The sequence below is a fragment of the Aquirufa originis genome (genome assembly GCF_042714495.1).
Taxonomy (GTDB): Bacteria; Bacteroidota; Bacteroidia; order Cytophagales; family Spirosomataceae; genus Aquirufa; species Aquirufa originis.
Genome location: NZ_JBBKXY010000001.1, coordinates 1,153,433 through 1,210,789, shown reverse-complemented (window position 1 = coordinate 1,210,789; position 57,357 = coordinate 1,153,433). Strand labels below are relative to the sequence as shown.

The 57,357-nt window shown below is 43.0% G+C and carries 57 protein-coding genes (2 of these 57 only partly in view); 25 read left to right on the top strand and 32 right to left on the bottom strand.

The annotated features are described in order from the left end of the window. The 4 genes from SKC35_RS05330 to SKC35_RS05315 form a co-directional block, all read right to left on the bottom strand. Positions 1 to 413, bottom strand: partial view of a hypothetical protein gene (locus tag SKC35_RS05330; protein ID WP_377978387.1) — the 5' portion only. It extends 145 nt beyond the left edge of the window; the window shows 413 of its 558 coding nt (coding positions 1-413); it begins with the start codon at positions 411 to 413; its stop codon lies beyond the left edge, outside the window. A 184-nt stretch (positions 414 to 597) separates the two neighbouring features. Next, complete coding sequence (locus tag SKC35_RS05325) at positions 598 to 1,986, bottom strand: BamA/TamA family outer membrane protein (RefSeq protein ID WP_377978386.1); 1,389 nt, start codon at positions 1,984 to 1,986, stop codon at positions 598 to 600. Positions 1,987 to 2,003: 17 nt separating this feature from the next. Further along, a complete protein-coding gene (locus SKC35_RS05320; RefSeq protein ID WP_377978385.1) occupies positions 2,004 to 3,671 on the bottom strand; it encodes an AMP-binding protein in 1,668 nt (555 codons plus the stop codon). A gap of 20 nt (positions 3,672 to 3,691) precedes the next feature. Then, positions 3,692 to 4,480, bottom strand: coding sequence for a biotin--[acetyl-CoA-carboxylase] ligase (locus SKC35_RS05315; RefSeq protein ID WP_377978384.1), 789 nt, complete (start codon positions 4,478 to 4,480; stop codon positions 3,692 to 3,694). Between the two features lie 93 nt (positions 4,481 to 4,573). Here SKC35_RS05315 and rsfS point away from each other — a divergent pair, with 93 nt between their 5' ends. The 8 genes from rsfS (at position 4,574) to SKC35_RS05275 (ending at position 13,363) form a co-directional block, all read left to right on the top strand. Then, the gene (gene rsfS / locus SKC35_RS05310; RefSeq protein ID WP_130896969.1) at positions 4,574 to 4,960 is read left to right on the top strand and encodes a ribosome silencing factor; all 387 of its coding nucleotides are present in this window, start codon (positions 4,574 to 4,576) and stop codon (positions 4,958 to 4,960) included. Positions 4,961 to 5,027: 67 nt separating this feature from the next. Continuing rightward, positions 5,028 to 7,220, top strand: a complete 2,193-nt coding sequence (ftsH, locus tag SKC35_RS05305; RefSeq protein ID WP_377978383.1) for an ATP-dependent zinc metalloprotease FtsH — start codon at positions 5,028 to 5,030, stop codon at positions 7,218 to 7,220. 38 nt (positions 7,221 to 7,258) lie between these two features. Next, positions 7,259 to 8,062, top strand: a complete 804-nt coding sequence (locus SKC35_RS05300; RefSeq protein ID WP_377978382.1) for a UDP-2,3-diacylglucosamine diphosphatase — start codon at positions 7,259 to 7,261, stop codon at positions 8,060 to 8,062. Further along, positions 8,016 to 9,503 (top strand): glycoside hydrolase family 32 protein, encoded by a 1,488-nt coding sequence (locus tag SKC35_RS05295; RefSeq protein ID WP_377978381.1) that lies wholly within the window; start codon positions 8,016 to 8,018, stop codon positions 9,501 to 9,503. The genes SKC35_RS05300 and SKC35_RS05295 overlap by 47 nt, the downstream gene beginning before the upstream one ends. A gap of 46 nt (positions 9,504 to 9,549) precedes the next feature. Continuing rightward, the gene (locus tag SKC35_RS05290; protein WP_377978380.1) at positions 9,550 to 10,527 is read left to right on the top strand and encodes an acyl-ACP desaturase; all 978 of its coding nucleotides are present in this window, start codon (positions 9,550 to 9,552) and stop codon (positions 10,525 to 10,527) included. A 6-nt stretch (positions 10,528 to 10,533) separates the two neighbouring features. Beyond that, positions 10,534 to 11,067: a TrmH family RNA methyltransferase gene (locus SKC35_RS05285; RefSeq protein WP_377978379.1), complete on the top strand. Its 534-nt coding sequence runs from the start codon at positions 10,534 to 10,536 to the stop codon at positions 11,065 to 11,067. Positions 11,068 to 11,155: 88 nt separating this feature from the next. After that, positions 11,156 to 12,049, top strand: coding sequence for an ABC transporter ATP-binding protein (locus tag SKC35_RS05280; protein ID WP_377978378.1), 894 nt, complete (start codon positions 11,156 to 11,158; stop codon positions 12,047 to 12,049). 3 nt (positions 12,050 to 12,052) lie between these two features. Next, complete coding sequence (locus SKC35_RS05275; protein ID WP_377978377.1) at positions 12,053 to 13,363, top strand: ABC transporter permease; 1,311 nt, start codon at positions 12,053 to 12,055, stop codon at positions 13,361 to 13,363. Here SKC35_RS05275 and SKC35_RS05270 read toward each other — a convergent pair whose 3' ends face one another. After that, positions 13,364 to 13,702 (bottom strand): Spx/MgsR family RNA polymerase-binding regulatory protein, encoded by a 339-nt coding sequence (locus SKC35_RS05270; RefSeq protein ID WP_377978376.1) that lies wholly within the window; start codon positions 13,700 to 13,702, stop codon positions 13,364 to 13,366. It lies immediately after the preceding gene. Positions 13,703 to 13,759: 57 nt separating this feature from the next. Here SKC35_RS05270 and fumC point away from each other — a divergent pair, with 57 nt between their 5' ends. Next, positions 13,760 to 15,163 carry a class II fumarate hydratase gene (gene fumC, locus SKC35_RS05265; RefSeq protein ID WP_377978375.1) on the top strand — a complete coding sequence of 468 codons (1,404 nt, stop codon included), beginning with the start codon at positions 13,760 to 13,762 and terminating at the stop codon, positions 15,161 to 15,163. 90 nt (positions 15,164 to 15,253) lie between these two features. Here the strand turns inward: fumC and SKC35_RS05260 are convergent, their stop codons facing one another. The 4 genes from SKC35_RS05260 to SKC35_RS05245 form a co-directional block, all read right to left on the bottom strand. Then, entirely contained in the window at positions 15,254 to 15,589 is a 336-nt protein-coding gene (locus SKC35_RS05260) for a hypothetical protein (RefSeq protein ID WP_377978374.1), read from the bottom strand. A 24-nt stretch (positions 15,590 to 15,613) separates the two neighbouring features. Then, positions 15,614 to 15,961 (bottom strand): ArsR/SmtB family transcription factor, encoded by a 348-nt coding sequence (locus SKC35_RS05255; protein ID WP_130923098.1) that lies wholly within the window; start codon positions 15,959 to 15,961, stop codon positions 15,614 to 15,616. A 305-nt stretch (positions 15,962 to 16,266) separates the two neighbouring features. Continuing rightward, on the bottom strand, positions 16,267 to 18,723 hold the full coding sequence (locus SKC35_RS05250; RefSeq protein ID WP_377978373.1) for a bifunctional UDP-N-acetylmuramoyl-tripeptide:D-alanyl-D-alanine ligase/alanine racemase: 2,457 nt from the start codon (positions 18,721 to 18,723) through the stop codon (positions 16,267 to 16,269). Positions 18,724 to 18,793: 70 nt separating this feature from the next. Continuing rightward, a complete protein-coding gene (locus tag SKC35_RS05245) occupies positions 18,794 to 19,984 on the bottom strand; it encodes a phosphoglycerate kinase (RefSeq protein ID WP_377978372.1) in 1,191 nt (396 codons plus the stop codon). Between the two features lie 64 nt (positions 19,985 to 20,048). Here SKC35_RS05245 and SKC35_RS05240 point away from each other — a divergent pair, with 64 nt between their 5' ends. Both SKC35_RS05240 and SKC35_RS05235 read left to right on the top strand, forming a co-directional pair. After that, on the top strand, positions 20,049 to 21,686 hold the full coding sequence (locus tag SKC35_RS05240) for a VRR-NUC domain-containing protein (RefSeq protein ID WP_377978371.1): 1,638 nt from the start codon (positions 20,049 to 20,051) through the stop codon (positions 21,684 to 21,686). Positions 21,687 to 21,961: 275 nt separating this feature from the next. After that, complete coding sequence (locus tag SKC35_RS05235) at positions 21,962 to 22,303, top strand: HPF/RaiA family ribosome-associated protein (protein ID WP_377978370.1); 342 nt, start codon at positions 21,962 to 21,964, stop codon at positions 22,301 to 22,303. Positions 22,304 to 22,372: 69 nt separating this feature from the next. Here the strand turns inward: SKC35_RS05235 and metK are convergent, their stop codons facing one another. The 5 genes from metK to ytxJ form a co-directional block, all read right to left on the bottom strand. Then, entirely contained in the window at positions 22,373 to 23,629 is a 1,257-nt protein-coding gene (gene metK, locus SKC35_RS05230; protein WP_377978369.1) for a methionine adenosyltransferase, read from the bottom strand. 74 nt (positions 23,630 to 23,703) lie between these two features. Beyond that, a complete protein-coding gene (locus tag SKC35_RS05225; RefSeq protein ID WP_377978368.1) occupies positions 23,704 to 24,885 on the bottom strand; it encodes a lycopene cyclase family protein in 1,182 nt (393 codons plus the stop codon). A gap of 3 nt (positions 24,886 to 24,888) precedes the next feature. Continuing rightward, positions 24,889 to 25,758: a lipoyl synthase gene (gene lipA / locus SKC35_RS05220; protein WP_223130949.1), complete on the bottom strand. Its 870-nt coding sequence runs from the start codon at positions 25,756 to 25,758 to the stop codon at positions 24,889 to 24,891. Positions 25,759 to 25,765: 7 nt separating this feature from the next. Beyond that, a complete protein-coding gene (locus SKC35_RS05215; RefSeq protein ID WP_377978367.1) occupies positions 25,766 to 26,512 on the bottom strand; it encodes a hypothetical protein in 747 nt (248 codons plus the stop codon). Next, the gene (gene ytxJ, locus SKC35_RS05210) at positions 26,505 to 26,837 is read right to left on the bottom strand and encodes a bacillithiol system redox-active protein YtxJ (RefSeq protein ID WP_377978366.1); all 333 of its coding nucleotides are present in this window, start codon (positions 26,835 to 26,837) and stop codon (positions 26,505 to 26,507) included. The genes SKC35_RS05215 and ytxJ overlap by 8 nt, the downstream gene beginning before the upstream one ends. A gap of 53 nt (positions 26,838 to 26,890) precedes the next feature. On the opposite strand from ytxJ, the gene SKC35_RS05205 reads away from it, so the two are divergent. Genes SKC35_RS05205 through SKC35_RS05195 form a run of 3 tightly spaced genes read left to right on the top strand, consistent with a single transcriptional unit; the run spans position 26,891 to position 29,973 of the window. Next, positions 26,891 to 28,132 (top strand): 3-deoxy-D-manno-octulosonic acid transferase, encoded by a 1,242-nt coding sequence (locus SKC35_RS05205; RefSeq protein ID WP_377978365.1) that lies wholly within the window; start codon positions 26,891 to 26,893, stop codon positions 28,130 to 28,132. Continuing rightward, positions 28,119 to 29,051: a ribosome small subunit-dependent GTPase A gene (rsgA, locus tag SKC35_RS05200; RefSeq protein ID WP_377978364.1), complete on the top strand. Its 933-nt coding sequence runs from the start codon at positions 28,119 to 28,121 to the stop codon at positions 29,049 to 29,051. The genes SKC35_RS05205 and rsgA overlap by 14 nt, the downstream gene beginning before the upstream one ends. A 4-nt stretch (positions 29,052 to 29,055) precedes the next feature. Continuing rightward, positions 29,056 to 29,973: an ROK family protein gene (locus tag SKC35_RS05195; protein WP_377978363.1), complete on the top strand. Its 918-nt coding sequence runs from the start codon at positions 29,056 to 29,058 to the stop codon at positions 29,971 to 29,973. A gap of 362 nt (positions 29,974 to 30,335) precedes the next feature. Here the strand turns inward: SKC35_RS05195 and SKC35_RS05190 are convergent, their stop codons facing one another. Further along, complete coding sequence (locus SKC35_RS05190) at positions 30,336 to 31,445, bottom strand: acyltransferase family protein (RefSeq protein ID WP_377978362.1); 1,110 nt, start codon at positions 31,443 to 31,445, stop codon at positions 30,336 to 30,338. After that, complete coding sequence (locus tag SKC35_RS05185) at positions 31,442 to 33,040, bottom strand: S8 family peptidase (protein WP_377978361.1); 1,599 nt, start codon at positions 33,038 to 33,040, stop codon at positions 31,442 to 31,444. The genes SKC35_RS05190 and SKC35_RS05185 overlap by 4 nt, the downstream gene beginning before the upstream one ends. A gap of 59 nt (positions 33,041 to 33,099) precedes the next feature. Between SKC35_RS05185 and SKC35_RS05180 the strand changes: the two genes are divergently transcribed. The 4 genes from SKC35_RS05180 to SKC35_RS05165 are packed head-to-tail and all read left to right on the top strand — an operon-like array spanning position 33,100 to position 36,049. Beyond that, a complete protein-coding gene (locus SKC35_RS05180; protein WP_377978360.1) occupies positions 33,100 to 33,471 on the top strand; it encodes an HYC_CC_PP family protein in 372 nt (123 codons plus the stop codon). Between the two features lie 44 nt (positions 33,472 to 33,515). Continuing rightward, on the top strand, positions 33,516 to 35,519 hold the full coding sequence (locus SKC35_RS05175; protein WP_377978359.1) for a TonB-dependent receptor plug domain-containing protein: 2,004 nt from the start codon (positions 33,516 to 33,518) through the stop codon (positions 35,517 to 35,519). A 1-nt stretch (position 35,520) separates the two neighbouring features. Further along, positions 35,521 to 35,724 (top strand): heavy metal-binding domain-containing protein, encoded by a 204-nt coding sequence (locus SKC35_RS05170; protein ID WP_377978358.1) that lies wholly within the window; start codon positions 35,521 to 35,523, stop codon positions 35,722 to 35,724. A 4-nt stretch (positions 35,725 to 35,728) separates the two neighbouring features. Continuing rightward, the gene (locus SKC35_RS05165) at positions 35,729 to 36,049 is read left to right on the top strand and encodes a heavy-metal-associated domain-containing protein (protein ID WP_377978357.1); all 321 of its coding nucleotides are present in this window, start codon (positions 35,729 to 35,731) and stop codon (positions 36,047 to 36,049) included. 66 nt (positions 36,050 to 36,115) lie between these two features. Here the strand turns inward: SKC35_RS05165 and SKC35_RS05160 are convergent, their stop codons facing one another. After that, positions 36,116 to 38,212, bottom strand: coding sequence for a Tex family protein (locus SKC35_RS05160; protein ID WP_377978356.1), 2,097 nt, complete (start codon positions 38,210 to 38,212; stop codon positions 36,116 to 36,118). A gap of 98 nt (positions 38,213 to 38,310) precedes the next feature. Further along, entirely contained in the window at positions 38,311 to 39,009 is a 699-nt protein-coding gene (locus tag SKC35_RS05155) for an XRE family transcriptional regulator (protein WP_252623328.1), read from the bottom strand. Positions 39,010 to 39,117: 108 nt separating this feature from the next. Here SKC35_RS05155 and dinB point away from each other — a divergent pair, with 108 nt between their 5' ends. The 5 genes from dinB to SKC35_RS05130 all read left to right on the top strand — a co-directional run bounded on the left by dinB (position 39,118) and on the right by SKC35_RS05130 (position 45,793). Continuing rightward, a complete protein-coding gene (dinB, locus tag SKC35_RS05150) occupies positions 39,118 to 40,383 on the top strand; it encodes a DNA polymerase IV (RefSeq protein ID WP_377978355.1) in 1,266 nt (421 codons plus the stop codon). Next, positions 40,384 to 43,302: a DNA polymerase III subunit alpha gene (locus tag SKC35_RS05145; protein WP_377978354.1), complete on the top strand. Its 2,919-nt coding sequence runs from the start codon at positions 40,384 to 40,386 to the stop codon at positions 43,300 to 43,302. 43 nt (positions 43,303 to 43,345) lie between these two features. Next, positions 43,346 to 43,852: a peptide-methionine (R)-S-oxide reductase MsrB gene (gene msrB / locus SKC35_RS05140; RefSeq protein ID WP_377978353.1), complete on the top strand. Its 507-nt coding sequence runs from the start codon at positions 43,346 to 43,348 to the stop codon at positions 43,850 to 43,852. Positions 43,853 to 43,966: 114 nt separating this feature from the next. Then, positions 43,967 to 44,533, top strand: a complete 567-nt coding sequence (locus SKC35_RS05135; protein WP_377978352.1) for a Crp/Fnr family transcriptional regulator — start codon at positions 43,967 to 43,969, stop codon at positions 44,531 to 44,533. Between the two features lie 63 nt (positions 44,534 to 44,596). Next, entirely contained in the window at positions 44,597 to 45,793 is a 1,197-nt protein-coding gene (locus SKC35_RS05130) for an MFS transporter (protein WP_377978351.1), read from the top strand. A 147-nt stretch (positions 45,794 to 45,940) separates the two neighbouring features. Here the strand turns inward: SKC35_RS05130 and SKC35_RS05125 are convergent, their stop codons facing one another. From SKC35_RS05125 to SKC35_RS05110, 4 genes are all read right to left on the bottom strand, one after another. Then, entirely contained in the window at positions 45,941 to 46,657 is a 717-nt protein-coding gene (locus SKC35_RS05125) for a thioredoxin domain-containing protein (protein WP_269008723.1), read from the bottom strand. Continuing rightward, on the bottom strand, positions 46,654 to 46,953 hold the full coding sequence (gene trxA / locus SKC35_RS05120; protein WP_269008722.1) for a thioredoxin: 300 nt from the start codon (positions 46,951 to 46,953) through the stop codon (positions 46,654 to 46,656). The genes SKC35_RS05125 and trxA overlap by 4 nt, the downstream gene beginning before the upstream one ends. A 163-nt stretch (positions 46,954 to 47,116) precedes the next feature. Further along, positions 47,117 to 47,419, bottom strand: a complete 303-nt coding sequence (locus SKC35_RS05115; RefSeq protein ID WP_377978350.1) for a rhodanese-like domain-containing protein — start codon at positions 47,417 to 47,419, stop codon at positions 47,117 to 47,119. 68 nt (positions 47,420 to 47,487) lie between these two features. Further along, positions 47,488 to 48,081 carry a class I SAM-dependent methyltransferase gene (locus SKC35_RS05110; protein ID WP_377978349.1) on the bottom strand — a complete coding sequence of 198 codons (594 nt, stop codon included), beginning with the start codon at positions 48,079 to 48,081 and terminating at the stop codon, positions 47,488 to 47,490. A 34-nt stretch (positions 48,082 to 48,115) separates the two neighbouring features. Here SKC35_RS05110 and SKC35_RS05105 point away from each other — a divergent pair, with 34 nt between their 5' ends. Next, a complete protein-coding gene (locus SKC35_RS05105) occupies positions 48,116 to 48,520 on the top strand; it encodes a DsrE family protein (RefSeq protein WP_377978348.1) in 405 nt (134 codons plus the stop codon). A 33-nt stretch (positions 48,521 to 48,553) separates the two neighbouring features. Here SKC35_RS05105 and SKC35_RS05100 read toward each other — a convergent pair whose 3' ends face one another. Beyond that, positions 48,554 to 49,744, bottom strand: coding sequence for an NAD(P)/FAD-dependent oxidoreductase (locus tag SKC35_RS05100; RefSeq protein WP_377978347.1), 1,191 nt, complete (start codon positions 49,742 to 49,744; stop codon positions 48,554 to 48,556). 166 nt (positions 49,745 to 49,910) lie between these two features. Between SKC35_RS05100 and SKC35_RS05095 the strand changes: the two genes are divergently transcribed. Next, on the top strand, positions 49,911 to 50,888 hold the full coding sequence (locus SKC35_RS05095; RefSeq protein ID WP_377978346.1) for a c-type cytochrome: 978 nt from the start codon (positions 49,911 to 49,913) through the stop codon (positions 50,886 to 50,888). A 57-nt stretch (positions 50,889 to 50,945) separates the two neighbouring features. On the opposite strand, the gene SKC35_RS05090 is transcribed toward SKC35_RS05095, so the two are convergent. The 9 genes from SKC35_RS05090 to SKC35_RS05050 all read right to left on the bottom strand — a co-directional run. Further along, the gene (locus tag SKC35_RS05090) at positions 50,946 to 51,392 is read right to left on the bottom strand and encodes a YeeE/YedE family protein (protein ID WP_261345560.1); all 447 of its coding nucleotides are present in this window, start codon (positions 51,390 to 51,392) and stop codon (positions 50,946 to 50,948) included. 55 nt (positions 51,393 to 51,447) lie between these two features. Then, on the bottom strand, positions 51,448 to 52,011 hold the full coding sequence (locus SKC35_RS05085) for a YeeE/YedE family protein (RefSeq protein WP_377978345.1): 564 nt from the start codon (positions 52,009 to 52,011) through the stop codon (positions 51,448 to 51,450). A 187-nt stretch (positions 52,012 to 52,198) separates the two neighbouring features. Next, positions 52,199 to 52,441 carry a hypothetical protein gene (locus SKC35_RS05080; RefSeq protein WP_377978344.1) on the bottom strand — a complete coding sequence of 81 codons (243 nt, stop codon included), beginning with the start codon at positions 52,439 to 52,441 and terminating at the stop codon, positions 52,199 to 52,201. A gap of 1 nt (position 52,442) precedes the next feature. Then, a complete protein-coding gene (locus SKC35_RS05075; RefSeq protein WP_377978343.1) occupies positions 52,443 to 52,715 on the bottom strand; it encodes a rhodanese-like domain-containing protein in 273 nt (90 codons plus the stop codon). A gap of 2 nt (positions 52,716 to 52,717) precedes the next feature. Then, entirely contained in the window at positions 52,718 to 54,136 is a 1,419-nt protein-coding gene (locus SKC35_RS05070) for an MBL fold metallo-hydrolase (RefSeq protein WP_377978342.1), read from the bottom strand. A gap of 18 nt (positions 54,137 to 54,154) precedes the next feature. Continuing rightward, a complete protein-coding gene (locus SKC35_RS05065; protein ID WP_377978341.1) occupies positions 54,155 to 54,976 on the bottom strand; it encodes a sulfite exporter TauE/SafE family protein in 822 nt (273 codons plus the stop codon). 82 nt (positions 54,977 to 55,058) lie between these two features. Next, positions 55,059 to 56,318, bottom strand: a complete 1,260-nt coding sequence (locus SKC35_RS05060) for a hypothetical protein (RefSeq protein ID WP_377978340.1) — start codon at positions 56,316 to 56,318, stop codon at positions 55,059 to 55,061. 44 nt (positions 56,319 to 56,362) lie between these two features. Next, positions 56,363 to 56,986: a Crp/Fnr family transcriptional regulator gene (locus SKC35_RS05055; protein ID WP_223130918.1), complete on the bottom strand. Its 624-nt coding sequence runs from the start codon at positions 56,984 to 56,986 to the stop codon at positions 56,363 to 56,365. Position 56,987: 1 nt separating this feature from the next. Then, on the bottom strand, positions 56,988 to 57,357 hold the 3' portion of the coding sequence (locus SKC35_RS05050; RefSeq protein ID WP_377978339.1) for a Gfo/Idh/MocA family oxidoreductase. 665 nt of this gene lie beyond the right edge of the window; only the last 370 of its 1,035 coding nucleotides appear in the window; its start codon lies beyond the right edge, outside the window; the stop codon is at positions 56,988 to 56,990.

The window sequence follows — 57,357 nt, the reverse complement described above, 5'->3', positions numbered from 1 at the left end:
ACCTTCCAGTGATCGATTAATGGTTGAACATCTGCTCCTGATTCAACAAAAATATCGAAGCCAATTTCCTTAAGTTTATTTTGTTCGTTAGGAATATAGGTAATGTCGCTAAAGTTTAGATCGGTGTTATCGAAATAGAGAGTGTACGATTTGCCTTTCTCTGGTTGTGATTCCGCTAATTCTAAGGTGTCTTTCAGGCTAGAAAAATCTTGCCCCCAAGTAGTGTTACGAATGACTTGATTAGGACTTAGGCTTAGTTTTTGGACCCATTCACCACTATTATTCCAAGCAGCAGCGATTAATTCTTGCTGACCGCTCTCCTTATTTTCATTCTGTTTCTCTTGATTACAAGAGGCGGCAAAAAATAATAGTGCGAATAAAGGAACGATTAGTTTATTTAACGGGTTCTTCATACAATTGTAGGTAGGGCGAAGGTTTTTTATTTGTCAAAAATAAATGAATTTCGCCATTGATAATAAAAAATGTTATTTTTGGAAAAATTATGATTTTAAAGACGCTAGGTCTGTCAGTTATATAAGATTATTAGTGGTTAGGTATTTTTAAAATGAGCCGGTCTTTGATCGGCTTTTTTTTTGGCTAAAATTCTCTGCCAATACTTACCACAAGTCCTGATTTTCCACTATTTACTACTGGAACCCCTAATTTGCAGACGAAGTTGTAATAGGTGACGATATCAAACCCTAGGCCCATTCCGTAAATCCAACGATTCGAAAAGCGACTTGAGGTTAATTCCGGGTGTGCCTGATATACGTAAGCAAAGTCAAAAAATACCGTGGGGTAAATGGAGACCGGCATTTGATTAAATTGCTTATAGGGGATAAATCGAATAGGGATAATTTTATTTAATAATTGGAATTTGAAGGTGTTTTTAGACAACAAGTAATTCGTGCCATCAATCACATTTAACTCATATCCTCTTACATTGTCTGTGCCGTAGCCTAGCGCCTGAATATTTGCATAGGGGATGTTTTTATTTTCTTGGGTCACTTTTGCCCTCCACTGTGTGGTGATAAAAAAGTTAGACCCTAAGTCGAAAAAATAGGCAATAGATGCTTTTAGATCCCAATAATTCAAGGCATCCTGTGCCAAAATTCCATAAAAGTTATACGCAAAATCAAGCTTTTTACCTCGCAAAGGGTAGGGGGCGTAATCTCGAAAATCGTAAGAATAAGCGTAGGTTAATTGCAAGAAGTTTTGTTCGTTTGAGCCCTTATAATAATAATTGGGGTTTAACTGTCGAATCGTATCAGCCACTACAGAGTGGCTATACCGTATTTCAGCGAAATGAAAATCATAGAACTTGAGTCTTTTTCGAAGGCTCAAAGCCCCGCTCCAACGTTCACGTAAGATTTTATTACTACTCAACGTATTAAGCGTATCATTAACCGTTCGAAAGGCTAAATTTTTGTTCGTGATATAGGTGAGAGAGGCGCCTAAACCCAGTGTTTTTTTAGGGTCAATATAGGGGTTCGAGTAGCCTAATTCGAGACGTTGTGTAAATCCTGTCTCGGCTTTGAGACTGAGTTTTTCATTTCGCCCCATAAAGTTGTTATGAATCAAATGGGCGCCATAGATCGTGCGCTCCATGGAATGCCCTCGGGACCACCAGTCGTTTAAGTTTCGGTCCGCTAATTGGAAAACGGGGTAGCCTAATAAATACCACTGTTCGAGGAATTCATAGGTAATGATAATGTGTTGTGGTTTGTTTTGGTGGTAATCGCCCTTAACCCAAATGAATAAATTCGTATTCGTTAATTTACGGCGGTTGAACTCAAGCCTAGAGTCGATTTCTGCTACTTGAAGCGTATCTCCTGAGTTTAAGTCTAACTCCCTGCGAAGTATATTGTCTCTGGTTTTTTCATTCCCTTTGAAAATGACACTATCTACGATGACATACTGTGCCTGAGCTGCTTCTTGTATAAAAAAGCAGGCAAAAAGTACGAGGTATAGGCGGAAATAGTTCACCTCGCAAGGTAAAAATTTTAATCCATTAGTTCATAAACAATTGTCTCAGGATGAGCGTACCATGCCTCAAAATGAGCTTGGTATTTTTTCTCTATCGAGGGACGTTTTATCTTCATTGTAGGCGTAAGGCATTCATTTTCGATATTCCAATCCTCTTTCACTACGACGATTTTTTTCAAATGTTCATAATTTTTTAATAGTGGATTTACTTCTTGGCGTAATTCGGTAAATGCCTTGTGCAATTCTCCTTGATCTTTTGACTTTCCTAGAGCACTTAACACGACTAAACCAATCGGTTGAGGCAAATTAACTCCTACCACACACACTTGTTCGATGAATTCGTGTGTATTTAGCTTGTTCTCAATAGGTGCTGGAGCTACGTAATGGCCTTTAGCTGTTTTGAAATTATCTTTCACTCGACCGATAATAGAAAGAAATCCTTCGTGGTCTAATAGACCTTGGTCGCCCGTTTTCAACCAGCCATCCTCCGTAAATAATTCCTGAGTTAACACGGGCTCTTTAAAATAACCTGTTGAATTATAAGGTGCTCGCATCTGGATTTCTTGTGTTTCAGGATCGATACGGGTTTCGCAATCCGGGTGAATTCTGCCTACATAGCCTAGTTTTATTTGGTCACGAGGCATGACAGCGTTAAGGCCCATATTTTCAGTCATGCCATAGGCTTCCTGAATATATATCCCCAGTTTTTGAAACCAAATCAGTAGTTCAGTCGTAATGGGAGCTGCGCCACTTACGGCTAATTTCGTTTGATCTAATCCGAGGCCTTTTTGAATCTTTTTCTGAATCAACGTTTTTAAAACTGGGATGCTTAATAGCAGGCTCAGTTTCTTTTGTCCTCCTATTTTGTGTAAAATGCCCTCTTGGAATTTGGCCCAAATCCGTGGTACCGCCAAGAAATGGGTTGGTCGAGCACTGGCTAAATTCTGAGCGAAAGTATCGAGGTTTTCGACAAAATATATGGTGCCGCCTGCAGCAGTTGCCGCAAATTCGACAAAATTTCGTTCCGCAATATGGCATAGGGGAAGGTACGATATAAAGCGAGTCTCAGGCATATCCAATAATGCGATTTCGCGCGCCATATTTATCCCAGCCTCAATACCACCATAGGTAATCATGACGCCCTTGGGCATTCCCGTGGTACCTGAGGTATATACGATGGTGGCGATGTCTTCTGGGTTAGGTTTAGGGAGTGTCTTAATTTCTTCCATACATTTTAAGATGTCACTCCATTGTATGCCTGTTTTTTCTGAACTCTCCGGCGTATGAATAAGCAAGATGTGTTCTGGGATTCCGTCTTTGATTTTCTCCCAATGATCTAATTTTCCAACGATCAAAATTTGGCAATCTGAATGAACCAACACTTGATGTAATTGATCCTTCGTTAATGTGGCATAAAAGGGTACTGAAATTCCTCCTGCAGCGGCAACAGCTAGGTCTGCCATCATCCAATGAGCAGAATTCTTAGAGAGAATTCCCACATTTTTTAGGCCATCCTTTAGGTTGTTTTGAATGAACTGAGCAATTCGTTTTACCTCAGATGCTGCAGCGGAATAGCTGTAGTCAATGTATTGGTCGCCAATTGGTTGGCGTAAATAGATTCGGTTTGGTTGTTGTTGTGCCCAATGAAGAAAGTTCTCCAAATTGCTTTGGTAATGGGTGATCATGAATTGCGTTTAGAGGTAAATTAGGCAGGAAAAATAAAACTTAATTCCTTTAAATCATAGGATTCTACCGTGAATTCTTTTTCTATTTCTAATAAACCTTGTTCGTTTACGCCTAAAATTTTACCTTCAAACTTTTCGTTTGATGCCTCATAGATGGCCCATTCCGCGCGTCTGAATAAACGTTCGTGATAAATTTCGTCAATAGTCGGGAAGGCCTCGTTCAGGAATAAAGTGTAGGATTCTTCTATTCCCAGTGAAATGTAGGAGTATATTTCGGTAAGCGCAATCTCTTGATTTAGTTGTAGGTAGGCGCGAAGGGATGTGCCTCGGATATTTTCAAATTGTTTCTGATTGATGTTGAGTCCGATTCCAATAATGGAGAAACTCCATTGGCCAGCTTGAAAATTATTTTCAATTAAAATGCCGCCCATTTTGACTCCATCGAGGTAGATGTCGTTCGGCCATTTGATTTCGAAATTAAAACTTTCTCCTTGTGTAGTCCGAGACCAAGCCTCTAATCCAGCTAATATTCCATTCGCAATAGCTTTGCTCAAATAGAATTGCTTGTCTAATAATCGATGAGGTGGACGTAATAAAAATGAGAGGGTTAGGTTTTGGTTTGGTTCGGCATTCCAGGTGTTCCCTCTTTGGCCTCTACCCGCTGTTTGATGTCCAGCAATCCAAGCAAATCCCTCCGGTAAATCTTCGTTCAAAGCCTCTGAGAAGGCCAGCGAATTAGTCGATGGACAAATGTCTAGATATTTACTGTTTTTGCCGACGAAGCGGGTAGGAGCGTGGTAATTGTTCAATTATTATTTGTAATTTTAGGGTTACAAGAACAAATTTAGATTTTTATTCGTTATTGGTTTCTTGTTACACAAATTAATACAGAAAAAACATTTATGAGTAAAACTCTTAAGAAAGCCGCTAAGCAAGTCGATGCGTCTGAGGAAATAGTGAGCTGGGTGGTAAAAGGCATGCAGGATAAAAAAGCACAAGAAATTACGGTGCTAGATTTACGTAAAGTGGATAACGCATTCACAGACTTTTTTGTGATATGCTCCGGTACATCAGATACGCAGATCGATGCGATCGCTGATTCAGTGGATAAAGAAGTGTGGGAGTCAGGAAAAATTCATGTGCATGCAGTAGAAGGTAAAGCGAATCGCGAATGGATTTTGATGGACTATTACGATGTAATTGTGCACGTATTTTTAAAAGAAAAACGTTCTTTCTTTAAATTAGAAGAACTGTGGGGAGACGCTAAGTTTACCGTTATTCCAGATTAATTTTATTTTCGATTTATAGAACCTTTGCACCTAACAAGGTGTTTAATGCCCAACAATAAAAATCAAAATGGCGAAACAAGGGAACAATTTTAAAAATGCAAAGCGCTCTGGCTTACAACCTAGAATGCCTAAAAAACCAGTAGGAGGATTCCAAAGCTGGATGGTCGTAGGTCTAGTGATTGCCGTGATCAGTCTATTTTTCTTTTCAAAGGAAACGACGTTGCAGCCCATTACCATCAAGCAATTTGAATCCATGTTGATTCAGAAAGAGGTAGAAAAGGTCATTATTGTTAATGATAAAATTGTCGAGGTTAGTTTAAAATCGACGTTTATTCCAAAGTATTTCAAGAAAAATACGACTCAGAAATTAGTTCCTGCGGCTCAGGTTCCTCACTTTGAATTTGAGATCAATTCGAAAGAAAGCTTTGAGCGCTTCTTAGAAGATCGCCAAAAAACCTTCCCGCGTAATGAACAAATCATGGCTTCCCCAGAGACGAGAACTGGTCCATTGGACTGGTTAGGTACTTGGGGTTTCTTTATTTTGATGGGTCTAAGTTTCTATTTCTTATTCTTCAGAATGGGTGGTGGAGCTGGGGGCGGTGGCCAAATTTTCAACATCGGTCGCTCACGTGCCACTTTAATTGAAGGGGAATCGAAAGTAAAGATTACGTTCAATGATGTAGCCGGTTTAGATGAAGCAAAAGAAGAGATTCAAGAGATTGTTGAGTTCTTAAAATTCCCTAAAAAGTTCACTGATTTAGGGGGTAAAATTCCGAAGGGAGCCTTATTAGTAGGCCCTCCAGGTACGGGTAAAACCTTGCTAGCGAAAGCAGTGGCAGGGGAAGCTGGCGTTCCATTCTTCTCTTTATCTGGTTCTGATTTTGTAGAGATGTTTGTGGGTGTAGGTGCAGCTCGTGTGCGTGATTTGTTTAAGCAAGCAAAGGAAAAAGCACCTTGTATTATCTTTATTGATGAGATTGATGCAGTAGGCCGTTCTCGAGGACGTGGCTCTATGCCAGGTGGTAATGATGAACGTGAAAATACCTTGAACTCTCTTTTAGTGGAGATGGATGGTTTTGCAACAGATTCAGGAATTATCATTATGGCGGCTACAAACCGTCCTGATGTATTGGATCCTGCTTTATTGCGCCCAGGTCGTTTCGATCGCCAAATCTCGATTGACAAACCCGATATCATTGGGCGTGAAGCTATTTTCAAGGTGCACTTAAAGCCATTGAAATTAGCGGCTGATACAGACCCTAAAGAATTAGCGGCTCAGACTCCTGGTTTTGCAGGTGCTGAGATTGCCAATGTGTGTAACGAGGCGGCTTTAATCGCTGCTCGTCGTTCTAAGACAGCGGTGGATATGAATGACTTCCAAGAGGCGATGGATCGCGTGATTGGTGGTTTAGAGAAGAAAAACAAGTTAATCTCTCCAGAAGAGAAGAAAATTGTTGCGTTCCACGAAGCAGGACACGCGATTGCAGGCTGGTTCTTAGAACATGCAAACCCATTAGTGAAAGTGTCGATTGTCCCTCGTGGGGTGGCGGCATTAGGTTACGCACAATACTTGCCTAAAGAGCAATTTTTGTACCGTACGGAGCAATTGATGGATGAGATGTGTGTGACTTTAGGTGGTCGGGCTGCGGAGGAGATTGTCTTTGGTAAGATCTCAACAGGAGCACAAAACGACTTAGAGCGTATCACGAAATTAGCCTACTCGATGGTGACCATTTATGGTATGAACGAGAAATTAGGCAATATCTCTTATTATGATTCTAAAGGATCGGAGTACCAGTTTAATAAGCCTTATTCGGAAACCACGGCACGTGAAATTGATGAGGAGGTTCGTAAAATCATCAAGGAGGCTTATGATCGCACGAAGAAATTGTTGAAATCGAAGCAAGATAAATTGACGATTTTAGCTGAGCAATTATTGCAAAAAGAGGTGTTATTTCAAAGCGATTTAGAGGCACTCGTAGGTCCTCGTCCTTTTGAGCAATTAACCTCTTACCAAGAGTTTATCAAGGGTGAGACCGAGAAAAAACGCAAGGTGGCGAAAGATGAGCGTGATTTAGCAGAAGAGAAAAAGAATGCCCCTAAGAAAGCCCCTGTGGCTAAAAAGGCGGAGGTGGTAGCGAAAGCGCCTGCTAAAAAGCCTGCGGCTAAAAAGGCACCAGTTAAAAAGCCGACAGCTGCTAAAGACGTGGCCGCAAAGCCGAGAGCAAGAAAACCTAAATCAACAGGTACTGATAGTTAATTAATTGGGGCGCCTAACAATCGCCCCATTTTTTTGATATGATTCACATTAATCTGACATCCGGGAAAAAAGTATATTTCGCCTCTGATTTTCATTTAGGTTTTCCGGATGAAAAGACATCCAGAGAGCGGGAGAAAGCCTTGGTTTCTTGGTTAGATCAGGTGCAGTCTGATGCCCAGGATTTATTTCTGTTGGGTGATTTATTTGATTTTTGGTTCGAATATAAAACAGCAGTTCCGCGCGGTTTTGTTCGCTTTTTAGGCAAATTGTCAGCCCTGGCTGATCAAGGAATTGCTATTCATATTTTTGTGGGAAATCACGATTTGTGGATGTGGGATTATTTAGAGCGGGAACTAGGCGCTAAGATTTACAGAGAGCCTCATGACTTAAAAATTACAACGTCTAACAAGTCATTTCAATTGCACGTTGGTCACGGGGATGGATTGGGACCTGGAGATACTGGATACAAGATTTTGAAGAAAGTATTCACGAATCGATTAGCGCAATGGCTGTTTGGTTTCTTGCATCCGAATATGGGGATAAGTCTGGCGAATTTTTGGTCATCAACTCGTAAGGAAAGTACGATGACGAAAGGCGAGCAAGCCTTTGATCCGGAGACCGATTACATTTTATCTTATGTGAGCGAAACAGCTGCGTCGAAGCCAGTTGTTGAGGCATTCGTTTTTGGCCATCGACATCATCCTATTGCTTATCCGCTACCAGGTGGCGCGACTTATTACAATCTAGGGGATTGGTTTAATCCTCATTTCAAGAATGCTTATTATCTCCAAATTGATGAAAATAAAATCAACTTTATTCATTTTAACGCTTCTAGCGTTTAATACGTTTGCGCAGAAATCGACTGAACAATGGCGTCCTGCCATCCACTTTACTCCCAAGAAAAATTGGACAAATGACCCCAATGGTTTGATCTACATTAATGGGAATTACCATCTCTTTTATCAGCACAATCCTAAAGGAAACGAATGGGGAAACATGAGTTGGGGACATGCGAAAAGCAAAGACTTGTTGCATTGGGAGGAATTGCCGGTTGCGATTCCGAATGGTAAAGAATATATCTTCTCTGGTTGTGTGGTCTTTGATAAAGAACATGTATCTGGTTTAGGAGATCCTAATAAGCCTTTATTAATTGCCATTTATACAGCAGATTACCCGAATACATTGCAAGAACAGCATTTGGCCTATTCAAATGATGAAGGATTGACTTGGACAAAATATGCTCAAAATCCGGTTTTAAGTATCAATCTGAAAGATTTTAGAGATCCGAATATTATATACCACAGTCCATCAAAGCAATTTGTAATGACGGTCGTAAAACCATGGGAATATACTGCGCAGTTTTATGGTTCTAAAGATTTGATTCATTGGAATTTGTTAAGTGAATTCGGTCCACAGGGTGATGTGGATATGATTTGGGAATGTCCATCCTTACTAGAGTTACCTGTGGAGAATTCGAAAGAAACAAAATGGGTCTTAGCTTTATCTAGTCAAGGCCCTTATAAGAAAGCGGTGGGGATGCAGTATTTTGTTGGAAATTTTGATGGAAAAACCTTTACGAATGACGCACCAAAAGAGCAGGTAAACTATGTCGATTATGGTCGTGATTTTTATGCGGCGATTCCTTTTTATAACACGGTAAATAAAGAGGCATTTTGGTTAGGTTGGATGTTAAGCTGGTCTTATGGAAAAGAGCAGCCGACCTTTCCTTGGAAAGGCCAAATGTCCCTTGCTAGAACACTTTCATTAGTACATACTTCGCAAGGTTTAAAATTAAGACAAGTGTTGAAGCCTGATTTGACGAAACAAAAACCGAGCTATGAAGCGAAAAATTTGGTTCTCAAAGGCAGCAAGACTTTATCCGGCATGAAGTTTCTCCAGGATAAAACGTATGTGATTGAACTTAAAGTGGATGCAACGAATGCGAAACAATGGGGTATAGAACTGGGTGATGAGGCGAAGGAGAATCCAGAATTAACACGTATCGGTTTCGATGAGAAGAGTCAAGATTGGTTCATCGATCGACGATTGAGCGGCGAAATTCCAGCCCCAGGTTTTGATATGATTCAATCTGCCCCTTTTATTCCCGGGGAAGAGAAAGTGTTGCAACTCGTGGTAGATCATTCTACCTTAGAGTTGTTGGCTCAGGATGGTTTGGTAGCAATCAGCTCGTTACGTTTCCCTCAGAAAAAAGAGACGGTTCGTTTAGTATCGTATGGAGGTGAACTCAGGATAAAGGAATTGCGTATTTGGGAGGTTAAATAGGGATTTTTTACTATCTTCGATTGCTTTTTAATTAACCAAGAAACATATGTCGCAATTTCATACACGCTTAGAGGTCATGACTGAATTGGCCAAAAACATGGACTCCTATGTGAAGGATTATTTAGTCCCGATCGAGACCAACTGGCAGCCAGCGGACATGTTACCTAATTCTACGAAGGATTCTTTCTTTGCTGATGTGAAAGCTTTGCAAGAGGCGGCTAATGAATTGCCTTATGATTATTGGGCTGTTTTAGTGGGTGATACCATTACGGAAGAAGCTTTACCTACGTATGAATCTTGGTTGTTAGCAATGGATTCGGTTAATCAGGTAGACCAAAACGATGGTTGGACTCGTTGGATTCGCAACTGGACCGCAGAGGAAAATCGTCATGGAAATCTATTAGGTACCTATCTGTATCTATCTGGAAAGGTGGATATGAAAGCAGTAGCTGTTTCCACTCAGTACTTAATTGCAGATGGATTCGACATCGGAACATCGGCTGATCCGTATCGCAATTTCGTTTATACTTCGTTTCAAGAATTAGCGACCAATATTTCACATCGTCGCACAGCTTCTTTAGCCAAGCAACACGGTAACTCTCTTTTATCTCGTATGTGTGCGCAAATCGCCGCAGATGAGTTACGTCACCACAAAGCATACCGTGCTTTCGTTTCGGAAATCTTTACACTAGATCCGAATGAAATGATGCTTGCCTTTGCAGATATGATGAAAAAGAAGATTGTAATGCCTGCTCATTTCTTGCGGGAGATCAATGGTGCGAAGAGCTCTTTATTCGAACATTTCTCTGATGCGGCACAACGTTTAGGCGTGTATACGACAAACGATTATGTGACGATTATGAAGGGTTTAATCAGCGACTGGAATATTGAAAACATGACAGGTCTGAATGAATCAGCAGAGAAAGCGCGTGATTACGTAGCCAATTTGCCAGCCCGTTTAGAAAAATTAGCGGATCGAGTTAAGGTGCCAGAATTAGCGTATCCTTTCTCCTGGATTGCTTAATCAATTATGTCTAAGAAATTATCGATGGATGAGCTGAATAGGCTCGATGTGTCCACTTATAAAAGCACGGAAAAGTTTCCCTATGTGATCGTTTTAGATGACATTAGAAGCATGAATAACATTGGCTCCGCCTTTCGGACGGGAGATGCATTTAAATGTGCTGCCATTCATTTGTGCGGAATCACGGCTCAGCCTCCGCACCGGGAAATTTCAAAAACGGCCTTAGGAGCAGATGAATCAGTAGACTGGGTCTATTTTGAGGATGGTGCTTCCAGTCGTCAAGCTTTACGTGCTGCAGGATATCAAATCGTTTGTGTGGAACAGGTTCAAGGTTCTGTTTCCTTAGAAAAATTCAAACCGGTAAAAGATCAAAAATATGCCTTTGTCTTTGGTAATGAAGTATTTGGGGTGGATGATGAATGGATTCAAGAGGCGGATTTTAGCTTAGAAATACCTCAGTTTGGCACGAAACATTCCCTAAATGTGTCTGTGAGTATGGGGGTCGTTATCTGGGATTTTGTGTCCAAAATCATCGCTTAATTTCATTCATCCTTTTTATTTTGCGTTCATCCTTTTACCAGGATTCGAACGCATTTTTTGTTTAAATTCGTTACGTTAATTTTAATCTATGATACTTTCTATACAGAATGTGGTGAAGCGTTATGCGGATCACACAGCGTTAGCAGGAGTGAGCTTGGAGATTCCTAAAGGTCAAATTTTTGGGCTTTTGGGCCCCAATGGAGCCGGCAAAACATCCCTTATTCGAATCATTAATCAAATCACTGCACCGGATGAGGGGCAAGTGTTGTTTGATGGTGAGCATTTGCAGCCTAAACACGTAGAACAAATCGGTTATTTGCCTGAAGAGCGTGGTTTGTATAAGAAAATGAAGGTCGGTGATCAGCTGATGTATTTAGCGCAGTTAAAGGGCCTTTCTAAGGCTGAGGCGCTAAGTAGATTGAAAGATTGGTTCATTCGATTGGATATAAAGGATTGGTGGAATAAGCCGGTGGATGATTTGTCCAAAGGAATGCAACAAAAGACCCAGTTCATTGCGACGGTCGTGCACGAGCCTAAATTGTTGATTCTAGATGAGCCTTTTTCGGGTTTTGATCCGATTAATGCGAATATGTTGAAGGATGAAATATTGGGCTTAAAGGAACGCGGAACAACCATTTTGTTCTCTACTCACCGGATGGAATCTGTCGAGGAGTTGTGCGATAGTATCGCCTTGATTAATCATTCCCAAGTAGTGTTGACCGGAGAGAAAGATGAGGTGAGAAATCGCTTTAAAAAACATGCCTATGAGGTGAGGTATTCAGGGGATTTAGGTGAATCTAAGGCCTATGAAATTATTTCCAAAGCGCCCGAAAACAACAGTGCAATCATCAAATTAGCGCAGCCAGATCAGACGAATCAAGCGATAGCGTCCTTGATCAAGCAAGTTGATTTATTCGAATTCAAGGAGGTGATTCCCTCGTTTAATGACATATTTATTCAAGTAGTAGGAGAAACGAAATAAGCGATGAACAAAATATTATTAGTGATTCAGCGGGAGTATTTGACCCGCATTCAAAAGAAATCCTTCTGGATAGCCTCATTACTAGGTCCTATCCTAATTACAGCGATTTATGCGGTACCTATTTGGTTAGCTACGCAGGACAAAGAGGTGAAGCGAATCGAAATTTTGGATGAGAGTGGTTTGTTTCAAACATCGGACTTAGTGGATAAAGAAGTGGAATTCAAGCTCGTTAACAAGCCTGTTTCGGATTTGAAAAGTTCTTTTACCAAAGAGGGGTATACCGCTTTTGTGCACTTGCCTAAAGACCTGCTAACCCATTCAAAAGACATCAAAATCTATTCAGAGAAGAATTTAAGTCTTCCATTGAAGTCTTCGATTGAGCGGGTTATCGAGAAAAAGGTACGCGCAATTTTAATGAAGAACGCGGGTATAGCCATGAAGGTGTATGAAAATACCCAAATAGAAGTAAGCAGTGAGACCATCACCGTTTCAGAAAAGGGTGACGAGACAAGTTCTTCTTCGGGTGGTGCGATGATCCTAGCAGGTGTGATGGGAATGTTGCTTTACATCACCTTATTATTGTACGGTTCACAAGTGATGAATGGAGTAATTGAAGAGAAGAGTAGTCGAATTATTGAGGTGATTATTTCCTCCATAAAGCCGTATCAGTTAATGTTAGGTAAGATTTTAGGCGTGGGGATGGTGGGGTTAACACAGTTTTTATTGTGGATTGTGTTGACAATTGGCCTGTCTCAAGCGGCCTCTACTTTCTATGCTGCGAGTCCTGTGAAACAGAAGGTAGAGCAAATAAAAAAAGTAGATCCGGAAGTGGCGAAGAAAATGGATGATGCTTCACCTATGGCAGAGGTTACGAAAGTGATTGAAAGTACGAATATCCCCCTAGTGGTAGGCGGATTTTTATTCTATTTCTTGTTCGGTTATTTGCTGTATAGTTCCCTTTTTGCTGCCATTGGTAGTGCGGTGGAAAGCACGGCTGAAGCCCAGCAATTTACTTTTATTGTGATGCTTCCGATTATTTTAGCTTTCATTATGGCGCAATTTACGATGCAGGATCCGGATAGTACTATGGCTTTTTGGGCTTCTATGATTCCTTTTACATCGCCTATTAATATGATGGTGCGCTTGCCTTATGGTGTTCCGATGTGGGAATTAGCCACCTCTATGATCTTGTTAGTGGTAGGTTTCTTAGGTTGCAGCTGGATTTCAGCCCGTATTTACCGGGTGGGAATCTTAATGTACGGGAAGAAAATTACGGTCAAAGAGATGGCCAAATGGCTCTTTTATAAAGGTTAATTAAGTAGTTAGCCAAATATCTAATTCTTCGGGTTTGAACCCAGCAAAACATCTGTTATTCAAGACGAAAATTGGTCGCTTGATGGCAGATGTTTTTTCTTGTAAAAAGGTAAATACATTCAGATTTGTCTTTTCTGCGTCACTTAATTGACGGTAGGTGCTTCCCTGCTTGTTTAACACCGTTTCTTCGCCTAATTGCTCGATGAAATAGCGCAATTGGGCGGCTTCGATGCCACTTTTCTTGTAATTGTGGAAGGCAAAGGGAATCCCTTTTTCGTTTAAATAGTCAAACGCTTTTTTCATCGTATTGCAGGCAGGAATTCCGTAAATTGTAAGCATCTTATTGATTTTGGTGGTATTTTTGTAGACTAAGACAAATTTAATACAAAACATCGTATGGAGTATAGAATTGAAAAAGATACTATGGGTAAGGTGCAAGTGCCTGCTCACGTTTATTGGGGTGCTCAAACGCAACGTTCGATTGAGAATTTTCCGATTGCACAGGATATTAATAAAATGCCCAAAGAGATCATTAGAGCCTTTGCTTACCTAAAGAAAGCAGCTGCCATCACGAACTTTGAGGCAGGCGTCTTAGAAGAGGCGAAAAAGAACCTAATTGGTCAAGTATGTGATGAAATCCTAGGTGGACAATGGGCAGACCAGTTCCCTTTAGTGGTTTGGCAAACAGGTTCCGGGACTCAATCTAACATGAATTGTAATGAGGTGATCGCTTACCGCGCTCACGTTTTGCAGGGCGGAAATTTGCTAGATGAACAGAAATTTGTACACCCCAATGACGATGTGAATAAGTCTCAATCGTCGAACGATACGTTCCCAACGGCGATGCACATCGCTGCCTATCAATCGCTTGTGGAGGTAACGATTCCAGGTATTACGAAGTTGAGAGATACCTTGGCTGCCAAAGCAAAAGCCTTCAAAAACGTAGTCAAAATCGGTCGTACGCACTTTATGGATGCGACTCCTTTGACCCTAGGCCAAGAATTTTCTGGTTATGTGTCGCAATTAGATCATGGTTTACGTGCGATTAACAACAGCCTTGCACACCTTTCAGAGCTTGCTTTAGGAGGTACTGCGGTAGGAACAGGTATTAATACGCCTAAAGGTTATTCAGAGAACGTAGCAAAGCATATCGCTGCATTGACAGGATTGCCTTTTGTAACGGCTGAGAACAAGTTTGAGGCCTTAGCCGCACACGATGCAATTGTAGAGGCTCACGGAGCTTTAAAGACGGTTGCAGTTAGTTTAATGAAGATTGGTAACGATGTTCGTATGCTTTCATCTGGTCCTCGTTCGGGTATTGGGGAGATTTATATTCCTGATAACGAGCCTGGGTCTTCTATTATGCCTGGTAAGGTGAATCCAACGCAATGCGAAGCGATGACGATGGTTGCAGCGCAGGTGATGGGTAATGACGTAGCAATCGGAATTGGTGGCTCCAATGGCCATTTCGAGCTAAACGTTTTCAAACCAGTGATGATCTATAACTTCTTACATTCAGCTCGTTTAATTGGGGATGTGTGTGTCGCATTTAATGATAAATGTGCGGTAGGTATCGAACCACTTCACGATAACATTAAGAAGCACGTGAATAACTCCTTGATGTTAGTAACCGCATTGAATACGAAGATCGGATACTACAAAGCAGCGGAGATTGCACAGACAGCTCATAAAAATGGCTCTACGCTTAAGGAAACAGCGATTTCTTTAGGTTATTTAACTGCCGAAGAGTTCGATGCTTGGGTAAAGCCTGAGAATATGGTAGGCGAGATCAATCTATAAGTAGAGAAAAAATACGCGATTCTCGTCGCGAATGCATAAAAAAGGCCTGTACGCGATGTATAGGCCTTTTTTATTGAATAAACCAGGGGTTTAAGCCATTTCCCTTAATTCTAGACTATAAAACTCGTTAGGGAAGGGGAAGCTGGCTGCGATATCTTCGGCCTCTTCTAAGCCAGGCAAAATCAGCGTGACGATCTGAGAAATTTCTCCTCCATCAATTTGTTGGATCAGTCGGCTGTCCAATTTTCCACTCTGATTTAGCGCCTGTAATTCACCTGAAAATTTCTGGAAAAGCATGTCCGAATAAGTCGATTTTAAGCCCTTTAACCAGGTGCGAATTTGGTCTAATTCTGCCTCCGATGCTAAGCTAGATTCGCTAGAAATACCGGCTACTGGACCTCGAATGATGAACACAAATCGCTTCATTATAAATTGTATTATTTTTATATGTTAGAATTCAGACTGAAATTTATCGAAAGGATTTTCTTTCGGAATTTTAGGTACTGGATTCGATTTTTCTTTAGGTGCGGCCTTTGCTTTCGGTAGGAAAGGGGAGAGCCATTCGTCTAATTGACGCAGCGCATCCTTCTCTAAAGAGTAGTAAATAAAGACTCCGTTTCTGCGAGTACTCACTAATCCAGCATCCTTTAAAACAGATAAATGCCTGGAGATAGTAGGGGCGGCGTACTCAAATTGATCAAATATAGCGGTAGCAGGAAGTTCTCCTTCCTTCAATAGTTCGATGATTTTCCTTCTGGACTCATCCCCTAAAGCTTTTGCTATGTTCTCTACAGCCATGCTATTATTTGATATTTAGCTAAGTTAATATATAGAATGGATATCTCCAAATCAGGTTATTGATAAGCTATTTAGCGGTCGCACTAATTAATTAGCAGAATAAACAATTAATAATTAGCGATAATGTAAAGTACAAATTAAGCAAATAGCGATATAGCTAATTAATAAGATTAGAGATTATAGAGTATAGGGAAGAGATTGTAAATGGTGAATGGTGAATGGTGAATGGTGGATGGGCGTACTCCTCCGGACTCATTCCCTCCGGACTGTCTATTGTCGACTGTCAACTGCCTACTGTCAACTGCCTACTGAGTCACATACACCCTCTTCACTCGTTCACTGATATTTGTCATCAGTTCGTAAGGGATAGTTTCTGCTTGTTTGGCTAATTCGTATAATTGTATTTTTCCGCCAAAGGCTATGGCGGTATCTTCGACAGAAATGTCTGGAAATTGACTAATATCGACCATGCACATGTCCATGCAAATGGAGCCAACGGTAGGGCATAAATGACCCTTTATTTCGAAGCTTCCTTTACCCATTCCCAGGGCTCTAGAATAGCCGTCAGCATAGCCAATGGCGAGGGTAGCAATGCGTCCAGAACCGGCTAATTTACCACTTCTTCCGTAGCCAATTGTCTCTTCTGGAGCGATGTTTTTGATCTGAGAGATAGATGTTTTTAAGGTTAATACGTTCTCAATCTTGTTTTTTACGTTTGGATTGCCTGTAATTCCATACAAACTGATGCCCAAACGGACCATATCTAGTCGGGCTGAAGGGTAATTTTGGATGGCAGCGGAGTTTGCGATGTGCTTGATTGTTTGATAACCGAGACTTGATTCGATTTTGGATGCTGCTGAATTGAATCTTTTTATCTGTTCTTCTGTAAAATCTGCGTGTTGTGGGTTATCTGCTGCCGCTAAATGGCTTAAGATGCTGGCTACCCATAGATGGGGCATTTGAGCTAAATTTTCGCTTAATTCAGCGATTTCAGATGCTTCAAAACCAAGGCGTTTCATCCCTGTATCTAATTTGATATGGATTTTGATGTTTTTGCCTTGTTGCATTCCATATTCGTCGATGGCTTTGAGTAGTTCTAAGCTATAGATTTCGGGTTCTAATCCATTTTCGGTTAGCTTATCGAATTCCTCTATTTGTGGATTCATGACCATAATTGGGACGAAAATGCCGTGTTTACGTAAGTAAACGCCTTCGTCTGTATAAGCTACGGTGAGGTAATCGACACCGCTGTTTTGGAGTAAGGTGGCAATTTCGATGGCGCCTGTGCCGTAGGCAAAGGCTTTGACCATCACCATTAATTTAGTTTCTGGTCCAATGTCCTTTTTAAAATAAGCTAGATTATGCTGTAAGGCATCTAGGTTCACCTCTAATTGCGTTCGATGGGTCTTATTTTCTAAGTTATGAACGAGTTTTTCGAAGTTGAATTTACGCGCACCTTTTAGCAATATTTGGCTCGTGTTGATGGTATTCAATAGTCCGGAAGAAATAAGGTCTTCCGGACTGTGAAATACATCTATTTGATCGAAATTGGCTTTATTTCTTATAATTTGATCACCTATACCAATCATTCGATCGATTTTTTGGTGACGAACTAGGGCCGCAATGGTCGTATATAATTCTTTTTCAGGGATGCCTGTTTCGAGGAAATCACTGAGGATTAAGACACTTTTCTTTTGTTTGTTTTTCTTTAAGAGAGGTAATGCGAGGCGAAGTCCATCCAGGTCGTTGTTATAGGAATCATCGATTAGGGTATTCCCGCGCAAACCTTCTTTCATTTCTAATCGCATCGATACGGGTTTTAATGTCCGAGCTTTTAGACTTAATATATCGCGGTTAAGGCCTAAAATGGAGGCCATAATGAGGCAATGGGTGCTGTTTTCGAGTGATGCTTCATCATTAAAGTCGATGGAACTATCGATGAAAGTTTCGCTTTGAGCTGCTTTGATCACTTTGATTTGGGCTGTTTTACCTTTTGTTTGCCAAAAAGTGAACAAGCCTTTATCTGGGCTAATCGTATTCCATCCGATCAATTCACACGAAGGATTAATTTCCTGCATTATTTGCTTGATGGGATCTTCTTGCAGATTAGTGACGCGATAGACGAGTTTTTTCGCTCTTTTAAAGAGTTGTAGTTTTTCTCTAAGCTTCTCTTCATCTGAGGAGAAATTAGAGCCGTGTGCCTCACCAAAATGCGTAAAGATGCCATAGTCAGGCTTCAGCATCGCTTCGATTTTGTCCATTTCCCCTTTTTGAGAAATACCCGCTTCGAAAATGCCCAAGTTGTGCTTCTCCTGCATCGCCCAGAGGGAGAGGGGAACACCAATTTGGGAATTAAAACTCTTAGGACTTTTAACTACAGTAAACGCATGATTGCAAAGTGTAGCAAGCCATTCCTTGCAGATGGTTTTACCATTCGAGCCTGTGATTCCGATGACAGGATATTGAAATTGTGCCCGGTGTTGCTGGGCTATTTCTTGCAAGGTAGCGATGCTGTTTTCAACGACATAAATGTTCGTTTGCTCCCAGTTAGCAGCCTTTTCTGCGATTGGGCCGTGCCAAGCGGATTCTTCGACAATAAACTCCCGAACTCCTTTAGCATACAGCGATTCTACATATTGATGGCCATCGTGGTGTAGCCCGTTTACCGCAAAAAAGGCGGTTTTAGAAGGCTCATATATCTGGCGACTATCTAAACTCAAGAAGCTGGCACGCAGATGGGCAGGGTTTTTATGCTGAATCATAAATCTAAAATACAAAAAGGCGAGGAATGTTTCCTCGCCTTCTGCAATTTTATCTGAAATTCCGGTGTTTTTAAGCCTCTAAAGCAGCTACACCTGGTAAAGTTTTACCTTCCATATATTCTAATAAAGCGCCACCGCCCGTAGAAACGTAGCTTACGCGATCTCCATAACCTGCGTTATTAACTGCAGAAGCTGAATCGCCACCTCCGATAAGAGAGAACGCTCCGTTTTCTTCCGTTGCTTTTACTACTGCATCTGCAATGGCGTTTGTACCAATTGCGAAGTTTGAGAATTCAAATACGCCCATTGGGCCGTTCCAAAGGATTGTTTTTGATTTTGCGATCGTTTCTTGGAATAAGGCGATCGACTTAGGGCCAATGTCTAATCCTTCCCAACCGTCAGGAATTTCGCCGCGCTCTACCGTTTGACGGTTTGCGTTATTGCTGAAATCGTCTGCACAAACGTTGTCTAAAGGCATAATTAAATTCACACCTTTGGCCTTCGCTTTTTCGATCAATTGTTTCGCTAATTCTACTTTATCAGGCTCACAGATCGATTTACCAATCTTTCCGCCTTCTGCTAAAGAGAAAGTATAAGTCATACCACCGCCGATGATCAAGTTATCTACTTTGTCCAAAAGACGTTCGATAATCAAGATTTTATCAGAGATTTTCGATCCACCCATGATCGCCGTAAACGGACGCTCAGAGTATTCAAGAATCTTTTGTGCGTTATCTAATTCCGCTTGCATCACATATCCACTCACTTTATCAGTGAAGAATTGTCCGATCACAGCAGTTGAAGCGTGTGCACGGTGAGCAGTTCCAAATGCGTCATTAACCCAAACATTGCCCAAACGAGCTAGTTTTTGCGCAAAATCAACATCCCCTTTTTCCTCTTCCTTGTAGAAACGAAGGTTTTCTAGAAGCAAGATTTCGCCTGCTTGTAAACCGTTCGCTAATTCAACAGCCTCATCTGAGATGCAATCAGTGGCAAATTTTACTTTCACGCCAAAAACCAATGACAAAGGTGTCACCAAGTGTTTCAACGAATATTTTTCAGTAGGACCATCTTTCGGACGACCTAGGTGAGACATTAACACAACCGATCCACCGTCTTTCAAAATCTTTTGAATCGTAGGAATCGTCGCCTTGATTCGGGTATCATCTGTAATTTCGAAACGCTCATTCAATGGAACGTTGAAATCAACACGTACTAGCGCTTTTTTACCAGCAAAATTGAAATTAGCAACAGTTTGCATATTTTTGTTTTGATTTATGAATAAAAAGATAATCCCCTAAAAAGGTAGACAAAGATAAACAATAATGACGAATGATCGAAAAATTGAGGTAGAATTGTCTGCAACCTATTATTGGGATCATTTTAGCTACATTCTGCGTTATATTGATCGGCATTATCTGCCCCTTTTACAAGAAAAGGAAATAGCATTTTTTAAAGATTTTTCTGAACTAACTTTCGCCGCTCAATGCTTGTATTTGCGTTTAGCATCGCGTCGTTCGGCTTGTTTTCGGATGGAGAAGTTGAATTATCCAGAAATAGGGGACTTAGCGACTCCGTTGCATGTTTTGCGCAGGTCCGGTTTTTTAGTAGATATCTCCGAAGGAGTAGAATCGATATTTACGAAGCAGGAATGTGTTTCTTTGGCCAAAAAACAAGGTGTCAAAATCCCTAGCTCTGCCTCTAAAGAAGAGGCTGCGGCACTCGTTTCATCAGCTGATTTAATCGCTGCGTTTTCTTCTGGCGTGGTTGCTCCAGCGAGAGTGGAGGTGTTTGCGTTCATTCAGTTCTTGTTTTTTGGGACTCGATCTCGGGATTTAACAGACTTCGTGGTGCGTGATTTAGGGCACCGTGCCTTCGTGAAAGTTCAAGAAGAAGACTTAAAACCCTATTTTCAAACTAGGGAAGAGGCGGAACAAAAGTGGGCCATTTCGATGTGGAGGGAATGGTTTTATACGACCACCGTAAATGCAGATGAGGTGCTGGCTTCCTGGCGAGTGCATATGTTGCCCTTGGCTTCTTCTTTGTTAGAGCCATCGATTCGCGCATTTGAGAAGACTTGTTATGCTTTAGGGCGTTTATTAGAGCGCGAAAAGGCCTATTTAGAAGCTTTGGAAGTATATGAGGTTTCTTTAACGGGTGCCTCGCTAGAGCGGAGAGTGCGCGTTTTGCAGAAAATGGGGGAGTTAGACGAAGCCATTGCTTGGGCTCGGGTGGGATTGGAAGTGTGTGTTTCGCCAACGGAGATTCATTTTTTCGAAGATTTTCTGGCCAAACAAGCCTCCAAAAAATCCATCAAACAAGTGACTGCCTCGCTGAAGCAGGCTGAATTAATTGAAATATCACCGGAATACATCGGTCAAGTGGAAGCCGGTGTGGTGGCCCATTTTCAGGCAGAAGGCTATTATGCGGCTTTTACAGAGAACCAGATTTGGCGTAATTTCTTGGGTCTTTTCGCTTGGGATTTGATTTTCGCGGATCGTAAAGAAGGTTTTCACCACCCTTTTCAATGGGCTCCGAGTCACTATGGAAAAGAAAGTTTTGCAGGGGAATTGCCCTTGCATTTGTTGCAAGATCGAGTCGGTTTATTAGCTCTTTTACGCTCCCGTGCTGAGGCAAATCAAGGGGCGATGAATCCTTTAGTGGATTGGTATTCCCTGGATTTCGATCTGATGGAGCGGTTTTTGCAAGTGATGCCTCCAGATGGGTTAGCAGCAATATCTCAATACTTATGGGAACATTTAGGCACACATGTGAAGGGCTTCCCTGATTTATTTATCCAAAAAGGCGATGAATTTGCCTTTGTCGAAGTGAAGTCTCCTAATGACCATTTATCCGCTATTCAGCATTTTTGGCATGATTTTATGCGGAGGAATGGGGTGGGGGTGAGGTTGGTGCGGTTGAAATATATTAGTCCGGAGGGAGGGAGTCCGGAGGTAAAATAGCAAATTTCAAAGAGCAAAGTTCAAAGTTGGAATCGCCTGCGGCGATGGTATAGTAGTGCGGCCTCCGGCCTTTATTTCCTTCGGACTCATTCCCTCCGGACTGCCCACTGCCGACTAGCCACTGCCCACTTTCCACTGCCCACAGAAATAAATTCTGTTAAAAACTTGACATCCTTTCAAAAATAAGATACGTTTATAACGAATCTAAAACGTTCTTTTTTCTGTCAGCTTTGCTAAGATTCCCAAAGCGTGTTTCACCATTAAATTTTAAGCTTATGAAAGTGCAAGTTCACGCGATCCACTTTACTGCGGACCGCAAATTGGTAGAAAGCATTCAAGAAAAGTTAAACAAGTTAGATACCTTTTATGACCGAATAACCGGAGGTGAGGTGTTCCTGAAAGTGGCGAAAAGTCTAGGAAAGGTAAAGGAGAAAATGTTAGAAATTAAGATCACGGTCCCCGGGGCGGTATTATTTGTCAAAGAAACAGCAAAATCATTTGAAGAGGCATTAGACTTAGCGTTAAATGCCATCGCAGAACAGATCAAGCGATTTAAATCGAAAAACAATTCCGTAAAGGCGCTTCGAGCAGAGGATTTGGAGAACGAGGAATTTTAGAAAAAAATAAAGCTCTAAACTAAAAAAGGCGACCGAAGGTCGCCTTTTTTCATATCAAGGTAATCAAGATTAGATTCCGAATGCAGACTTAACCGCATCTACATAGTCTAATTTTTCCCAAGTGAATAATTCCACTTCTTTGCTTACTTTTTGACCGTTAGGGCCAGTGAATTCTTTCGTAACGATTTCATTCTTACGTCCCATGTGGCCATAAGCTGCCGTCTCAGAATAGATCGGGTTACGTAATTTCAAACGTTGCTCGATGAAATAAGGACGCATATCGAAGATAGCTTCTACTTTACGGGCGATTTCGCCGTCTGTCATATCCACTTTGGCAGTACCATACGTATCAATGAATAGACCACAAGGTTTAGCTACACCAATCGCATAAGAAACTTGTACTAATACTTGGTCACATAAACCAGCAGCAACTAAGTTTTTCGCGATATGACGTGTTGCGTAGGCAGCTGAACGGTCTACTTTGGAAGGATCCTTTCCAGAGAATGCTCCACCACCGTGAGCACCTTTTCCACCATAGGTATCTACGATGATCTTACGGCCTGTTAAGCCTGTATCTCCGTGTGGACCACCGATCACGAATTTACCTGTTGGGTTAATGTGGTACGTGATCGCATCGTTGAATAAAGCTTGCAATTCAGGCTTCAATTTAGCCTTCACGCGAGGGATAACTATTTCAACGATGTCCTTGTTGATTTTTGCTAACATTTCTGCTTCTGACGCGAAATCATCGTGCTGAGTGGAAACAACGATCGTGTCGATGCGTTGAGGTACGTGATTATCACTGTATTCGATCGTTACCTGCGATTTTGCATCAGGACGAAGGTATCCGATTAACGATGGTTCGTTATTGCGGATAGCGGAAAGTTCTTGTAAAATTTTGTGAGCTAAGTCTAAGGCCAAAGGCATATAGTTGTCAGTCTCCTTCGTAGCGAAACCGAACATCATTCCTTGGTCACCCGCACCTTGCTCTTCTGGGTTCTTGCGATCAACACCTTGGTTGATATCCGCTGATTGCTCGTGAATCGCAGATAAAATACCGCAAGAGTTTGCCTCAAACATATATTCTGACTTCGTATAACCAATCTTGCGAATGACTTCACGAGTGATGGCTTGCACGTCTAAATACGTTGTTGTGTTCACCTCTCCAGCTAAAACTACTTGACCTGTCGTTACAAGTGTTTCGCAAGCTACTTTAGAAGTGGGGTCAAAGGCCATGAAATGGTCAATTAACGCATCAGAGATTTGATCAGCTACTTTATCTGGGTGTCCTTCAGAAACCGATTCAGAGGTGAATAGATAAGCCATGGGCGAATATTATTTGTTTTGAGATTAAAATCAGGGCAAAAATACGATTATTCCAAGGAACCCGCAAGTTCCATTCATTTAATTTTTGACCGGTAAATAGTTTTCAGTGCGGCTCTTACAAAGGGTAAAGTAGGTACGGACCACATCAAGCGAAGGTCTTCCTTCCAGGAGGTTTCTTCTTGTAAAAACTTCAACAGGAGTCTAGGTTTATTGTTGTAAAAAAGGCTTTCAAAGACTTTTGAGCCGGCTATTTTTTGATCGATCAGGACTTGCAGGAAGACTTCATCTAGCCAAATCTTCCAAGGACTAACAGGAATAACAAGTGTGGCAGATGGGCCTTTTTCAAGCGCTGCTACGAGGTCTTTGCAGAATTTTTGGGTTCTGTAAAAGCTATAGCCTGTTGTGGATTTTACGAAGCCACCGCTTGTGCCAATTTTAAGGTGTTTTTCATATAAATTGGCCGGTTTATTCGGATTATTTCGCATTGGAATCACTCCGCTTTCTTCCTCTTTCAATAGATAATCATCCTCTGTCAGTCCATAATAAGCGAAAAGATAGGATTTGATTTTGTCTCGGTAATAATCAGGCTCTCGTAAGGTGCCAGAGAAAAAAGTGTATTCAAATAAGGCTTTGCGAGGGCTGGTAGGAAGTACATACATAAACTCACATTCCTTGCCAAAAGCCACACGGAAGTCAAATAAGTGCGCCGCATCCGTTTCGAAGTTATTAAAATTGCATTCGACCACCCAACCTAAAAAATGTTGCTTGAGGTGTTTGGAATTAGCGTTATCGCAAGGGAATGGGCTAAAACTATCAATGATTTTTTCCGAAGCATAAAAGGTGCCTTCAGAGGTGTTAACACAAGATCCCAATCCTTGGAAGCCGATTGATTCAATTTCAGCCTGCAAGTAGTGGATGTTAGGGTGTTTAGCGAGTTCCGCTTCTATGTGCGAAAACCACGTATGACCGTTAATCTTATGATAAGTATACGGCTCGATCGAAATCTTCAATGACGATGGTCTGGCGCTATGGAAATAGAGAGAGTCCCAGGATTTTTCTGCCAAAGCATCAAATTCAGACGGCACATCCGACCAATAACAAAAGGTTTGTTCGTTTCGAACGCCCCGATCAATGATCAAGATTCGCTTGTTGCTGAGACTACTTTGGCCTACATAATAGGCAAAAGATAAACCGGCCATTCCCCCACCTGCCAGGATGAAATCGTATTCTCGATAGGCTGGGCCGGGTAATTGCATAAACTAGATGTGCTTTTCCGCGTGGTAACTCGAACGAACTAGGGCTCCGGATTCAACGTAGGCTAACCCGCGTTTCAAGCCTTCCTCTTTGTACATCGCAAAAGTGTCTGGGTGGATCCACTCGATGACCTCGTGGTGCATTTTCGTGGGTTGTAGGTATTGTCCCAAAGTCAACACATCTAAACCATTTTCAACCAAATCATCCATCGCTTTCAACACCTCGTCTTGGGTTTCGCCTAGACCGAGCATGATTCCTGATTTGTTTCTTTTGCCAAACTCTTTTGTCCGCTTGATTTGCTCTAAACTACGCGCATATTTTGCTTGAGGCCGAACGTAGCGGTACAAACGTTCCACCGTTTCCATGTTGTGAGAAACGACTTCTTGACCGCCTTCGATCATACGAATCAAGGCATCCCAATTCGCTTTTACATCTGGAATCAAGGTTTCGATGGTCGTAGCAGGGGTGGTTTCTTTGACTGCTCGAACAGTTTGGTACCAAATTTCTGCTCCTTTATCTTTCAATTCGTCGCGATTCACCGAGGTGATTACGGCGTGCTTTACCTGCATCAATTTGATGGCATCTGCCACGCGGCGCGGTTCGTCCTCATCGTATTCGTTTGGACGGCCGGTGGCTACTGCGCAGAAGGTGCAAGAGCGCGTGCAGACATTGCCTAAAATCATAAAGGTCGCCGTGCCTTCGCCCCAGCATTCTCCCATATTAGGGCAATTGCCGGATTGGCAAATCGTATGCAATTTGTATTCATCTACAATCTTGCGAACGTTCGTATATTTTTCGCCAATAGGCAATTTAACGCGTAACCAATCTGGTTTGCGAGAATTAGCGGCAGGGCTTACTTGAGGTAATTCAATCATCTTTTTTCTATTTACTTTTTCCAAAGAAAAAGGTCACATAACCCGTCGTATAAACAGAGCGAGGGGCTGTTTGGTTTAAAATTTCAACTGGCTGGCTAAAATAGTCCACTATAAAACCGGTTTCTAAGGACAGGTAATTTTGTTTTAAGGTTTCAAATTTAAATTCTAAAGCTGTTTTTAGGTGCCAGCCTGGAATAAATTTGGCTTCAGATAAGCCAGAAAAGAAACTGCCTTCGCCACTGATAATGGACTTATTATAGCTGTTGTCTAGGGCTTTTGCCATAGGTACAGATGTGGTCAACGATTTACCTCCTGCGTCCGTGTAGACTATATCAACAAAATAGGGTTTTTGAATACCAATAGTAGGCCCTGTTGCGATTCGACCATTTAAACTCGTTCCTCCATCAGACGATTGTTTTAATAATCTCCATTGGCGGCCGTATTCAGGCCTGAAATTAAGTAGGTAATTTAATTTTCCTTCTACATAGGTCTTGCCATTATAGGAGAAGGGGGAGTCGAATTCGCGGTAATCTTTCGTATTGGTTAAGTCCATGTTCACGAAAGAGCGGTTCTTGAAGGTTTTCAAGAAGCTAAACCCACCTAAAATACCGGAGTTGGTATTGGTATTTATGCCAAATCCCCAAGATGAAGATTGCGTTTGGATTTCTTTTTTCTGGGGTGTTGCTGATTTTCTTTGGCCCATTACGAATAATGGTACCCCTAAAATCACCCACAAGAAAAAAAATCTAGGCATTCAAGTACGGTTTAATTTCGTCCACGGAAATATCCCAATGCGTAGCAGAATACGGGCAAGCGCCTTTATCAATCACTAACACTTGAGGAGATTGGTGTTCAACAGCGAATTGTTCCGCAATTTGGCCTGAAATAGGTCTGTAGGCGATTAAATCCAAATAATAGGCGGGTGTATTTTCTGAATCCCAGGCTCTTTCAAAGCGATTTAATGCAGTCGATGAGATCGAACAACGTGTACTGTGTTTGAAAATAACCACCGGTTTTTCCTGCGATTTTTCCACAATTTCCGTCAGTTGTTTCTCGTCCGTCAAGGGTATCCAATTCATATTCACCTGCCTTTTTCGTAATTTTAACAATTCAACATCAAATTTAGTAAAAAATGAGGGTTTGCCTCTATTCTTTTGTCTTGTTTTTATATCGGGGACTGATTCGATTCGCAGCTTTGTTTCAATCAAAAGCGGCGTTGATGAATGAGGGCCAAAATCAGGTTTGGGCCGGTCTTGAGCAGCATTTCAAAACGAATAAAAAGCCAGTAGCTTGGTTTCACACTGCTTCGATGGGGGAATTTGAGCAGGGAAGACCTATTATCGAATCCTATAGACAGGAGAATCCTGGCCATTTTATATTAGTTACGTTCTTCTCACCATCAGGATATGAAGTGCGAAAAAACTATACTGGAGCGGATTATGTGAGTTATTTGCCTTTGGATGGCTACTTCAATAGTGCGCGTTTCTTGGATTTAGTGAAGCCTTCGTTGGCGGTGTTTGTGAAGTATGAGTTTTGGCATTATTACTTGACTAGTTTAAAAAAGAGGAGAGTTCCTACCATTTTAGTTTCTGCGATTTTTCGCCCTAATCAGGTATTTTTCCGCTGGTATGGTGGTTTTTACCGTCGCTTATTGGATTGTTTTACCCACCTTTTCGTGCAAGACCGGTCATCAGCGGATTTGTTGCAGCGGTCTAATGTGACGGTGGCGGGGGATACGCGATTTGATCGTGTGTTGGACACGTTACGTCATCCGGTATCTTGGGATTTATTAACAACGTTTTTAGATAATACAGAATTTATGGTAGTGGGTTCTGCGTGGCAGGCCGATATGGAGGTGTTGATTCCACTGATTAATTCGAAGAAATACCCTTTTAAATGGGTTATTGCGCCGCACGAAATTCATTCAGAGGAATTGAAATCCTGGGAAGAAAAGATTGAATTGCCGGTAACTTATTCCCAAGGTCCTGCGCGCGAAAAGGCCGATGTTCTTTTTGTGAACGAGGTAGGACGTTTAGCAAATCTATACCGAGGGGCTTCGTTTGCTTACATTGGAGGTGCTTTTGGAGATGGTTTGCATAATACGTTGGAGGCGGCGGTCTTTGGACCAACGGTCTTCTTTGGCAATAAAAATTACTTGAAATTTCGGGAGGCTCGGGATTTAATCGAATTAGGATTAGCTTTTCCGATTGCCACTACGGAAGAATTAGATCAGGCGATGCGTGTGATATATGATGTGGACGATGTTTTTGTGAACAAACAAGTACAATCGCGTGCTTTCGTACAATTACAAGCAGGGGCGACAGGAATAATCAGTGAATTTGTGCGTAATTTAGCAATCGATGGAAGGAAGTAAAGGCTTAATTATGCGTTCAACCGGATCTTGGTACGAAATTCGTTCTGAGTCAGGAAAGGTCTTTAAAGGACGTTTGAAAGGTAAATTTAAGCTAAAAGGACCTAAAACATCGAATCCCATTACTGTAGGCGACCGCGTCATTTATGCTGTGGAAGATGAGGCAAACGAGACCGTGGTCATCGAAGAAATCATCCCTCGCACGAATTACATCATCCGAAAATCCGTTCATAAAACAGGTCAGGGCCAATTAATGGCTGCGAATGTGGACCAAGCCATCTTCGTGATGACCTTGAAATCACCTAAAACCTCTTTGGGTTTTTTGGACCGATTTTTAGTCACTGCCGAGGCATTTCGAATCCCAGTGACTATCGTGTTTAACAAAATGGATTTATTGAATGAGGAGGAAGAAGACCAGATTTTTGAATATGCCGCACTCTACCAAGAATTAGGCTATGGCATCTTGTTTACCTCTATTCCCAGCAGCCAAGGCGTCGATGAATTCAAGGCGATGTTTGCCGGAAAGGTATCGCTTTTAGCAGGCCACTCGGGTGTAGGGAAATCCAGTTTATTGAATTTGGTTTCTCCTCATTTGAATATCAAAGTGAAGGAGATTTCGGATTTTGCCCAAAAAGGCGTCCACACCACCACCTATTCCACGATGTGGGAACTGGGGCCAGAGACCTATTTAATCGATAGCCCCGGCATCAATGAATTAGGCGTGATGGAGATCGAGAAAGAAGAATTATCGCATTATTTTCCCGAAATGCGTGCGCTGATAGGTGAATGTAAATTCAATAACTGCTTGCATATTTCAGAGCCGTCTTGTGCCGTTTTAAAGGCCTTTGAGGCGGGAGATATTGCACATAGTCGCTATTTGAGTTATTTGAGTATTTTTGAGAACAACGACAACCGTCGCTAAACCTATGGAAAAATCCTATGTATGGGGCATCGATTTAGGGGGAACCAAAATCGAATGTGCCGTATTGTCTGCCGCTGATTTAACGCAAGTCATTGCCCGTGAACGTATCGATACAGAGGCATCGAAAGGCTACGAGCATATCATTTCACAAGTAGCCCGTTTAGTTTCCCGCGTCTCCGAGCAGCTGGGTGTTGCACCTACACGAATCGGTTTTGCCACTCCAGGCGTCTTGAATCCAGCTACCCAAACGATGAAAAACTGCAACACGACCTCCATGAATGGTCGTCCGATGGCAGCTGATTTAACCAAAGCCTTAGGCGTGGAAGTCCGTCTCGCCAATGATGCGAATTGCTTTGCGTTAGCAGAAACCCATTTGGGTGCGGTGCAGGACGTGAATCCGAAGGCGGAAGTCGTTTTTGGAATCATCATGGGAACCGGTGTGGGCGGCGGATTAGTCGTTCACGGTCAAGTGATTAATGGCTTGCATGGCATCGGTGGGGAATGGGGACACAACATTCTGGAAGAAGGCGGCAAAGCGTGCTATTGCGGTAAATCAGGTTGTGTTGAACATGTTATCTCTGGACCCGCTTTAGAGGAATTCTATTTATCTGAATCTGGTCAAAAACTACGCATGCCACAAATCCTGCAAGCCCATCTCGCCGGAACAGACATGCACGCCTCAGCTACTATCGAGCGGATGCTGGAGAATTTCGGTCGTGCCGTTTCGACTTTAATTAACGTCTTAGACCCTCAAGTCATCGTCATCGGTGGCGGTGTAGGAAATATCGATTTGCTGTATACCGAAGGAATCGAACGAATCAAAAAGTATATTTTCAATTCAAGAGAGGTATTGACGCCTATTGTGAAGCCTAAGTTGGGTGATTCGGCAGGGGTTTTTGGGGCGGCGTTGTTGTTCCAGTAAGATCTGCTTGCGAAAACAATTTCAAAATTGGGCTGCGCCATAATTTTCGAAATTGTTTTCCCAATTCAGATCTACAGCAATCAAAACTTGCTCTTTGGTTAACTCAAAAGGTATAATTTCTAAAATCCCTCAACTAAACTACCCTCAGCTAAAAATTGCTTGCGAAAAGGAGTCGTCCTGCGGACTTGGTCATCGCTTCGCGATTTAGTCGTCCTGCGGACTTGGTCATCGCTTCGCGATTTAGTCGTCCTGCGGACTTAGTCGTTATTTGTGACTCATTGACTAAAACGAAGTTGACTAAGCTGCGAAGCAGCGACTAAGCCACGAAGTGGCGACCCAGCGACTAAGGCGCTATGCGCCGACTATACTTTCAAGAATATTTTTTTGCGCCAAAACACCCAACACACCCCCCAGCAAACCAGCACGAAAGTGATCGCATAAGCGAGTGAGCCATTGTATTTGCCAAAGATGGGTTCGAAAATATGCCAGTATAACCAATCGCTTGCTGACATGTCCTGGATTTGGAATTTGCCTAGTTGAATGGCAATGACTTCTGAAATTCCATAGGCAAGAATCGAATTGGTTCCGAAGACGAGGAAGAAGGTGTTTCCGAAGTGACGTTCTTTGGTCTCTATCCACCAATTTAAGAATCCTATCAAGATAAAGTCAATGCCGGCACAAAGAAGCACAAAGGAACTTGTCCACAGCTTTTTGTTGATGGGAAAGGCGTGATCCCAAATAACAGCCACCAAAACCAAAGCGGCGCCCCAGCCTAGAAGGCCGAGTGAAGCCGACTTGTTTTCTTTGGCCTGATTCTCTAAATACAGACTCACTTGATAACCGAAAAGGCAGGTAGAAATGGCTGGTAAAGTGCTCAGAAAGCCCTCTGGATCAAAGGCTATTCGGATTCCATTTATCACATTACCGTGGTACAAATGCGATTCTCCGAATAAAAATAAATCCAGTTTTCTGACCGCATTCGAACTAATATCCATCCAAGATCCCGCATCGCCGAAGACGTATAATATGCCCCAAAATGATAAGAGAATTCCGGCATTAATCCAAGTAAGCCATTTGGAAGGGACCTGTAACGTCAAAAAGGAAACAGCACAGTAGGAAAGGGCGATACGTGGCAATACGTTCAGAAAACGCAATTTTTCGAAGGAGAAATCGGTGAAGGGGAAATAGAAAACGAAGTAGTTAATTAAAAATAGATAAATCGTTCTCTTTAAAATTTTGTTTCGTACCGACGGGGTTAATTCGTAATTGAATGCCTTTAAGGAAAAGCGCATCGCGACTCCCACCATGAAAAGGAAACTGGGGAAAACGAGGTCTGTGGGCGTAAATCCATTCCATTTGGCATGTAATAAGGGGCCATAGGTGAAATCGCCGTTGCCATTGTTATTGACTAGTATCATTCCCGCAAGGGTAATTCCTCGAAGAATATCTAGCGAAAGAAAGCGTGTTTTCATAGTATTAAGACAGGTTTTATAATAGAGGTCGATTCTGTGGTAAATCTAAAATAATATTTTCCGGAAACGAAAGGTCCGAGGTAAATTGTTGATTCTGATTGTGCTAGGCGAAGAGTGTGGACCACGATTCCGGAGCTATTCATTATTTCGACTTGCGCTGATGGGAATGGGATTGAGATATGAAGGGCATCTCCTGGGTTTGCAGGGTTGGGGTAAATTCTTAAAGATGGCTCTTCTGAATTGCCTAAAATGAGTTCCATTGCACTGCTCGCTTTCTCAAAAGTGGGGATGCCAAATCCCAGCAACATATCTGTTCGAGAAAATTGGGATCCCGATTTTAGGATGGCATTTCGGATTTGTTGGGCGGTATGGGTAGGGAAGGGTTGCATCAAACCTGCCGCGAGTCCCGCCACTAAAGGGGCAGAAAAGGAGGTGCCACTGGAAATCCCGATCGTACCATCGGTAAAACCCACGACGGTATTTGATCCCATAGCAACGACATCGGGCTTAATGCGACCGTCAAAACTGGGTCCAATCGAACTGAAGGTCGATAATCCACCCAAGGCATTGACGGCACCCACTGTTAAAATGGAATCGGCATCCGCCGGAGCAGTTATGTATTTCCACGTATTTGCGCCTTCGTTTCCAGCACTGATGGTACATAAAATCCCTTTGCTAGCGGCCCAAGCTGCAGCTTTAGAAACGAGTGTCGATTTGCCGTTCATTTCTGAATAGCTGTGATTATGTAAGGTGTTATCGAAGGTCGAATACCCCAAAGAGGACGAAATTATATCGGTCCCTAAGCTATCCGCCCATTCTGCGCCTCTCAGCCAATTCGCTTCTTCGACGATTAATTCGTGTCCGCTTTCTTCGGTTTGGGCCAAAGCAAAGGAGGCTTTATAAGCCGTTCCGATTAATTTACCTGGTTCATATCCCGCGATGGTGGATAATACATTCGTGCCATGACCACCAGTAACATAGACGGAGGAAACGGAAGGGTCTGTGGTCAGCGTGGCGGTGATTCGTTTTTCGCTGAAAGTATTTTGAAGATAGGTTATGGTATTCGCGTTTTTAAATCCATCATCTAGCAAGGTAATGAGGACGCCATCACCACGAATATTTCTTGCGTGCATCTGGTCGATGCCTAGTTGGTTGATTTGGGTGGATGAATTCCCGTAATCAGGGTTCAAGGAGTTTGCTTGAGTGCCAGCTTGAATTTGCAAAGCAGCACTTGAATCAGCGGGAAAATTCCAATAAAGGCCTTTTACGCAGCTTAAAGCAAGTGTTTTCTTGAGTTCACTCGGTTTTTGTGTGATCAGTGCACCATTAATCCATTTTAGGGGAAACAAAATGCGCGCACCGGTAGTTTTTACTTGGTCTAAGTAAGTGGTGCTTACCGGCAAATCTTGGGTTGAAATAGCGACGCGGTTTTTGCGGCGGCGTTCCAGGCTTTTGGAACTTAAAAAAGCGCCTGGATTGTTTATAGAATGGCTATTCGAGGCTTTGTCTTTGAAAAGAATGAGGTAGCGGTAGGTCTGAGCCTGCATGGGAAGGCAAGCGCTGAATAGGAATAGAAAGATTAACCGCTGAATCATACAGCAAATTAGTGAATTGTCCTTAATTTTGTCTGATGAAATTTTTTGCCAAAAGCTTTATGTCCTTCTTTCTCGCTGCCTGGATTCTTTTCGGTAGCTTGGGAATTTCATGGACAGAAGCCACTTGTATCTACACAGGGGTAAAGAAAACAACGATCACAAAAGCGGAATCCTGCTGTCAAAAAACAACAGAAGCTCATATTTCTAGAGCGAAATGCTGTTTGTTAGGTAAGTACCAGGTGAAGTTTAATTTCGACTTAAGTAAAGGTAGTCAAGCACTGGTATTCGCTTTTTCTCCTATTTTGAGCACATCGACTGTTAAATCACCTGATTTTTATATCCAAGAGCTTAATTATTTTTCGTACACCTCGAATGCCCCTCCACTCACTCGGCAGGCTCGCTTAGCCCAATTACAGTCGTATTTGATTTGAAAAAAAAATAGGATTTTATTTCTATCATTTTAATCAACAAAACGATGTATAAATTACTTATTTTACTCAGTTTTTCGACGCTTTTGCAGGCTCAACAAGTCGTGCGAAAAGACAGTATTGAGCGCGACACGGAATTAAAAGAATTTCGGATAGTGGCTAATCCTGGCCAAAAAGACGATAACGCCGTTCTCGCCACCGAGATAATGACAATCAAAACCTTAGGAAAAGCGGCTTGCTGCAACCTATCGGAAAGTTTTGAAACCAATGCCTCTGTTTCCGTGAGTTATGCGGATGCCGTGACGGGATCCAAGCAAATCCAAATGTTGGGTTTATCTGGAAATTATGTTCAGACGAATGTGGAAAATATTCCATCGATCCGCGGACTGAAATCCACTTACGGATTGAATTATTTACCAGGAACGTGGATAAAGTCGATTGATTTAGCTAAAGGGACCATCTCCGTTGTGAATGGCTATGAATCCATGACGGGAGCCATCAATGTCGAACTCGCAAAGCCAGACACCTCCGAAGTATATTATTTAAATACCTACACGAACTCACAAGGACGTTTTGAAGTCAATCAACAAGGAGCGCATCGCTTCAATTCGCGTTTATCTACGGGCGTATTTACACACTATTCTCAGCAGGCGGCTCGACTGGATGGAAATGGGGACGGCTTTTTGGATTTGCCTTTATTTAATTTAATCAATGTCCTTAATCGCTGGAAATATGCGACGGATCGTTGGATGATCCAGTGGGGAGCAAATTACTTGAATGAGGATCGTTTAGGGGGTCAAAAATCGTTTACTTCTGAAGCAGATCGTTCGCAAATTTATGGCTTTGGCAGCAAGACAGAGCGATTTGAGACTTTCGCTAAGATTGCGAGGTTGTATCCACAAAAGCCATATCAAGGCTTGGCCTTGATTTTAAGTACGGCGAATCATGCAAATGACTCTTATTTTGCTACAAAAAATTACCAGGGTCGAGAGCAGAGTGTGTACGGGAATTTGATTTTTCAGTCGATCATTGAGAATACAAATCACACCTGGAAGACCGGTGCGAGTTTCTTGATGGATTCTTATCAGGAGTCCTATATAGATTCGGCTTATTCGCGTACGGAAATAGTGCCTGGTGTTTATGGTGAATATACTTGGACGATTCCGAATACTTTAACTGTAGTATTAGGCCAAAGGGTCGACTTTCACAACCAGCTAGGCACTCAATGGGTTCCACGTCTGCACCTGAAATGGGATTTGGCCCAGGATTGGATACTTCGTTTATCTGCCGGAAAGGGGTGGAGACGGGTGAATCCTTTGGTAGAAAACATGGGTTATTTGATTAATAACCGGGCTTTAAAATTAGTCGGGAATCTCAATCCACTCGAAGTCTCTTGGAATTATGGGATTTCACTAACGAAGAATATGAATATCGGATCGCGCAAGGCAAATCTAGTCTTAGATGCTTTTCAGACCGATTTTACACACCAATGGATGGTCGATATGGAATCTGCTTCCAGTGTTCGGTTCTACTCAAGTCCTGGAGTATCTTACTCGACCAGTTTACAGGCCGAATTTAATTACAGTCCATTTAAGCGATTTGAATTCAAAGCTGCTTATCGTTTCCAAGATGTGCAGGCAGATTATTTAACCGAGGCAGGTACCTTAAATCGCCTCAGCAAACCGTTCTTAAACCGAGATCGAGTATTGGTCAATTTAGCTTATGCGACGCCTTATGAAATTTGGAAGTATGACCTTACCTGGCAATGGAATGGTGCTAGAAGAATCCCTAATGCAACAATAGGTCATTTACACACCGCATCATCGCCTGAAGTTCAGGCTCCTGCCTTCTCAACCGTAAATGCGCAAGTGACGCGTCAATTTAAAAAGTGGGAATTATACGTAGGTGTGGAAAATCTTTTTAATTTTACTCAAGCCAATCCGATCATGAGTGCGAAAGATCCATTTGCCTTGGGTTTTGATGCCTCGATGGTTTGGGGGCCGATAACCGGCACCATGGTTTATACAGGAATACGTTTTAAAATCAATTAATATGAAAAAGTACATCTTAGTTTCGACCCTAGTATTGGGAATGTTTGGGGCCTTTGCGTCCACTACTCAAGCTGATCAAAAAGCTGGAAAAGAGAGCAAAAAAGACGAGTATGCATGTCCAATGAAGTGCGAAGGAAAAAAGACCTATTCAAAGAAAGGTAAGTGCCCTGCTTGCACGATGGATTTGAAAGTAGTTAAAAAATAAAGCAATGAAAAAGCTCCTATTTCTATTGATTTTGCCATTTTTGGCAATGACTGGTCCAAAGGAGACGGTCAAAATTAAAACCTCTGCCATTTGCGAAATGTGTAAAGAGCGTATCGAAAAGAATTTAGCATTGACGAAAGGCGTGGCTAAATCTGATTTGAATCTAGACGATAAGGTGATTACTGTGGAGTTTGATGCAGCAAAAATTGACGCGGCTGGTATCAAAAAAGTGATCTCGGAAACTGGATATGATGCAGATGAGGTAAAGGCAATAGCGAAAGACTATGCGAAGTTGCCGAATTGCTGCAAAAAGAAAGTAGATTAGAGAGAGGAGAGTATAGAGAAGAGATAAAAAATCCACATCTATACTCTCTACTCTATTATCTATACTCTACTTTTTCATGCTCAACGCAATCCTCTTCCTTACCTCATCCACCTCCGTCACTCGGACTTGCACTTTTTGGGCCACTTTCACCACTTCATTCGGGTCTTTCACAAACTTGTCAGCAAGTTGGCTAACGTGAACTAATCCGTCTTGGTGAACGCCGATATCGACAAAGGCGCCAAAATTCGTAATATTCGTCACAATTCCCGGAAGCATCATTCCTACCCGAAGATCTTTAATCGAATTTACGCCCTCCGTGAATTCGAAGGCTTCGAATTGCTCGCGAGGATCGCGTCCTGGCTTTGCTAGTTCCTCCATGATATCCGTCAATGTAGGCATACCTACTTCCGCATTCACGTATTGACTCAAGCGAATTTGCTTGCGTAAGGATTCGTTCGCCAATAGATCAGAAACCTTGCAGTTCAAATCTTTCGCCATCTTTTCTACGATTTCGTAGCGTTCTGGATGCACTGCACTGGCGTCCAACGGGTTTTTCGCGTTGCGAATGCGCAAGAAAGCAGCCGCTTGTTCGAAAGCCTTTTCGCCTAAACGCGTGACCTTTTTCAAGTCAGAACGTTTTAAAAATGGTCCGTTTTTGGTGCGATAGTCGATGATGTTTTGGGCTAATTGAGGTCCTAGGCCAGAAACATAGGAAAGAATCTGTTTAGACGCCGTATTTAATTCCACACCTACCGAGTTCACACACGAGATAACAGTGTCGTCTAGGGAGGCTTGTAATTTCTTTTGGTCTACATCATGCTGGTATTGTCCCACACCGATGGATTTAGGATCGATTTTTACGAGTTCTGCCAAAGGATCCATCAATCGTCTACCAATCGAAACAGCCCCACGAACCGTTACATCCTTGTCTGGGAACTCGTCGCGTGCGGCTTCTGAGGCTGAATAAATGGACGCTCCACTTTCGTTCACCATGATGATGGTAATCCCTTCAAGCTTAAGTCCACGGACAAAGGATTCGGTTTCCCGACCTGCTGTTCCGTTTCCGATGGCAATCGCTTGTACTTTGTATTGTTTCACCCAAGCTTGGATGGTGTGAGCAGCTTCTGTTGCTTGTCCAGGTCCTGTGTGCGGATAAACTGCCGTGTTAGCTAATAGCGTTCCTTGTTCATCCAGGCAAACGACTTTACACCCTGTTCTGAAACCAGGATCGAGGGCTAAAACACGTTTTTGGCCTAATGGTGCGGCTAATAACAGTTGTCTGATATTTTCTGCGAATACGCGAATAGCCTCTTCGTCTGCGCGTTTCTTCGCCTCAGCTCGCATCTCGGTTTCCATCGCTGGCATCAGCAAGCGCTTATAGCCATCTTGAATGGCTAATCCCACTTGTTTCGCGCAGGCGTTGGTTCCGGTCAGGAAGCGACGCTCCAATCTATTTAATACGTCCTCGTCTGGGCCTGTTAAGTTCAGATTTAGGATTCCCTCGTTTTCACCTCTGAATAAGGCCAAAACCCGGTGAGAAGGCGCTTGAGCCAAGGATTCTGACCAGTCGAAATAATCTTTGTATTTAATACCCTCGTCTTTTTTGCCTTTCGCTACGCTAGATTTAACCGTCGTTTTGCGCGTAAATAGATTTCTCGCTTCCTCTCTCGCTTCTGCCGTTTCCATCATCTCTTCCGCTAAAATATCCCGAGCGCCCGCTAAAGCTTCCTCTACATTGTCTAAGTATTCAGCCGCTAAGACTTCTGGGTCTTTTAGGCCTTGCAATCGGATCTGGTTTGCGAGCTCTTGTAAGCCTTTTTCACGGGCCGCCATCGCGCGTGTTTTGCGCTTGGGTTTGTAGGGCAGGTAGATGTCCTCTAATTTGGCCAAAGTCTCAGCCCCTCTAACTGCCTTCTCTAATTCTGCCGTCAATTTATCCAGTTCTTTTAAGGACTTTAAGATGGCCTCGCGGCGCTTCTCTAATTCCACGTATTGATCCCGTAAATCACGAATAGCCGCGACCTGTACCTCGTCTAAACTCCCCGTCGCCTCCTTGCGGTAACGGGAAATAAAGGGAATCGTGGCGCCCTCGTCCAACAGGGCGATGGTTTTACGAACTTGGTTTTCGGAAATTTGTAGAGTGGTGGATATTTTGTGGTACATGGTAGTAGAGTAGAGATAGGAGAGTAGAGAGTATAGATAGGAGTTATAGAGTAGAGATGTTCATATTTATCTCTACTCTATACTCTATGCTCTCTTATCTAACTTTCCGGAAATTCATTATAAAAATACCCCGCGAACTTCCAGATTTCCTGGATTTCAGAGCCCAAAATCGGGTAAGGGTCGTAGGTCTTGTTCGTGGAGTTCAGGATTAAGACTTTGCGTTCTGCGAGGTGGTTGATGACCTGCTTTAACACGACGCCGTCCTCGCGGGTCACGACGATGCAGATGGTGCCGTCCTTGATTTGGGTCCAGTCTTCCACGTATTCAGCGAAGACTAAAGAGCCTGGTTGTAGGGGCAACATCGATTCGCCTTTGATGGGGAAAACGCGGTATTTCTTGTCTTTAGGCAGGAAAGGTACTTGGAAGGTAGGGAGATCGCGGACGAAGTCGAGGTCGTCGTAGGAGGCGGTGTATCCTGCCAAAGCTTTGACCGGTACCATCTCGATATTCTCTTCATTGTTCGCGTCGACCGTCGTAGCTAAAATTCGTAGCTTAGGTTTGTTCGACAGGCCGGGGATTCTTTTGGACAAATCCTCCTTCAATAATTCATCCACTTCAACCTTGAAAAACTCCGCTAGGGAGATCAAATCCGCATATTTAGGCTCCGCTCTTCCGGACTCATACGAGCCCAAAGTCGGCTTCTTAATATTCAGTAATTCCGCCAGTTTTTCCTGCGAAGTTTTCTCCGACATCTTGCTGCGTAAAAAACGTAAATTCTGACTAAAAAAAGTGCTCATGCGATTTGCTTATTAAAGTAAAATGAATAAAATTCGTATCTAAAATTTCTTCGTATACTTTTCGAAGTTACGAAAGGTATTCAAAATACCCAAATATCTACCAATTTTATGCAGGAGCGCGCGATTGTGCACATGGATTTAGACAGTTTCTTTGTCTCGGTAGAGCGACTCCGAGATACGCGACTCGTGGGCCAGCCGGTCATTGTGGGCGGCGGCTCGGATCGGGGCGTGGTGGCGGCGTGTAGTTATGAGACGCGGGCTTTTGGGGTGCGTTCTGCGATGCCCATGAAGATGGCGCTGAAATTGTGTCCGGATGCGATTGTGTTGAGGGGTGATTACGAGGCGTATGTGCAGCATTCGGAGATGGTGACCTCGCTGATTATGGAGCGGGCGCCTTTGGTGGAGAAAGCCTCGATTGATGAGTTTTATTTAGATATGACGGGGATGGAGCGCTTTTTTGGGTCCTATGCCTTTGCGCAGGATCTGCGGGATCGAATTAAAAAGCAGATTGGATTGCAGATGTCGTTTGGTTTGTCGGTGAATAAGACGGTGTCCAAAGTCGCGACGAATCACGTCAAGCCCGCCGGGGAGTACCAGGTGCTAGCCGGTCAGGAGAAAGCCTTTTTAGCGCCGATGACCGTGAACAAGATCCCGATGATCGGTGCCGTCACGGCCCAAACCCTGCGTAATATGGGCATCGTCCACGTAGGAACGCTTAGCCAAATGCCACAGCGGGTATTAGAGCGAACCTTTGGGAAGTCGGGGACGATGCTTTGGGAAAGAGCTAATGGCATCGATCTGCGTCCCGTCGTGCCTTATTCTGAGCAGAAGTCCTTGTCTAAAGAGATAACGTTTGAGCAGGATAGTACGGATGTGATTTTATTACGACGGATTCTGGGGTCGCTGACAGAGCAGCTGAGCTATGATTTGCGCAAGCTGGGGCAATGTACGTCCTGTATTACGGTGAAGGTGCGTTACTCGAATTTTGACACCCATACCCGCCAAATCAGTATCCCCGCTTCCGCTAGCGACCACCGCCTGATTCCGGCGGTCTACGAATTGTTCGAGAAGCTCTATGACCGGAGGTTGTTGATCCGACTGATCGGCGTGCGCTTCTCCAAACTGTTGCAAGGGCAGGAGCAATTGAACCTGTTTGATGACGGGGCGAAGCTCGTGCCACTTTACCAGGCGATGGATTCCCTGAAGAACCGCTACGGTGAGTTTTCCATCTTGCGTGCGAGTGGATTGATGGGAAGTGCCGAACGGAGAAATAGGCTGCCTGCTGCTGGTGCGTCACACGCTTCTTTACCTGCTGGTGCGACACTCGCTGGTGCGACACTCGCTGGTGCGTCACACGCAAAAAACGACGAATAGATGTATTTGAATTGCCATTCTTACTACAGCTTGCGCTATGGTACGCTTTCGCCTGAGCAATTAGTTCAGGAGGCGAAGGCGCGCGGCATTACGTCGTTAGCCTTAACGGATATCCACCGGAGTTCTGGCGTCTTTGATTTCGTGCAGGCGTGTCAGCAGGAGGGGATTAAGCCGGTGGTGGGGATGGAGTTCGAGGCGGGTTATGTGTGTTTAGCACGGAATGAACGCGGTTTTTTACAGATTAATGATTTTGCGACGAAGTATTTAGTGTCCAAAGAGCCCTGGCCAGAGCGACCTCCCGTTTCAGATGATGTGTGGACGATTTATCCGCTAGCCATGCGGAAAAAGATCAAGACGCTGGCTGGACCGCGGGAGCGCTGGGGCGTGCGGGCGAGTGACCGGAATTTGCTTTGGAAAGAAAAAGACCTGCGTGATTTTGTCTGGTGCCAACCTTTTACCTTTCTGGATCAGCGCGGATTTTCGATGCACCGATTGCTGCGGGCGATCGATTTGAATACCTTATTGAGCAAACTTTCGCCTAAGGACCAGGCGCAGGCAGACGAACGTTTCTATACTCCTGCTGAAATTGCGGCTTCTTGTGCGGATTATCCGCAGCTATTAGCGGAGGCGGATCAGATTCTAGCCGATTGTAGTTTTAGCTTTGATTTTAAAAAGCCGAAGAATCGTTCGCTGTTTAGTTCTTCCAAAGAAGACGATTTAGCCCTCCTCACCAAGCTAGCTTACGAGGGTTTGCGGTATCGCTATCCGCGCGGGGATCGCGAGGCGAAGGCGCGGGTGGAGAAGGAATTGAAGATTATTCACGAGCTGGATTTTAATGCCTATTTCCTGATTACCTGGGACATTATTCGCTATGCGCGTTCTAGAGGTTATTTTCACGTGGGGCGTGGATCTGGAGCGAATTCCATCGTGGCCTATTGCATCGGGATTACAGACGTGGATCCGGTCGAATTAGATTTGTATTTTGAGCGTTTCATCAATAAGCACCGGACGAGTCCGCCGGATTTTGACATAGATTTCTCCTGGGATGAGCGGGATGACATCATCGATTACATCTTTAAGCGCTATGGGGCGAAGCACGTGTGTCTGCTGGCCACCTATGTCACGTTTCGGGATAAGTCGATTTACCGGGAATTGGCGAAGGTTTTTGGTCTTCCCAAAGCCGAGATAGACGCCTGGCTCGATCCCGCCACGGCGATGCGGGAGGTGACGTCCGAAATACAGGCGCTGATCGTCAAATACGGTCAGCTCTTGCTCGACTTCCCTAATTACCTCAGCATTCACGCGGGCGGCATCCTGATTTCGGATGCGCCTTTATCCGCTTACACGGCCTTGGAGGGAATGCCGAAAGGTTTCCCCATCTGCCAGTTCGATATGTACGTGGCGGAGGAGATTGGATTTGCGAAGTTTGATATTTTGTCCCAAAGAGGCCTCGGCCACATCAAAGAGTCCGTCGACATCATCCGCGCAAATCGGGGAGTTGATGTAGACGTCCACCGCGTTCAGGACTTTATGAAAGACGAAGGCGTACGCAAACAGCTGATGCGCCACGAGACGATGGGCTGCTTTTACATCGAATCGCCCGCGATGCGTTCGCTTTTAAAGAAGCTACGTTGCCAAGATTACATTACCCTAGTCGCCGCCTCTTCCATCATTCGCCCCGGCGTCGCCTCATCCGGGATGATGAAGGCCTACATCGAGCGTTTCCACGCGCCGGATTCCTATGAACCCGTGCACCCGCTGATGGGGGAGCTGATGAAGGAAACCTATGGCGTGATGGTCTACCAGGAAGATGTGATCAAGGTGGCTCACTATTTTGCCGGACTGACCTTAGCGGAGGCCGATGTACTGCGCCGCGGGATGTCGGGTAAATACCGTTCTAGAGCTGAATTTGACCGCATCAGGCAGGCTTTTTTCGAGAATTGTGCTGCCAAAGGCTATCCCGAAGCCGTTTCACGCGAGGTGTGGAGGCAGATGGAAAGCTTTTCGGGCTATTCCTTTTCGAAGGCGCACTCGGCTTCTTTTGCCGTAGAAAGTTACCAAAGCCTCTATCTCAAGACCTATTACCCGCTGGAATTTATGGTGGCGGTGATCAACAATTTTGGGGGATTCTATCGGACTGAATTTTACGTGCACGAAGCTCGTCGCTGTGGGGCGGAGGTGGAGGCACCGGAGATCAATGAGAGCGAGTACCTAACCCGAATCGAAGGCAAGCGGATTTACTTAGGCTGGGTGCACATCAAAGGGCTGGAGAAGCGGGTCATCCAAGAAATACTCGAGGCGCGGAGGCAGTCTGGGCCTTTCCGTTCTTGGGAGGATTTTGTGCACCGCGTGTCCATCGGGCTAGAGCAATCGATTCTGTTGATTCGCATAGGCGCCTTTCGCAACCTAGGCCAGGCCAAAAAGCCCCTATTATGGGAGGCGCACGCTCGTTTCCAAGGCAAAGTCTCTACGGTGGTCTCGATGGAGATGTTCGAGGAGCTTTCCCCAGACATCGGGGTTTTGCCGCCGCTTATCCACGAACCTGAGGAGGACGCTTTCGACCAATGGGAGATTCTCGGTTTCCCCCTCTGTTCTCCCTTTTTATTGCTAGAGGAATTACCGGAGACCTTATTGAATGCGGATTTGGTATTGCCTAAAGGCGATATCATCGGCTATCTCGTCACCTTAAAGTCTACGAGAACGAAGCAGGGCGAACGAATGTATTTTGGCTACTTTGTGGACCTCCAAGGAGAATTCTTTGATACGGTCCATTTCCCTTCAGACCTGAAGAACTATTCTTTCCGCGGTAGTGGAATCTATTGGATGCAGGGCGTTTCGATGGACGATTTTGGCCATAGAACCCTGCGCGTGCAACAATTGCGGAAGTTAGCGTGGCGGGTAGATCCACGTTATGCGTAAACTTTTTTGCCTTATCTTGCGTTATGCTATAAATCACAATCACATGAAAAAGATTCTAGGATTAGTACTCGTATTCATAGGCTTGCAGGCTTGTGGACAACAACCCAAACAAACGCCTACACAAACGATAGCAACTACAGCAACAAAGACAATGGAAAATTTGCCTAAGACAGAAGCCGAATGGAAGGCTAAATTGACAGAAGAAGAATATTATATTTTACGCCAAAAAGGTACCGAACATCCCTACACCGGCAAATTCTTAATGCACAACGAGAAAGGGATGTATACATGCAGAGGCTGCGGAGCACCTCTTTTTAGCTCTGATTCTAAATTCGATTCGCATTGCGGCTGGCCTAGTTTTGACAAAGAAGTAAAAGCAGGCGTCATTAAAGAAACCGTAGACAATACCTTAGGCATGCGCCGCACAGAAATAACCTGCGCGAAATGCGGAGGCCATTTAGGCCACGTGTTTGACGATGGTCCTACAGATACAGGATTGCGCTATTGCGTGAATTCGGTGTCGATAGGGTTTGAAGCGGCGAAAAAATAGAGTAGAGATAGTAGAGTATAGAGAGGAAATGGTGAATGGTAAGCGGTGAATGTTTTCTCTCTACTCTATAATCTATACTCTCCACTGCCTACTGTCCACTGACAACTGTTAACTATGTCCCCCATCATCACTTATTTCCAGTCTATTTACCCTCTGAGCGCAGCTTCTCAAGAGGCATTGGTAAGTATTTGCCGGGAGATTAGTAGTGCTAAAAACCAGGATTTGCAATCCATCGGCCAAACCTGCAAGACCCTTTATTTTTTGAAAAAAGGAATGGCTCGCATTTATTATATCAAAGACGGAACGGATGTGACAGAGGGCTTTTATGGCGAATTTAACTTGATTGCGCGGGCTGAAAGCCTTTTTGCGGGCAAGCCTAGTCAAAAAGGCATACAGGTTTTGGAGGATTCGGAGCTTTGGTCCATTGATACGTCCGCTTTAACTTCGCTGTATGAAGAGCACCGGGATATCGAGCGATTGTTCTCGAAATTGTTTGAAAAGGCCTATGTGGAGACTATACAACGGATAGAAAATTTGCAGTTTCATGCGGCAGAGGAACGCTATCACTTATTAGAGAAAGAGCAGCCTGAGGTATTAAAAAGGGCTCCATTGAAATTTATTGCTTCTTATCTGGGAATCACACAGGTAAGTTTGAGTCGCATTCGGGCGAAGAAATCCTAATTTAACATTTGTTAAGTGCTTTTGGCGTTCAGCTGAGCACCTTTGTGTCTAAATATGACACAAATGGAAGTTCGGTTCGGATTGAAAGAGAATTGGCAGCAGTTTAGTTTGTTGGTTTTAGTGAATGCCTTTGTGGGTGGGATGGTCGGACTCGAACGCTCTATTTTGCCTCAATTAGCGGCTCAAGAATTTCATATTGCCTCTCATTCGGCCATATTTTCCTTTATTGTCGTTTTTGGTATTGTCAAAGCCTTAACAAATTACTTCGCTGGTCATTTTGCGAATACATTGGGCCGTAGACGTTTGTTAATTTACGGTTGGCTTTTCGCGATTCCTATTCCCTTCTTACTCATGTGGGCGCCCTCTTGGAATTGGATTGTGGCCGCTAATCTACTTTTGGGAATTAATCAGGGCCTCGCATGGTCCAGTACCGTGACTATGAAAATCGATCTAGTGGGGGATAAGCAGCGGGGTTTAGCCATGGGAATTAATGAATTCGCGGGGTATTTATCCGTCGGTTTAGTGGCGCTTTTAACGGCCTGGATTGCGAATACATATGGAATTAGTCCTTATCCCTTTTATATAGGGATTGTATTTGTGTTTTTAGGCTTGTTGATTTCTTGGATTTGGGTGAAAGACACCCGGTCATTTGTCCAAAAAGCGGCCCAAGAAAGTTCCCTTCCTTTGCTTAAAAAACCCTTTTGGGATACGACTTTGTTACATCGGAATTTAGGGGCCATTACTCAAGCGGGTCTCGTCAATAATCTGAACGATGGGATGATATGGGGGCTATTTCCCCTGTTATTAGCTACTAAAGGTTTTGATTTAGGCCAAATAGGGATTATTACGGCCATCTATCCCCTGGTTTGGGGCCTAGCGCAATTAGGGACAGGACGTCTATCCGATTTTATTTGCCAAAAAGATTTGTTGTTTATCGGCATGCTTCTTCAAGCCTTTGCCATATTAGGTCTTATTTGGGCTCAAACATTCGCCGCTTTCGCCATTCTATCCTTTGTGATAGGCGTAGGAACAGCGATTGTCTATCCGACTTTTTTAGCATCCATCGCTGAAAATACACACCCAGCTGATCGGGCTGCTAGTTTAGGCACTTTTCGCTTATGGCGTGATTTAGGCTATGCTTTCGGTGCTATTTTAACAGGTGTTTTAGCGGACTATTTCGAACTAGAAGTGAGTGTAATCGTCATTGGATTATTGACACTGGGCTCCGCGGGGGTGATAAAGTGGAGAATGATTTGTTAAGGGTGATTCTTTTTTAAAATTGTGCTGCGCAATAATTTTCAAAAAAGAATCACCCTTAACAACTGAATAGGGAGGGAAGATGGTAAGTGGTGAATGGTAAATGTTTCCTCCGGACTAATTCCCTCCGGACTTTGCACTGTCTACTGACTACTGTCCACTGCCTACTGATTTATCTAATTCTTCTTTCCCAATCAATCCCACACTTGACCACGTTTTAACGCCATTCTTGTACATTTCTAGGTAGGGGATAGCTTCGATTTTCTTGGATTTTGCAAGCTCTTGGTTTTCGTCTACATCGATTTCAATCAGTTCGACTTTGCCGTTTTGAGCTTTAACCCATTCCTTTAAGATGGGGCTTAATTGCTTGCAAGGGCCGCACCAAGTGGCATTGTAATCGATGATGACCATCGGTTTGCCTTTGATTTTTTCGGCAAAAGTAGCCTCTGTTAAACCGGCAGAACCTGCTGGTTTCGCTTCGCCAGTAGCTACTGGAAGATTAGCTGATTGCCAAGCTAACATACCACCTGTTAAATTGACGATGGATTTGAACCCCATTTCTTTTAGCATCCCTGCGGCTGAAGCAGATCTTGCCCCAGAAAGGCAATAGACGAAAACGGTATTGTCTTTCGCTAATTTCGATGCGATTTGTGCAAAAACGAGCGGAGTGCTGATGTCTGCATTGATAGCACCTTCGATGTGGCCACCTTGGAATTCATCGGCTGTTCTGACATCTAAAATTTGTGCCTTCGATTCAGCCGTTAAAGCTGTTTGGAATTCGGATGCACCTAAATCTTGTTGCCCTTCTTTTGGACCACATGAAAATAAAAGTCCAAGGACTAAAAATGAATATAAAACGTTTCTCATTTCGAATGTTGTTTAATGATACCTTCCAAAGTGCTCGCAGGAATTACCCCTGATTGACGCCAAACCGACTTACCATCCTTAAAAAGGATCAGGGTAGGTACGGAACGGATTTGGAATTTATCTGCTAAGGTACGATTCTTGTCGACATCGATTTTAATGATTTTGGCAGAATTACCAATTTTAGACTTTAATTGCTCTAAAATAGGTTTTAATTGCTTGCATGGGCCACACCATTCGGCTGAAAAATCAACTAAAACGGGTTCTGGCGATTTCAATAGGTCTGCGAATTTGCTCATAATGTGTCAGTTTTCAGTGGGTAGTGTGCAGTTGTCAGTGGGCAGTCCGGAGGGAATGAGTCCGAAGGAAATTTTAGATTATAGATTAAAGAGTCGAGAGTAAAGAATTCACCTCTCACCATTCACCATTCACAGCCATCTCTTCTCTCTACTCTATCATCTCTTATCTTAAATTAGTCCACGGTCCTCCATTATACACCTGCGTATAACCCGCAGCTTGAAGTTGGCGGCGTGCCATGCCACTGCGGCTTCCCGAGCGGCAACAAGTAATTATAACCTGATCTTTCTTTAGTTTGTTCAAATTAGAACCTAAAGTTTGCAAAGGTAAATTGATGGCTCCTTTGATGTGTCCATCTTTGAATTCTGCGGGAGTGCGAACGTCGACTAATGTGGCACCATCTGCTAAAAGTGCCTTGAAGTCAACCTTTGGCCCAAATCCGAATAAATTTTTGAGTAATTCTAACATAATTTCTGTGTTTATATAGGCAAATATAGGTCAATGAATGTAGCTTGAGCGTGACATTTGTCCCCTCCTTATTTTTGACCCACTAACTGTACGACCTCTGCTAAACCTTGGTGAAGTGGGCCTTCGTTTAATGTCCGTTGCTTCTCTTCGTTTACTAGAATTTTTAAGCCAGGGAATTCCTCAGCGATGGTTGCAGAGGAAAATAACCAGTCTATGTTTTTAGGTCCTCCTGAACTTAAACCAAGTTGGCGCTGGTTAAATCCTTCTAAAATAAGTAAGCCGCCAGGTTTAAGCCACGAAACGCATTGCTTGTAAAAATGTAATCGAGTCTCTAAGGGCAGATGGAAATAGGTTAAGGCAATGACGTCAAAAGATTCCAAAGGGAATTTAACGTTTGTGGCATCTGCAACCTTAAAGTGAATCCGTGTTTTTTCGGCTGAGGCTAATTTTTCAGCCTTTGCTTTACCTTGTTCACTTAAGTCAAAAGCGTGGACTTCCCATCCTTTTTTAGCGGCAAAAACGGCATCTCTTCCCTCGCCAGCGCCTGGGAATAAAATGCGGCCCGCGGGTAGGGGTGTGATTTGCTCTTTCATGAAATCATTTGGATCTATTCCATATTGGTATTCATCCGCTTGATAACGCTCGTCCCACATTGCTTTCATTTGTAAAATTTGTAGTTTAGTAAAAAAAATAACTATGAAAAAAAACTTACTCTTAACCTTATTTGTTGCTTTAATTTCTTTCGCAGCTAACGCACAAACACACAAAGTGGTCGTGCAATTAAATACTTCAGATACCTTGGTTTGGCACGGCGCGTTGAAGAACATTTCTAACCTTCAAACCGCATTGGGCCCTAACACACAAATTGAGTTAGTTGCTCATGGTTCAGGTATAGGTATTTTAATCGATGGCAAAACAACGCAAAAAACTAAGATTGCCGAATTAGCTGCCTCTGGTGTTTTGTTCAAAGCCTGTGAAAATACCATCCGCGAACGTAAAATTGATCGTGCTACTATTCTAACACAAGCTGGTACCGTCCCATCAGGTGTAGCTGAAGTCGTCCTCAAACAAGAGGCAGGCTGGGCCTATCTCAAATATTAAGTTGAAAGGCCGCCTTAACAGCGGCCTTTTTACTTACATCTTTCCTGGTAAGATTTGATTCCAATATAAATAGGGAAGTAGGTGTTTCTTCATTTGGTACATAGACCAGCGCTCTTTCGATTGATCAAAAGGGAAAGTTTCAACCGGCGTATTATTGTAAGCAAATTCGGCCAAAACCAATTTGTCGTAACCCGTAATAATGGGGCAAGAAGAGTAGCCATCATAGGAGGCTGTCATGGATTTGGCCTTCATTACAGCCAATAAATTACTTACTAAAACGGGTGCTTGCTTGCGAATGGCCGCTCCTGTTCGGGATGCGGGTAGATTAGCTGCATCACCACATCCGAAAATATTTTTGAATTTATTGTGTTGTAGGGTATGTTTTTCCACATCTAACCAACCTGCGGCATTGGCAAGAGGACTAGTCTTTATGAAGTCGGGAGCAGATTGTGGCGGGGTTACATGAATCATATCGTATTCAACCCAGTATTCTTGATCTTTATTGGATTCACCTATTCCCACAAATTTCGCTTTTTTGTTTGGTCCATCGATTTCGTCTAGTTTGACAAAGAATTGCGTCTGGATGCCATAACGAGCAATGACCTTTTTTAAGGTATTTTCGTATTTTTCTACGCCAAAAATACGTGTACCTCCACTCCAAAACTCCACCTGGCTATCAATGCCGTGTTTTTTGAAATAATCGGCTGCTAAATACATAATCTTTTGAGGAGCCCCACCGCATTTAATGGGGGTGTGCGGATTGGTGAAAATTGCCTTGCCCTCTTTGGTCTTCTGAATACATTCCCAAGTATAGGGTGCCGTTGCAAAACTATAGTTAGAGCATACCCCATTTTTACCTAGGTTTTCTTTTAAGCCTTTTATCTCTCCCCAATTCAATTGGATCCCAGGAGCTGCTATTAAATAGTCATAACTTACATCGGTTCCATCAGCTAAGATAACCTTGTTCTCTTCTGGTTTAAAGCCCGAAACCATCTGTTGAATCCACGTGGTTCCGGCAGGGATGACCGATGATTCATCACGCTCCGTGTCTTGAATATTGAATTCTCCACCACCTACTAAGGTCCAAGCGGGTTGGTAATAATGTTTCTTTGCGCCATCAACGATTGCGATATCCAAAGACGAATCTTTACGTAATAACTGTGCTGCGATCGAAATGCCAGCGTTTCCGCCGCCTACGATTACAATAGAATGATGTGTTTTCATGATTAACGATTTAAAGAATATGTTGTAATATTAGGAGATTGAAAAGGGAGAAGTCGTGATAAATGTCACTTGTCCCTTTTTATTCTTCTCGTAACTTGCAGAACTAATTTAAAGAACGATTTTGAGCGCACCATTTCAGCCCCGATACCAGATATTAACAAGCTTTTTGTTCGGATTACTCCTATTCCTTTTTGGATTTTTAGGCTTTCGAACGTATCAAAATGTAGGGACAGCACAGTCTGATTCGACCCAGGTTTATGCCGCTCCTGATTCCAATTTCACGCATGTATGGACTGCACCCTCAGACTGGCGAATGATGTATTTACAGCCGGAAGAGAAAGAATTAGTGGTGTATGGAAAAGAACTCATTGCCCACACGTCAGAATATTTGGGTCCCAAAGGTTCAGTAAAAGCCATTTCCAACGGGATGAATTGTCAAAACTGTCACTTAAATGCGGGCACTCAGCCTTGGGGAAATAACTACTTCGCCGTTCAATCGACTTACCCTAAGTTCAGAGCTCGATCTGGAACGAAGGAAAATCAAATTAAACGTGTAAATGATTGTTTTGAGCGTAGTTTAAATGGCAAGGCGTTAGATTCTACGAGTCGCGAGATGCGGGCGATTTTGGCCTATATTAAATGGCTAGGTTCCGATGTCGAAAAAGGTAAGTCCCCTAAAGGTGCTGGTATATTTAAACTAAAGGGAATGAAAAGGGCTTGTGATCCAATCAAAGGTGCCGAGGTTTATACCAAAAAATGCCAGTCGTGTCATCAAGCTGATGGTGGAGGTTTGCTAGCAGAAAATGGGAGGTCTTACACTTATCCACCTTTGTGGGGTGCTCATAGTTATAATAATGGCGCAGGTTTATTCCGAATTTCGAATTTTGCGGGCTATGTGAAATACAATATGCCTCAGGGAACTACCTATGATAAACCACAATTAACGGATGAGGAAGCTTGGGATGTAGCTGCTTATGTAAATTCAATGCCTCGGCCAGCGAAAGATTTATCGAAAGATTGGCCTAAGATTTCCAAGAAGCCATTTGATCACCCCTTTGGACCGTATGCAGACCCTTTTTCTGAAGAGCAGCATAAGTACGGACCTTATAAGCCCATTAAGGTCTGGGCTGAAAAGCATCAATAAAAAAAGGATGCCGAACCTAATCGACATCCATTTCTCTACTCTCTACTCTCTTATCTATTAGTGAGGAAGCTTATCTCTAAACTTTCCATATACCCAGGTACCGGCAATCGAGCTTAAAATAACAACCGAAATAGCTAAGACTCCCGTTCCTAATTGAGCGAAAAGTGGGCCTGGGCAAGCGCCTGTTACTGCCCATCCTAATCCAAAGATTAAGCCGCCGTAGATTTGGCCCATATTAAACTTTTTGTCTGTAAACGTAATTTCTTCTCCGTGAATCGTCTTTACCTTGAATTTTTTAATCAGGAATACGGAGATTGCGCCCACGACTACTGCAGTGCCTATGACCCCATACATATGGAAACTTTGTAGTCGGAACATTTCCTGAATGCGGAACCACGAGATGATTTCTGCTTTCACGAATACCACGCCAAACACGATTCCAACCGCTAAATATTTAAAATTATACCACCAAGGATGGCTCAAATTAGACTCGTTCAAACACATGGTGTCTAATGAACGTACTTCAAAATCAGTTTCTTTTTCTTGCGTATTCATCGGATTAAAGAGCTAAAATGTAAGGAAGAATTAAATTGGCCATCACAAATCCGCCTATCATAAAGCAGATTGTAGCTACTAGAGAGGGCCATTGTAGATCGCTTAGGCCCATAATAGCGTGGCCAGAGGTGCATCCACCCGCATAACGAGTACCAAATCCCACGAGGAATCCTCCGCCTACCATCATAACGAACCCACGTAATGTAAATACGTCATGAAGTTCGAATAATTGAACAGGAACCATTCCTGAAAGGTCAGTTATGCCATAACTGGCAAGTTCTTTGGCTAAATCTAGATGTATGATGATGGGAGCATCTGAGCCTAAAAAATGGGCAGCGATGAAGCCGCCGATGAAAATTCCACCGATGAAAAATAGATTCCAAGATTCTTTTTTCCAATCGTATTTGAAAAAGGGAATGTCGCTCGGAATACAGGCGGCACACATGTGACGCAGATTAGCTGAAATGCCAAAGTGTTTGTTGCCTAACAAGAGTAGGGCTGGGACAATCAGTCCAATTAATGCACCGGCGACATACCAGGGCCAAGGTTGTGTAATAGTTTCCATCATTTATTTGGTATTTAATTGTTTAAATCCACTAATCGTTCCCAACACAAAATACCCCAAAACAGCAAAATATACAATGCTATTCAGGGGTTTACTCGTAATGGGACACGTGCCACTGGCACACCCTATATCTCTCCAATAGAAATATCCGGCTATTCCGCCGAATATTCCTCCTAGGATTTGCCAGAATCTATTTTGAATGAATTTCTTCATATTCTACTTCTTCTGTTGTTGTATGGTTGTTGCGAGATGCCGGGATACCGCAACCTTGAGATCCGCAGCCAGCATTCAGCAAGGCCATTCCTACTAGTACGGTTCCCATCATTCCGATTAATATATCGGATGCACGGTAGGCCTCTACAAGCGCATATCCACCTATAAGTAGGCGGATAATGCGCATGAAACCCCAATTTTGTGTTAGGTTAGCTAGCATATTAGTTTTGGTAAATCAACATATCGTGTAAACCTCCACCGTTATATACCTCTGCTAATCCTGCTTGCTTTAAAAGCATTTGAGCCATACCTGAACGATTGCCGCTTCTGCAATAAACCACGATGGGTCCAGCCATAGCCTTAAATTCGTCTAAGCGCAATGGAATGATTCCTAAAGGAATATTAATGGCACCATCGAAATGTCCACCAGCAAATTCTCCTGTTTCTCTTACATCAACGACCGTAGTCGCTGGATTAGCTACTATTTCTTCCATGATTACAATAGGGTTGATGGACAAACGTATTCTGTTAATTGGAATTTCTCCGATTCTTTAATGGCTTTGAATCCACCTTTTACATCGATCAAGTTATCGAATCCGCGGGCTCTTAAGGTTGAATTAAAGATCATAGAGCGGTATCCACTCGCACAATGTACGAAGTAGGTTTTGTCCTTGTTGATTTTTAACATGCTGTCATTTATGAAGTCCAAAGGCGCATTTTCCACATCAATTACGTGCTCAGAAAGGTATTCGCTGTTCTTGCGAACGTCCAGAATTTCTCCTGCACCAGCATTCACACGCTTCAATAATTCAGCAGCATCAATTGATTCAATGCTATCGATTTCTAACCCAGATGCTTTCCAAGAGGCGAATCCACCTTTCAAATATCCGATTGTGAAATCATAGCCTACGCGTGCAAGACGTGTAATCACCTCTTCTTCGCGGCCCTCATCCGTCACTAACAAGATTTCCTGTTTGATATCTGGAATCATAGCACCTACCCACGGAGCAAATGATCCGTCGATACCGATGTTAATTGAATTAGGTACAAATCCAGCTGCAAAAGTCTGTGGATCACGCGTATCTAGGATTAAAGCGCTTGTCTCGTTTGCTGCCGCTTCAAATCCTTCTGGACTTAAGGCATGTTGGCCACGCTCTAATACTTTGTCAATGGAATCATATCCTTGGATATTCATCAAAACGTTCAAAGGGAAATAAGCTGGCGGAGCGACTAATCCAGTTAAAACTTCTTTTTTGAATTCCTCTTTTGTTAACGCAGGGTTCAAAGCATAGTTTACTTTCTTTTGGTTGCCTAAGGTATCAGTAGTCTCTTTACTCATGTTTTTTCCGCAGGCAGAACCAGCTCCGTGTGCTGGATAAACGATGATATCATCTGCTAATGGCATAATTTTGTTGCGAAGGGAATCGTATAAGTGACCAGCTAACATATCTTGAGTTAATTCAGCGATTACTTTTTGTGCCAAATCTGGACGTCCCACATCCCCGATAAATAGGGTATCACCGGAGAATAAGCTCGTTTCTTTTCCGTTTTCGTCGATTAAAAGGAAACAGGTTGACTCCATCGTATGACCAGGGGTGTGGATCACGCGGATGGTTACATTGCCTAATTTGAATTCTTGGCCATCTGTCGCTGAAATGCAATCAAAAGCACAAGCGGCATTTGGGCCGTAAACGATGGGTGCACCTGTTTTGGCAGACAAATCAATATGGCCAGAAACGAAGTCCGCGTGGAAGTGTGTTTCGAAAACATACTTTATTTTAGCGCCATTACGTTCCGCTTTCTCGATATACGGCTGCACCTCGCGAAGTGGATCGATGATCGCCGCTTCGCCATTGCTTTCGATGTAATACGCACCTTGTGCTAAACATCCCGTGTAAATTTGTTCTACTTTCATGCTATTTTTCTGTTAAGATTATTTTAAAGGGAAGGCTAATTGTTGGATCAGAATGTACATTCCCATCACTAATACGAACCAGCCAAAACCTACTTTTAGTTTGTTTCCGTCTACTTTTTTACTCAAAATATCGCCGAAGAAAATCCCGACAATGGCTAAACCTGTCACGGTTAATAATAAGTTCCAGTCAATGATTGCATGGCCAAGATCACCTGTGAAACCAATTAAGGACTTCGCTGCAATGATTAATAGGGAAGTGCCTACCGCCTGTTTCATGGATAATTTAGAGAGCATTACTAAGGCTGGGATGATTAGAAATCCGCCTCCAGCGCCTACTAGGCCTGTTAAAGTTCCTACAATCGCTCCCTCTAACAAGATCATTGGGTAGTTAAATACTTGAGCTTCTTCTACGTAAGTGCCTAATTTTTCTTTTTCACATTGCTCACATTTGCCTCTAATCATCGATATCGAAGCGGCAACCATCAAGATTGCGAACAGAACCATCATCAAGATGGATTTAGTTACGACAAAATCGCCCACCATACCTACCTCTGATGGTATTAAAGGAACAATAAATTTGCGGGTGGCATAAACGGCAGCAATCGAAGGTATTCCGAAAATGACGGCGGTTTTAAGGTTAATCAACCCTTGTCTGTATTTGGGAATAGCGCCTACTAAAGAACTTGCACCTACGACAAATAAGGAATAGGCGGTTGCTAAAATAGGATTCACCCCAAAAAGGTAGACGAGGACCGGTACTGTTAAAATGGATCCGCCACCCCCGATAAGTCCCAAAGAGACTCCGATTAACAAGGATGCGAAATAACCAATAATTTCCATGTTGTGTTTTTAGTTTTTGTTGACACAAATTTCAACCTTTTGCTAGACCTTATTCGTGATTTTTATCACAAGGTTCGAAAATTTATAAACGATAATTTACGACGAAATTCCAGGAGTTCATATTCACTTTATTTTGGATATACTTTGAGTTCTCCATCGTGTCCCCTTGATTCGTTTTGTTAGCTAGAAGAAATTGAAAATCAAGCCCTTTGGCAATTTTTGAGGCATCGATCAGGATTTCCAAATTCACTTGCGAATAAGAAGGCATTCCATATTTATTCAGATTAAAATTAGTTACTGATGGTAGATCAAAATAGCCTACACTGGGATTAATTTTCATTTTCCAGTTTGGAATCGCGTAACTAAATTTAGCCACATAGGCTTTCACATCGCCCAAACCCTCGTTTCTTTCTCTTGGCATAAACGTATAAAAAGGATCCTTTCCCCATTCACGAGGCATGAGATATCTGCCTTCTGCACTGATGTTTGTAACGTTTAAACTTCCATTCCAGCGCTTGTATTCTAGCCCAGTTTTTAAACTGATGACAGAAGCATGGGTATTTTTTTCTGTGTACTGGTTATCACTGAGGGAGTGTTGCTTGATAAATTGAATTCCACTGACCCATTTTCCGCCTCGGATGGGATGGGCGAATTCTGCAGAAATCAAGGCAGTTTGCAGTAAATTTTCGACGAAAAGGTCATGGAATTTATAGCTTATCCCTTTCCATTTTTGATCGAGTCCTGCCATCATCATTCCCGCACTCCTTAAATGTCCAGCATAGGTCGATTTTTTGCCATCAATGGCAACACCCACGGGAAAATAGCCAATGGACTCTGCTACAGGTGACCAGCCCATGGTTCCTCTAGGAGCCATTTCATATAAGTAGCCTAGACTAAGAGGGCCCCATTCTGCATAAATTCCTCCCTCAGCGCTTGGCCTCATTCGGCCATCTTGTGGATTAATAAAGGGGGTATTTAGCACTTGGCGTCCTAGTTTGACTTTCATTTTCTTGTTTTGGTAAGTCAAAGATGCTTTTTCAATCCGTGTTAAAAAATCCAAATTAGAGGTATTTGCTTGATCGAATAAACCGATTTCATAGCGACTCGAAGCAAGGTTAGAAGAATTTAGAAAGGAGGTGCTTAGGGATCCCGAAAGGTCTACTTTAAAGTGCTTGCCTACGTTTTTTGTGTAACCCAATTCAACTCCTAACGCATTAGCCCCATAATCAGGCAATACTTTTTCGTTATCCGTTTCTAAGTGAAAGTAGCGGAATTGGGCGTAAAAGGGCTTTTGAGCGAGTAGTGGAATGCTAAGCAATAAGGTAAAAAGGAATTTCATCATAGGACAAAATTCCTTAATTTAGTTTAGCTTTTTCGTGATGAAAATCACAGTCCCCTTAAATCCACAATCTCAATCTGGTTTTTGTTGATTTTGATGAATCCTTTCTCTGCTAATTTCTTCATCAATCGGGAAATGACTTCACGGGAGGAGTTTAATTCTTGGGCGATATCAGTGAAGGAAGCCTTTAAAATGTTCGTTTTTAAGCTTTTTTGGTGTTGTTTTAAGTACCAAAGTAAGCGCTCATCTAGATTTCTAAACGCGATTTGATCTAGTGTATCTAGTAATTCTTCGAACCGAGATCGGTAGGTCTCTAGCACGAATTGGTACCAAGATTTGTATTTAGCGCCCCATTCGTCCATTAATTCGGCTGGGATGGCGATGACTTCGGTATCGACGAGGGCTTTGGCCATAATCTGAGACGATAATTGTCTCGCAGCGCAAGTCATCGAAATGGCGCAAGCTTCGCCCGGGTGAAGATTGTACATAAATACCTCATTGCCTTCTTCGTCTTCGCGGAATACTTTGATAATTCCTTTCGTTACCAAGACAGCTGACCGAATGGATTGCCCTGTTTTCATCAAATAGTCGTCCGTTTTGAATTTACGAACAACGCCTACTTGTTGAATCTTTTTGCTTAATTCAGGCTCAAACTGATTGAATAATTCCATTTTAGTAACTGATAACTGCTTGTTTTTCTAGGCTTTCGTAGGCTGCATCGATAACGCGCATACTCGCGATTCCATCTTCTCCGGGTACCGCTGGTGCCACTCCGGAACGCAAAGATTGAAAAACATTCTCATAGAATGCCATATACTCGCCTTTTTCAGAAGGAACTCGCTCAGGACTGTTTCCGTCCACGTGCAATAAACCATATTCACTCGGAGCATCTATGCCCCAATTTTCGCCCATAGGAACGTGCCCTTTGTCTAAATCGACTTCTTGGCGATCAGAGCGGGTTTTGATGAAGCTACCTTTTGTACCATGTAATTGGAAGGCGGGAATGGGTTCTTTGAAGTAATAACCACTTTTTAAGCGAACA

Bases quoted from the DNA above. Each gene is read 5' to 3' on its own strand.
- SKC35_RS05320 (WP_377978385.1), bottom strand. From the start codon at position 3,671: ATGATCACCCATTACCAAAGCAATTTGGAGAACTTTCTTCATTGGGCA.
- rsfS (WP_130896969.1), top strand. From the start codon at position 4,574: ATGAGTAAAACTCTTAAGAAAGCCGCTAAGCAAGTCGATGCGTCTGAG.
- ftsH (WP_377978383.1), top strand. From the start codon at position 5,028: ATGGCGAAACAAGGGAACAATTTTAAAAATGCAAAGCGCTCTGGCTTA.
- SKC35_RS05300 (WP_377978382.1), top strand. From the start codon at position 7,259: ATGATTCACATTAATCTGACATCCGGGAAAAAAGTATATTTCGCCTCT.
- SKC35_RS05295 (WP_377978381.1), top strand. From the start codon at position 8,016: ATGAAAATAAAATCAACTTTATTCATTTTAACGCTTCTAGCGTTTAAT.
- SKC35_RS05290 (WP_377978380.1), top strand. From the start codon at position 9,550: ATGTCGCAATTTCATACACGCTTAGAGGTCATGACTGAATTGGCCAAA.
- SKC35_RS05285 (WP_377978379.1), top strand. From the start codon at position 10,534: ATGTCTAAGAAATTATCGATGGATGAGCTGAATAGGCTCGATGTGTCC.
- SKC35_RS05280 (WP_377978378.1), top strand. From the start codon at position 11,156: ATGATACTTTCTATACAGAATGTGGTGAAGCGTTATGCGGATCACACA.
- SKC35_RS05275 (WP_377978377.1), top strand. From the start codon at position 12,053: ATGAACAAAATATTATTAGTGATTCAGCGGGAGTATTTGACCCGCATT.
- SKC35_RS05270 (WP_377978376.1), bottom strand. From the start codon at position 13,702: ATGCTTACAATTTACGGAATTCCTGCCTGCAATACGATGAAAAAAGCG.
- fumC (WP_377978375.1), top strand. From the start codon at position 13,760: ATGGAGTATAGAATTGAAAAAGATACTATGGGTAAGGTGCAAGTGCCT.
- SKC35_RS05260 (WP_377978374.1), bottom strand. From the start codon at position 15,589: ATGAAGCGATTTGTGTTCATCATTCGAGGTCCAGTAGCCGGTATTTCT.
- SKC35_RS05255 (WP_130923098.1), bottom strand. From the start codon at position 15,961: ATGGCTGTAGAGAACATAGCAAAAGCTTTAGGGGATGAGTCCAGAAGG.
- SKC35_RS05250 (WP_377978373.1), bottom strand. From the start codon at position 18,723: ATGATTCAGCATAAAAACCCTGCCCATCTGCGTGCCAGCTTCTTGAGT.
- SKC35_RS05245 (WP_377978372.1), bottom strand. From the start codon at position 19,984: ATGCAAACTGTTGCTAATTTCAATTTTGCTGGTAAAAAAGCGCTAGTA.
- SKC35_RS05240 (WP_377978371.1), top strand. From the start codon at position 20,049: ATGACGAATGATCGAAAAATTGAGGTAGAATTGTCTGCAACCTATTAT.
- SKC35_RS05235 (WP_377978370.1), top strand. From the start codon at position 21,962: ATGAAAGTGCAAGTTCACGCGATCCACTTTACTGCGGACCGCAAATTG.
- metK (WP_377978369.1), bottom strand. From the start codon at position 23,629: ATGGCTTATCTATTCACCTCTGAATCGGTTTCTGAAGGACACCCAGAT.
- SKC35_RS05225 (WP_377978368.1), bottom strand. From the start codon at position 24,885: ATGCAATTACCCGGCCCAGCCTATCGAGAATACGATTTCATCCTGGCA.
- lipA (WP_223130949.1), bottom strand. From the start codon at position 25,758: ATGATTGAATTACCTCAAGTAAGCCCTGCCGCTAATTCTCGCAAACCA.
- SKC35_RS05215 (WP_377978367.1), bottom strand. From the start codon at position 26,512: ATGCCTAGATTTTTTTTCTTGTGGGTGATTTTAGGGGTACCATTATTC.
- ytxJ (WP_377978366.1), bottom strand. From the start codon at position 26,837: ATGAATTGGATACCCTTGACGGACGAGAAACAACTGACGGAAATTGTG.
- SKC35_RS05205 (WP_377978365.1), top strand. From the start codon at position 26,891: ATGAGGGTTTGCCTCTATTCTTTTGTCTTGTTTTTATATCGGGGACTG.
- rsgA (WP_377978364.1), top strand. From the start codon at position 28,119: ATGGAAGGAAGTAAAGGCTTAATTATGCGTTCAACCGGATCTTGGTAC.
- SKC35_RS05195 (WP_377978363.1), top strand. From the start codon at position 29,056: ATGGAAAAATCCTATGTATGGGGCATCGATTTAGGGGGAACCAAAATC.
- SKC35_RS05190 (WP_377978362.1), bottom strand. From the start codon at position 31,445: ATGAAAACACGCTTTCTTTCGCTAGATATTCTTCGAGGAATTACCCTT.
- SKC35_RS05185 (WP_377978361.1), bottom strand. From the start codon at position 33,040: ATGATTCAGCGGTTAATCTTTCTATTCCTATTCAGCGCTTGCCTTCCC.
- SKC35_RS05180 (WP_377978360.1), top strand. From the start codon at position 33,100: ATGTCCTTCTTTCTCGCTGCCTGGATTCTTTTCGGTAGCTTGGGAATT.
- SKC35_RS05175 (WP_377978359.1), top strand. From the start codon at position 33,516: ATGTATAAATTACTTATTTTACTCAGTTTTTCGACGCTTTTGCAGGCT.
- SKC35_RS05170 (WP_377978358.1), top strand. From the start codon at position 35,521: ATGAAAAAGTACATCTTAGTTTCGACCCTAGTATTGGGAATGTTTGGG.
- SKC35_RS05165 (WP_377978357.1), top strand. From the start codon at position 35,729: ATGAAAAAGCTCCTATTTCTATTGATTTTGCCATTTTTGGCAATGACT.
- SKC35_RS05160 (WP_377978356.1), bottom strand. From the start codon at position 38,212: ATGTACCACAAAATATCCACCACTCTACAAATTTCCGAAAACCAAGTT.
- SKC35_RS05155 (WP_252623328.1), bottom strand. From the start codon at position 39,009: ATGAGCACTTTTTTTAGTCAGAATTTACGTTTTTTACGCAGCAAGATG.
- dinB (WP_377978355.1), top strand. From the start codon at position 39,118: ATGCAGGAGCGCGCGATTGTGCACATGGATTTAGACAGTTTCTTTGTC.
- SKC35_RS05145 (WP_377978354.1), top strand. From the start codon at position 40,384: ATGTATTTGAATTGCCATTCTTACTACAGCTTGCGCTATGGTACGCTT.
- msrB (WP_377978353.1), top strand. From the start codon at position 43,346: ATGAAAAAGATTCTAGGATTAGTACTCGTATTCATAGGCTTGCAGGCT.
- SKC35_RS05135 (WP_377978352.1), top strand. From the start codon at position 43,967: ATGTCCCCCATCATCACTTATTTCCAGTCTATTTACCCTCTGAGCGCA.
- SKC35_RS05130 (WP_377978351.1), top strand. From the start codon at position 44,597: ATGGAAGTTCGGTTCGGATTGAAAGAGAATTGGCAGCAGTTTAGTTTG.
- SKC35_RS05125 (WP_269008723.1), bottom strand. From the start codon at position 46,657: ATGAGAAACGTTTTATATTCATTTTTAGTCCTTGGACTTTTATTTTCA.
- trxA (WP_269008722.1), bottom strand. From the start codon at position 46,953: ATGAGCAAATTCGCAGACCTATTGAAATCGCCAGAACCCGTTTTAGTT.
- SKC35_RS05115 (WP_377978350.1), bottom strand. From the start codon at position 47,419: ATGTTAGAATTACTCAAAAATTTATTCGGATTTGGGCCAAAGGTTGAC.
- SKC35_RS05110 (WP_377978349.1), bottom strand. From the start codon at position 48,081: ATGAAAGCAATGTGGGACGAGCGTTATCAAGCGGATGAATACCAATAT.
- SKC35_RS05105 (WP_377978348.1), top strand. From the start codon at position 48,116: ATGAAAAAAAACTTACTCTTAACCTTATTTGTTGCTTTAATTTCTTTC.
- SKC35_RS05100 (WP_377978347.1), bottom strand. From the start codon at position 49,744: ATGAAAACACATCATTCTATTGTAATCGTAGGCGGCGGAAACGCTGGC.
- SKC35_RS05090 (WP_261345560.1), bottom strand. From the start codon at position 51,392: ATGTGTTTGAACGAGTCTAATTTGAGCCATCCTTGGTGGTATAATTTT.
- SKC35_RS05085 (WP_377978345.1), bottom strand. From the start codon at position 52,011: ATGATGGAAACTATTACACAACCTTGGCCCTGGTATGTCGCCGGTGCA.
- SKC35_RS05080 (WP_377978344.1), bottom strand. From the start codon at position 52,441: ATGCTAGCTAACCTAACACAAAATTGGGGTTTCATGCGCATTATCCGC.
- SKC35_RS05075 (WP_377978343.1), bottom strand. From the start codon at position 52,715: ATGGAAGAAATAGTAGCTAATCCAGCGACTACGGTCGTTGATGTAAGA.
- SKC35_RS05070 (WP_377978342.1), bottom strand. From the start codon at position 54,136: ATGAAAGTAGAACAAATTTACACGGGATGTTTAGCACAAGGTGCGTAT.
- SKC35_RS05065 (WP_377978341.1), bottom strand. From the start codon at position 54,976: ATGGAAATTATTGGTTATTTCGCATCCTTGTTAATCGGAGTCTCTTTG.
- SKC35_RS05060 (WP_377978340.1), bottom strand. From the start codon at position 56,318: ATGATGAAATTCCTTTTTACCTTATTGCTTAGCATTCCACTACTCGCT.
- SKC35_RS05055 (WP_223130918.1), bottom strand. From the start codon at position 56,986: ATGGAATTATTCAATCAGTTTGAGCCTGAATTAAGCAAAAAGATTCAA.